The sequence below is a fragment of the Pseudogemmobacter sp. W21_MBD1_M6 genome, from assembly GCF_052119585.1.
GTDB lineage: Bacteria > Pseudomonadota > Alphaproteobacteria > Rhodobacterales > Rhodobacteraceae > JBGQOJ01.
The window spans coordinates 1-57,671 of sequence record NZ_JBGQOJ010000009.1; the positions used below are offsets into that span (position 1 = coordinate 1).

At 59.0% G+C, this 57,671-nt stretch carries 50 protein-coding genes (1 of these 50 running past the window's edge); 26 read left to right on the forward strand and 24 right to left on the reverse strand.

The genetic code is table 11. From position 1 onward, the window contains the following. Both ACEN2R_RS10850 and ACEN2R_RS10855 read right to left on the reverse strand, forming a co-directional pair. Nucleotides 1-301: helix-turn-helix domain-containing protein (locus tag ACEN2R_RS10850; protein ID WP_442042085.1), on the reverse strand; the 301-nt coding region annotated here is incomplete at its 3' end. Nucleotides 302-803: 502 nt separating this feature from the next. Beyond that, nucleotides 804-1,124: an H-NS histone family protein gene (locus tag ACEN2R_RS10855; RefSeq protein WP_442042087.1), complete on the reverse strand. Its 321-nt coding sequence runs from the start codon at nt 1,122-1,124 to the stop codon at nt 804-806. Nucleotides 1,125-1,546: 422 nt separating this feature from the next. Here ACEN2R_RS10855 and ACEN2R_RS10860 point away from each other — a divergent pair, with 422 nt between their 5' ends. Continuing rightward, nucleotides 1,547-1,951 (forward strand): single-stranded DNA-binding protein, encoded by a 405-nt coding sequence (locus ACEN2R_RS10860; protein ID WP_442042089.1) that lies wholly within the window; start codon nt 1,547-1,549, stop codon nt 1,949-1,951. 94 nt (nt 1,952-2,045) lie between these two features. On the opposite strand, the gene ACEN2R_RS10865 is transcribed toward ACEN2R_RS10860, so the two are convergent. Then, nucleotides 2,046-3,776 (reverse strand): PGN_0703 family putative restriction endonuclease, encoded by a 1,731-nt coding sequence (locus ACEN2R_RS10865; protein WP_442042091.1) that lies wholly within the window; start codon nt 3,774-3,776, stop codon nt 2,046-2,048. Nucleotides 3,777-3,962: 186 nt separating this feature from the next. Between ACEN2R_RS10865 and ACEN2R_RS10870 the strand changes: the two genes are divergently transcribed. The 7 genes from ACEN2R_RS10870 (at nt 3,963) to ACEN2R_RS10900 (ending at nt 8,699) form a co-directional block, all read left to right on the forward strand. Then, a complete protein-coding gene (locus ACEN2R_RS10870) occupies nt 3,963-5,162 on the forward strand; it encodes a DUF932 domain-containing protein (protein ID WP_442042093.1) in 1,200 nt (399 codons plus the stop codon). Nucleotides 5,163-5,252: 90 nt separating this feature from the next. After that, nucleotides 5,253-5,753, forward strand: coding sequence for a hypothetical protein (locus ACEN2R_RS10875; protein WP_442042095.1), 501 nt, complete (start codon nt 5,253-5,255; stop codon nt 5,751-5,753). A gap of 96 nt (nt 5,754-5,849) precedes the next feature. Further along, nucleotides 5,850-6,368, forward strand: a complete 519-nt coding sequence (locus ACEN2R_RS10880) for a DNA repair protein RadC (RefSeq protein WP_442042097.1) — start codon at nt 5,850-5,852, stop codon at nt 6,366-6,368. Nucleotides 6,369-6,472: 104 nt separating this feature from the next. Next, complete coding sequence (locus ACEN2R_RS10885; protein ID WP_442042099.1) at nt 6,473-6,964, forward strand: DUF6878 family protein; 492 nt, start codon at nt 6,473-6,475, stop codon at nt 6,962-6,964. An 11-nt stretch (nt 6,965-6,975) separates the two neighbouring features. Next, nucleotides 6,976-7,365, forward strand: a complete 390-nt coding sequence (locus tag ACEN2R_RS10890) for a DUF6915 family protein (RefSeq protein ID WP_442042101.1) — start codon at nt 6,976-6,978, stop codon at nt 7,363-7,365. Between the two features lie 277 nt (nt 7,366-7,642). Next, on the forward strand, nt 7,643-8,062 hold the full coding sequence (locus ACEN2R_RS10895) for a hypothetical protein (protein WP_442042103.1): 420 nt from the start codon (nt 7,643-7,645) through the stop codon (nt 8,060-8,062). After that, on the forward strand, nt 8,055-8,699 hold the full coding sequence (locus ACEN2R_RS10900) for an antitoxin of toxin-antitoxin stability system (RefSeq protein WP_442042105.1): 645 nt from the start codon (nt 8,055-8,057) through the stop codon (nt 8,697-8,699). Before ACEN2R_RS10895 ends, ACEN2R_RS10900 begins: the two co-directional genes overlap by 8 nt. Nucleotides 8,700-8,733: 34 nt before the next feature. On the opposite strand, the gene ACEN2R_RS10905 is transcribed toward ACEN2R_RS10900, so the two are convergent. The 3 genes from ACEN2R_RS10905 to ACEN2R_RS10915 all read right to left on the reverse strand — a co-directional run bounded on the left by ACEN2R_RS10905 (nt 8,734) and on the right by ACEN2R_RS10915 (nt 10,326). Next, the gene (locus ACEN2R_RS10905; RefSeq protein ID WP_442042107.1) at nt 8,734-9,339 is read right to left on the reverse strand and encodes a mobile mystery protein B; all 606 of its coding nucleotides are present in this window, start codon (nt 9,337-9,339) and stop codon (nt 8,734-8,736) included. After that, on the reverse strand, nt 9,336-9,797 hold the full coding sequence (locus ACEN2R_RS10910) for a helix-turn-helix domain-containing protein (RefSeq protein WP_442042109.1): 462 nt from the start codon (nt 9,795-9,797) through the stop codon (nt 9,336-9,338). The genes ACEN2R_RS10905 and ACEN2R_RS10910 overlap by 4 nt, the downstream gene beginning before the upstream one ends. 235 nt (nt 9,798-10,032) lie before the next feature. Then, nucleotides 10,033-10,326, reverse strand: a complete 294-nt coding sequence (locus ACEN2R_RS10915) for a hypothetical protein (protein ID WP_442042111.1) — start codon at nt 10,324-10,326, stop codon at nt 10,033-10,035. Between the two features lie 176 nt (nt 10,327-10,502). Between ACEN2R_RS10915 and ACEN2R_RS10920 the strand changes: the two genes are divergently transcribed. The 12 genes from ACEN2R_RS10920 (at nt 10,503) to ACEN2R_RS10975 (ending at nt 32,004) form a co-directional block, all read left to right on the forward strand. Continuing rightward, complete coding sequence (locus ACEN2R_RS10920) at nt 10,503-14,882, forward strand: strawberry notch-like NTP hydrolase domain-containing protein (RefSeq protein ID WP_442042113.1); 4,380 nt, start codon at nt 10,503-10,505, stop codon at nt 14,880-14,882. 3 nt (nt 14,883-14,885) lie between these two features. Next, nucleotides 14,886-15,917 carry a DUF7146 domain-containing protein gene (locus tag ACEN2R_RS10925; RefSeq protein ID WP_442042115.1) on the forward strand — a complete coding sequence of 344 codons (1,032 nt, stop codon included), beginning with the start codon at nt 14,886-14,888 and terminating at the stop codon, nt 15,915-15,917. Between the two features lie 370 nt (nt 15,918-16,287). Next, nucleotides 16,288-17,220: a DUF2493 domain-containing protein gene (locus tag ACEN2R_RS10930; protein WP_442042116.1), complete on the forward strand. Its 933-nt coding sequence runs from the start codon at nt 16,288-16,290 to the stop codon at nt 17,218-17,220. Between the two features lie 86 nt (nt 17,221-17,306). Next, the gene (locus tag ACEN2R_RS10935; protein WP_090271153.1) at nt 17,307-17,567 is read left to right on the forward strand and encodes a WGR domain-containing protein; all 261 of its coding nucleotides are present in this window, start codon (nt 17,307-17,309) and stop codon (nt 17,565-17,567) included. A 181-nt stretch (nt 17,568-17,748) separates the two neighbouring features. Then, nucleotides 17,749-18,645 carry a WYL domain-containing protein gene (locus ACEN2R_RS10940; RefSeq protein WP_442042118.1) on the forward strand — a complete coding sequence of 299 codons (897 nt, stop codon included), beginning with the start codon at nt 17,749-17,751 and terminating at the stop codon, nt 18,643-18,645. Next, nucleotides 18,642-19,100, forward strand: coding sequence for a BREX-3 system P-loop-containing protein BrxF (gene brxF, locus ACEN2R_RS10945; protein ID WP_442042120.1), 459 nt, complete (start codon nt 18,642-18,644; stop codon nt 19,098-19,100). Before ACEN2R_RS10940 ends, brxF begins: the two co-directional genes overlap by 4 nt. Before the next feature lie 14 nt (nt 19,101-19,114). Further along, a complete protein-coding gene (locus tag ACEN2R_RS10950) occupies nt 19,115-22,837 on the forward strand; it encodes a DUF6079 family protein (protein ID WP_442042122.1) in 3,723 nt (1,240 codons plus the stop codon). A 35-nt stretch (nt 22,838-22,872) separates the two neighbouring features. Then, nucleotides 22,873-25,641 carry a DNA methyltransferase gene (locus ACEN2R_RS10955; RefSeq protein WP_442042124.1) on the forward strand — a complete coding sequence of 923 codons (2,769 nt, stop codon included), beginning with the start codon at nt 22,873-22,875 and terminating at the stop codon, nt 25,639-25,641. Nucleotides 25,642-25,711: 70 nt separating this feature from the next. Beyond that, entirely contained in the window at nt 25,712-26,488 is a 777-nt protein-coding gene (gene sfsA, locus ACEN2R_RS10960; protein WP_442042126.1) for a DNA/RNA nuclease SfsA, read from the forward strand. After that, nucleotides 26,485-29,298 carry a DEAD/DEAH box helicase gene (locus ACEN2R_RS10965; RefSeq protein WP_442042128.1) on the forward strand — a complete coding sequence of 938 codons (2,814 nt, stop codon included), beginning with the start codon at nt 26,485-26,487 and terminating at the stop codon, nt 29,296-29,298. The genes sfsA and ACEN2R_RS10965 overlap by 4 nt, the downstream gene beginning before the upstream one ends. After that, a complete protein-coding gene (gene pglZ, locus ACEN2R_RS10970; protein WP_442042130.1) occupies nt 29,295-31,319 on the forward strand; it encodes a BREX-3 system phosphatase PglZ in 2,025 nt (674 codons plus the stop codon). The genes ACEN2R_RS10965 and pglZ overlap by 4 nt, the downstream gene beginning before the upstream one ends. Further along, nucleotides 31,288-32,004 (forward strand): hypothetical protein, encoded by a 717-nt coding sequence (locus ACEN2R_RS10975; protein ID WP_442042132.1) that lies wholly within the window; start codon nt 31,288-31,290, stop codon nt 32,002-32,004. The genes pglZ and ACEN2R_RS10975 overlap by 32 nt, the downstream gene beginning before the upstream one ends. 38 nt (nt 32,005-32,042) lie before the next feature. Here ACEN2R_RS10975 and ACEN2R_RS10980 read toward each other — a convergent pair whose 3' ends face one another. Continuing rightward, entirely contained in the window at nt 32,043-33,161 is a 1,119-nt protein-coding gene (locus ACEN2R_RS10980; protein ID WP_442042134.1) for a Fic family protein, read from the reverse strand. A gap of 173 nt (nt 33,162-33,334) precedes the next feature. Then, a complete protein-coding gene (locus tag ACEN2R_RS10985; RefSeq protein ID WP_442042136.1) occupies nt 33,335-33,586 on the reverse strand; it encodes a hypothetical protein in 252 nt (83 codons plus the stop codon). A 203-nt stretch (nt 33,587-33,789) separates the two neighbouring features. Here ACEN2R_RS10985 and ACEN2R_RS10990 point away from each other — a divergent pair, with 203 nt between their 5' ends. Both ACEN2R_RS10990 and ACEN2R_RS10995 read left to right on the forward strand, forming a co-directional pair. Continuing rightward, complete coding sequence (locus ACEN2R_RS10990; protein ID WP_442042137.1) at nt 33,790-35,376, forward strand: RcgA family putative transporter; 1,587 nt, start codon at nt 33,790-33,792, stop codon at nt 35,374-35,376. After that, a complete protein-coding gene (locus ACEN2R_RS10995; RefSeq protein ID WP_442042139.1) occupies nt 35,366-36,367 on the forward strand; it encodes an RcgR family putative quorum lactone hydrolase in 1,002 nt (333 codons plus the stop codon). The genes ACEN2R_RS10990 and ACEN2R_RS10995 overlap by 11 nt, the downstream gene beginning before the upstream one ends. Nucleotides 36,368-36,407: 40 nt before the next feature. On the opposite strand, the gene ACEN2R_RS11000 is transcribed toward ACEN2R_RS10995, so the two are convergent. Next, on the reverse strand, nt 36,408-37,109 hold the full coding sequence (locus ACEN2R_RS11000) for a hypothetical protein (protein ID WP_442042141.1): 702 nt from the start codon (nt 37,107-37,109) through the stop codon (nt 36,408-36,410). 10 nt (nt 37,110-37,119) lie between these two features. Next, nucleotides 37,120-37,839, reverse strand: a complete 720-nt coding sequence (locus ACEN2R_RS11005) for a nucleotide-binding protein (protein WP_442042143.1) — start codon at nt 37,837-37,839, stop codon at nt 37,120-37,122. A gap of 505 nt (nt 37,840-38,344) precedes the next feature. On the opposite strand from ACEN2R_RS11005, the gene mobC reads away from it, so the two are divergent. From mobC to ACEN2R_RS11020, 3 genes are read left to right on the forward strand one after another with little or no spacing between them, the layout of a single operon-like run. Continuing rightward, the gene (gene mobC / locus ACEN2R_RS11010; RefSeq protein WP_090271162.1) at nt 38,345-38,932 is read left to right on the forward strand and encodes a plasmid mobilization relaxosome protein MobC; all 588 of its coding nucleotides are present in this window, start codon (nt 38,345-38,347) and stop codon (nt 38,930-38,932) included. Then, nucleotides 38,919-41,276, forward strand: a complete 2,358-nt coding sequence (locus ACEN2R_RS11015) for a relaxase/mobilization nuclease domain-containing protein (RefSeq protein ID WP_442042145.1) — start codon at nt 38,919-38,921, stop codon at nt 41,274-41,276. The genes mobC and ACEN2R_RS11015 overlap by 14 nt, the downstream gene beginning before the upstream one ends. Further along, the gene (locus ACEN2R_RS11020; protein WP_442042147.1) at nt 41,269-43,245 is read left to right on the forward strand and encodes a type IV secretory system conjugative DNA transfer family protein; all 1,977 of its coding nucleotides are present in this window, start codon (nt 41,269-41,271) and stop codon (nt 43,243-43,245) included. Before ACEN2R_RS11015 ends, ACEN2R_RS11020 begins: the two co-directional genes overlap by 8 nt. 202 nt (nt 43,246-43,447) lie before the next feature. On the opposite strand, the gene ACEN2R_RS11025 is transcribed toward ACEN2R_RS11020, so the two are convergent. Genes ACEN2R_RS11025 through ACEN2R_RS11040 form a run of 4 tightly spaced genes read right to left on the reverse strand, consistent with a single transcriptional unit; the run spans nt 43,448 to nt 47,393 of the window. Then, nucleotides 43,448-44,974, reverse strand: coding sequence for an SAVED domain-containing protein (locus ACEN2R_RS11025; RefSeq protein WP_442042149.1), 1,527 nt, complete (start codon nt 44,972-44,974; stop codon nt 43,448-43,450). After that, complete coding sequence (locus ACEN2R_RS11030) at nt 44,971-45,909, reverse strand: AAA family ATPase (RefSeq protein WP_442042151.1); 939 nt, start codon at nt 45,907-45,909, stop codon at nt 44,971-44,973. Before ACEN2R_RS11030 ends, ACEN2R_RS11025 begins: the two co-directional genes overlap by 4 nt. Beyond that, entirely contained in the window at nt 45,906-46,421 is a 516-nt protein-coding gene (locus ACEN2R_RS11035; RefSeq protein ID WP_442042153.1) for an HORMA-1 domain-containing protein, read from the reverse strand. Before ACEN2R_RS11035 ends, ACEN2R_RS11030 begins: the two co-directional genes overlap by 4 nt. Before the next feature lie 6 nt (nt 46,422-46,427). Beyond that, nucleotides 46,428-47,393 (reverse strand): CBASS oligonucleotide cyclase, encoded by a 966-nt coding sequence (locus ACEN2R_RS11040; RefSeq protein WP_442042155.1) that lies wholly within the window; start codon nt 47,391-47,393, stop codon nt 46,428-46,430. A gap of 105 nt (nt 47,394-47,498) precedes the next feature. On the opposite strand from ACEN2R_RS11040, the gene ACEN2R_RS11045 reads away from it, so the two are divergent. After that, a complete protein-coding gene (locus ACEN2R_RS11045; protein WP_442042157.1) occupies nt 47,499-48,377 on the forward strand; it encodes a WYL domain-containing protein in 879 nt (292 codons plus the stop codon). A 197-nt stretch (nt 48,378-48,574) separates the two neighbouring features. Here the strand turns inward: ACEN2R_RS11045 and ACEN2R_RS11050 are convergent, their stop codons facing one another. The 10 genes in view from ACEN2R_RS11050 to ACEN2R_RS11095 are tightly spaced (at most 15 nt apart) and all read right to left on the reverse strand, a layout consistent with a single transcriptional unit that may run on beyond the window. Beyond that, nucleotides 48,575-49,600 (reverse strand): type IV secretion system protein, encoded by a 1,026-nt coding sequence (locus ACEN2R_RS11050; RefSeq protein ID WP_442042159.1) that lies wholly within the window; start codon nt 49,598-49,600, stop codon nt 48,575-48,577. After that, nucleotides 49,600-50,019 carry a hypothetical protein gene (locus tag ACEN2R_RS11055; RefSeq protein ID WP_442042160.1) on the reverse strand — a complete coding sequence of 140 codons (420 nt, stop codon included), beginning with the start codon at nt 50,017-50,019 and terminating at the stop codon, nt 49,600-49,602. The genes ACEN2R_RS11050 and ACEN2R_RS11055 overlap by 1 nt, the downstream gene beginning before the upstream one ends. A 15-nt stretch (nt 50,020-50,034) precedes the next feature. Then, nucleotides 50,035-51,069: an ATPase, T2SS/T4P/T4SS family gene (locus tag ACEN2R_RS11060; protein WP_442042162.1), complete on the reverse strand. Its 1,035-nt coding sequence runs from the start codon at nt 51,067-51,069 to the stop codon at nt 50,035-50,037. A gap of 1 nt (nt 51,070) precedes the next feature. Next, nucleotides 51,071-52,396 (reverse strand): TrbI/VirB10 family protein, encoded by a 1,326-nt coding sequence (locus ACEN2R_RS11065; RefSeq protein ID WP_442042164.1) that lies wholly within the window; start codon nt 52,394-52,396, stop codon nt 51,071-51,073. Next, nucleotides 52,393-53,097: a TrbG/VirB9 family P-type conjugative transfer protein gene (locus ACEN2R_RS11070; protein WP_442042166.1), complete on the reverse strand. Its 705-nt coding sequence runs from the start codon at nt 53,095-53,097 to the stop codon at nt 52,393-52,395. The genes ACEN2R_RS11065 and ACEN2R_RS11070 overlap by 4 nt, the downstream gene beginning before the upstream one ends. Beyond that, nucleotides 53,094-53,741 (reverse strand): type IV secretion system protein, encoded by a 648-nt coding sequence (locus ACEN2R_RS11075; protein WP_296428617.1) that lies wholly within the window; start codon nt 53,739-53,741, stop codon nt 53,094-53,096. The genes ACEN2R_RS11070 and ACEN2R_RS11075 overlap by 4 nt, the downstream gene beginning before the upstream one ends. Nucleotides 53,742-53,755: 14 nt before the next feature. Continuing rightward, entirely contained in the window at nt 53,756-54,553 is a 798-nt protein-coding gene (locus ACEN2R_RS11080) for a type IV secretion system protein (RefSeq protein ID WP_442042168.1), read from the reverse strand. Beyond that, nucleotides 54,550-55,716 (reverse strand): lytic transglycosylase domain-containing protein, encoded by a 1,167-nt coding sequence (locus ACEN2R_RS11085; RefSeq protein WP_442042170.1) that lies wholly within the window; start codon nt 55,714-55,716, stop codon nt 54,550-54,552. The genes ACEN2R_RS11080 and ACEN2R_RS11085 overlap by 4 nt, the downstream gene beginning before the upstream one ends. Nucleotides 55,717-55,720: 4 nt before the next feature. After that, on the reverse strand, nt 55,721-55,936 hold the full coding sequence (locus ACEN2R_RS11090; protein WP_442042172.1) for a hypothetical protein: 216 nt from the start codon (nt 55,934-55,936) through the stop codon (nt 55,721-55,723). Then, nucleotides 55,933-57,671, reverse strand: partial view of a type IV secretion system protein B4 gene (locus ACEN2R_RS11095; RefSeq protein WP_442042174.1) — the 3' portion only. It continues 658 nt past the right edge of the window; only the last 1,739 of its 2,397 coding nucleotides appear in the window; its start codon lies off the right edge, out of view; it ends in the stop codon at nt 55,933-55,935. The genes ACEN2R_RS11090 and ACEN2R_RS11095 overlap by 4 nt, the downstream gene beginning before the upstream one ends.

Sequence of the window (57,671 nt, forward strand, 5' to 3'; positions counted from 1 at the left end):
CGCGCTGCGTCACCGCGTAGCGCAACCCCATCACCTCGAAGGCATTGTACGAGGCAACCGAAACAGAGGCGTAGATGGGCACCCTCCCATCGGGCACATCAACGAAATTCGTGTAGAACGCGACCGGCTCACAGCTCAAGAGCTGTGCGATGATACGGAGATCTCGATCCTTCGGGATGTTCCCGCCGCTCATCCACCGGCTGACCGTCCGCGCATCCTTGCCTGTCGCTTCCTTGATGTCCTTCTGTGTGACACCACGAGCTTTCATCAAAGCTCTCATCTTTTCTCTATCCAACGCCATTTTGATACACCTCCGTAGCTTTCCTCAAGGTGACTGACATTTTTTTATATTGATAGATGTCATATTCCGGCGGGATTGCGGCCATAATTCGAAAAAAAAATTCGAAAGAAGGAGGTTTTACACAGCGCTACGGACAAAAAATGTCAGAACATCGCATCGAGAATGTTTGCGCAGGATACTGATTCGAACATTTGCATCCATCGACGGCCAAGACCGAGCCGCGGGCCGAGCTGATCGACCAGCATTATGCTATCAGGGGGCTGAAGTCTGACGGGCTGGTAGGCAGGTCCGCGAGTTTGGCGGCCCCAAATGACAACTGGAAGAAGGCCGGGATCGCAGAAGTGGGTCATCGCGCCAACGACGGGCAGGTTTGTTCGCATCGACGCCAGCAGCGGCCACGATCATGCTGTGCGATATAACGAACGGCCGCTTCGGAAGCGGCGCTTTGCAGCATCGATGATGATCGAGTGTCCGTTAAGCGCCGATCGCGTCGCCCATTCCTTCAACTTATGGCTAGGTCACTTGCGGTCTTTCCTGCCTCCAAAGCCTCCACGAACCACTGCGGTTTGCGCCCACAACCGGACCAGGTGAGCTTCGGATTCTCAGGGTGCCGGTATTTCGCCGCGGCTGGCGCTCTGGACGATTTCGTCTCGTTGCCGACAAGTTCGGCCAGGGAGTAGCCCAGATCCCGGGCGAGAGCTTCCACCTTGGCGCGGGCTTCCGCCTTTTGTCGATCCTCAAAGGTGGAGATCGCCTTGGCGATGTCCTTCTGCATTTTCTTCAGATCGGGAAGCGACAACGCCTCGAGATCGTAATCAGCCATACTATGCCTCGTGTCCTGAATGTTCCGGTATCGATAGCCCGCCGGGGCATGGGCCCGCAACTCCCGTAGGCAGGGGCATGTGACGAGGGTTGGTTGAACCATAATCTTGGCCGCTAGTGGGGTGCTGGGCTTGGGTTCAGGCAGTCCCGATTGGCAGGATGACAGGGTCTGGCATGGGCTCCCCGCGCTTCTCTGGCTTCTGGTCCATCCCTTCGACTGACAATCCCCTAATCCCGTTCGGCCTCCTGCGCGCAACCCCGCGTCAGTCCGGGCCGAGTTGCCCCTTTGGGGCTGCCCGCGCCACCCCGGTCCTCTGGGGGTTTCCGGCGTCCGTTCCGTCCACCGTGCACGCGTCACCCGACGGGCTTTTCCGGGTCTTGTCGAAGGGACGGTCCCGAAGACAGGAAACACAGGAGCTAATCATGCAAAACATCGTCATCCTCGCCGGCAACATCGGTCAAAAACCCGAAACCCGCACCACCCAGGGCGGTACCAACATCACCAACTTCAGCCTCGCCACCTCGCGCCCCCGCCTCTCGGAAGGTCGCGTCCTGCGCGACGAGAACGGCTACCGGATCATGGACACGGAATGGCACCGCATCACCTGCTTCAACGGTCTCGGCAAGACGGTCGCCGAGCATTGCGAAAAGGGCATGAAGGTCCTCGTCCACGGCCGCATCCACTATACCAAGTGGATCGACAGCATGGGCAACGACCGCTACGGCTGCGAGATCATCGCCGAGAAGGTCGACTTTCTGAGCCGCCCGAAGTCGGCCGAGAACGAAAACCCCGAGCTGGTCGACCGCGACGATGAGATCCCGTTCTGAGGAACGGGGTCTCCCCCTTTGGCTCGGCGGGGCAACCCGCCGGGTTCGCGGCACAGCCACAGGGCAATTCGTAGCCCAGGCAGACATGAATGGGTTACGGACCTAGCCCTATGCCGTGTTTTTCTTTAATCGCCTGCAGTAGCCAGGCGAGCTCCGACGAGCCCACGCATACCCGAACGATCTCCTGCCAAGAAACACGTCGTATCAGGCCTGGAACACGACAGGCTAACGCTGTTTGCCTGAGTTGGGCGTCAGCAGCTCCGTTGATCTTGTAGACAGGGTTTCGGCTATCGTAGACAAAGATCGCATGTCCATTTGATGGGTTCATGCGTCCATCACGGTCAACAACTGAAGCCAGAACGTTTCTGACGATCTGATAAGTTGGCAATAACGGGCATGGGGACAAATCCTGCGCGGCGTCCCAATCAAACAGTTCGGGAATGAATTCCCAATAGGAAATCCCAAGTTCGGATAAGGCGCAGCGCGTTTGTCTCCCTTGCTGGTGTGTGTAAGTTCCGTTGCAGATTGGTATTTTACACTTATCGTATCGTACACGAGAGCAAGTGCCGAACTCTGGCTCGCAAAACTTGCATTCAATGGCGACACGATAGTCGTCAGTCTCTAGGCACACATCCAACTGTGTCGGACGAGGCTCCTTCAATGTGTGAACATCGACTTCCATGGAAAGCGTTGTTCCGGGCATTGTGTTACCAAACGCACGGCGCCCGCATTCCGCCGGAACCTGAGACAGCAACTCTAACCGACCGGCTGCCTTAAAAGCTCCGAAAACACTTTGGGCCAGCGCCTGCGAACTTCGAAATGAGCGAAAATATTTGTGACGATCTGCTTCCGCGATCTGCGCCTCAATCTCTGACGCCATTTTGCTGTCAGGCGGCAACATGAGATTGGCGGATAGTCTTTTAACTGAAACGACCGGTGGTCTTCCCGGCCGATCGCGCCCGTCGAGGTCTTTTTCAGGAAGCTTCTTGGCACAGCTCCACCAAGTCCTTTGGAGCTGCGCTTCGTGTTCCACGGGGGGCTTGTTGCGATCACTAGGCACATTCATTGCGCTCTTGGGTACTGGGTGCTGGTACTCGAGTTTGGGAAACTGGATTAACCTTGGCGCCTTGGTACGCTGACCATAGTCAACCCGCGTGTTGGTCACGGATGCGAAGACGATGTTGATGCCAATAGCCTGTGATATCTCCCCCGTCTTCTCCTCCAATGCCGTTTTGGTTTCTGTGCCGGCGTGGAGCCATCTTGACCACCAGTCCGCTTCGCCGAGAACCATGATATCTGGTCTCTCCAGGACCATCTCGCGGCCATATGTGTCGCGAACCTCTTCGGCTATCCGGTGAAGATTGGCCTCTACGATAGAGGCATATCGCAGTCCCTCGAGCAGGGCCACAGGCGGCGGATCGCTTGCTCCTCCGGAGTGTCCGATCACCTTGAGTTCAACCAGAACTGCACGCCCGTGTTCTGTCAGGCCGAAAATGTCGATCTTGCCGATTTCACGATCCGCGCGTGTGGCTTTCAGCGCGACTTGGTAGTCAAGCAGTTCGAATTTTGTGCCGTCCGGCAGGCACCAGACTTGTTGCGCGTTGACCAATGCTATCGCAAAGTGCTCTTCTCTTCGGTTCGTTTTACCTTCTGTGCTGGGATAGCCAAACCTACCTCCAAGGTACGGCCGGCCATGTGCACGCTTTGGTGCTAGTCTTTTTAGGTCCTGATAGGCTTGGAAATATGTAGCAATGTCAATTTGGGCGATATCTTGGGACAATGAGGATTTGGGCCAACGGCGGGCAAAAAGAATATCAGTATTCATGCGACTTTCCTAAACGGCATAGGGCTATTTGTCAGATACTAAAGGTCATCTCCCGGAAAAGTCTGATTTTTCCCGCATTGCAGCCTGTGCTTCTCAGTCTTTGAGAGCAAGAGCGAGGTTGGTTGCTTTCGCGATGGGTTGAAGGCTGGGAGAGTGGCTCCCGGTGCCTGTCATGGAGGAATGCCGATGGGCGTTGTAGAAGTTTTGGACCCTGTACAGCCAGCACGGACGGGTGGTTACAAGGTTGATGTGAGCCGAGGTGAGCGGAACGGGCGGGTGTCGTCCGAATGGTTCAACCGGCCCGATGACGAGCGGTATCTCTCGCTCGACGATCTCTGGGCCAATGTGAAAGGTCGGTCGGAACGCAGCCGCAGCAGGGTGGTGCAGACGGCGGATATCCGGATCGAGGCCGCGCGCGACAACCCTGAGCGGCTGCACCTGATGCTGCCGAAAGCGGATGAACCTGTCGCGCCTACGCATTGGGCGTTTGGCCAGCTTGCCAGTATCGTTGGCGCGCCGGCCTCCTACCTGCGGCAGTTGCCTGCGCCGTTGGCGGGGATCAACCTGCAATACGGTCTGACCAATCACCGCGCCGAGCAGGTGAAGACCTTCGAGACCGAAGACGGCCGCACCGAACTGCGCGCCGTGACTGGCCCCGACTATGGCCGCATCCACGATTTTGAGTTGGTCGAAGCTGTGCAGCGCATCGCGGGCAATGGCACCGGAGACACGCGCTGGAAGGTGCCGGGCGTGCTCGACTGGTCGACTGGGGTTTATAACCCCGATGTCGAAATCAGCCGCGATACGACCACGCTCTATGCCTCGGACCGGGACGTCTTCCTGTTCCTCGTCGACGATCGCAACCCGATCGAGGCGGGCAAGCTGCCGGATGGCTCGCCCGATCTCTACTTCCGGGGCTTCTATTGCTGGAACTCGGAGGTCGGAGCCAAGACGCTCGGCATGGCGAGCTTCTACCTGCGGGCCGTGTGCCAGAACCGCAACCTTTGGGGTGTCGAGGATTTTCAGGAGATCCGCATCCGCCACTCGAAATACGCCGCGTCTCGCTTTGCCCATGAGGCGGCACCCGCGCTGACGCGCTTTGCCAATTCCTCACCACAGGGCTTCGTGAATGGCATCAAGGCGGCCCGTCAGCAGATCGTGGCAAGCAGTGACGAGGATCGCGCGGATTTTCTGCGCAAGCGGGGCTTCTCGAAAGCGGAGTCCGGCAAGATCATCGAGAAGGTGCTGATGGAAGAGGGCCGCCCGCCCGAGAGCATCTTCGACTTCGTGCAGGGGATCACGCGGCTTGCGCGCGACAAGACCCAGCAGGATGCTCGCCTCGACATGGAAGGGCGCGCCAAGAAGCTGCTCGACCGGGTCGGCTGACACGGTGCCGGAGGCTCTGTTGCCTCCGGCCACTTTATTGCCAAAATGAATTATTACTTGGTTGATGTGGTTCACGTTGGGCGAACATAAATGGCAGAGATAGATTGGTCGGATCGCGCATTTTACGATGATGGCGAATGGGTTACCTGGTCGGAGATCGACGAGCAGCTTCGCTACAAGGAATGGGGCGCAAAGTACCCGAACGCGATCAGGTCCATGATCCCCTATTTTGAGGATCTTATCTCTCTTGCTGAGAGCTATCATCTGGAAACTGGCCTTCACCTTTCTGTCTACGGCGATATCGGTGAACTGTTTGGCGCTATTACATACGGCATCAAGCTGAATAAAACCTATGCCCAAGGAGCTGATGGAAGGCTTGGCAACGACCACGTGGAAGTTAAAACCATTACGCCGTTTAAAACGAAAGACGTGGTCGTGGTCGACACAAATGGAAATTTCAACAAGCTATTGGTCGTGAAGATCAACGAGGACTTTCAGGTGTCGGCCAGAATGATCGACCGAAAGGAGTTGCCAAAACGCGAAGGTCGCTACCTGCGGGTTCGATGGAGCGATTTACCAGCGTCCAAATGACGGATCGTTGTCGCGCCTTCGAGTGAGAGGGCAGCTGTTTGGTCTTTGACGGGTGAAGTGGGGAGAGAGGCTTCCCGCACCGTCGGAGATACCCACATGTTCGATCTTCCTTTCCAGATCCAACCGACAACACACTCTACGGGCTTCGCGACGGCGCTCCCGAACCCGCCTGCCGATCCCTGTTTATTCTTTACGTTGACGACTGCGACGCGAACGCCTGCCGCCATGATGTCTGGACAGGCGCATCCCAAGATTCTGGATCGTTTCAATACGCTGGCCGAAGCCATGCGAGGGGCGATCGACCATGCCGAACAGATCGGCCCTGATGCCGCCCCGCAGCTTCTTGCGATACTTGATCACGACGAACGCCTTGTTCTGGCCGGAGCCGCCAGCGACGGCGCAGTCGCATGGTGCAATCCTGTTGCGAACGCGGTCGAGGCCCGCGCTGTCGTAACCGAAGCCTGCCAGTCCCGCGCACAAGCCGCCCGCGCTGCCGAATGGGATGAACCCGATCTCGCGCAGCGGCTGCGTCGCCGGGCCGATCTTCTGGACGCACGCCTTGTCGATCCGCTGTGGCGCGCGTTTGCCGCCCGGGCGCTGCAGATCGCGGCGTGAGACCCGAGAGACAGAGGAGGGCCGGGGAGGGTTTGAGCCTTCGGGGGTGCAGGAGAGTGCGCCACCTGAGGGGTCTGCCCTGTCCTCACTCAACGGAGATTTCCATGACCCAGACTGAACCCACTCTGACAGCGCCACTGCGGCCTTCCACCGTTGATTTCGGGGCGATCCTCGCCGGGCATGCCGAGCAAGCAGCCCGGATCGAGGCCCTTCGGCCCGGCAACAAGGACCGCCTGTTCGACGGCCTGATGGCAGCCGGTATCACCCATGTCACCGTGAGATTCGATGGTGCCGGTGACAGCGGCCAGATCGAAAGCATCGGTGCCTGGTCCGGCGATAAGGCCGTCGTCTTCCCCGCAACCGAAATCTCCTATGCCGCGATCACCTGGGACGCCCCCGAGGTCGAAATGCGGAGCCTCTCTCTGGAAGATGTCGTCGAGCAGCTGGTCTACGATTTTCTCAGCGACACCCATGATGGGTGGGAAAAAAACGACGGTGCCTATGGCGAATTTTGCTTCGACGCAGGCGCGCGCTGCATCCATCTGGAGTTCAACGAGCGGTTTACCTCGTCCGACCTCTTCACCCACGACTTCTGAGGGGGGCAACGATGGCACATCCTTATCACCACGCCCTGTCTTCGGTGAAGAAGTGGGGCGGCACGGTCGAAGATACCTTGGCCGTGCACGCTTGGTTTGACGCCTCGAAATCGATCACAGCGGATTTCCGGCACCGTGCTTTGCGCCACCATGCCGAGGGCGTCTTCATGGCCGAGACGATCTTCGGGCCTACCATCACCCTGTCTACCGGGCGCGTCATCCCGACCCGGTGGGTTGGCGAACAGCACGTGAAAGAAGACTTGGGCTTTATCCCAAGCTTCGCCGACTGGGTGAAGGCGATCCGGCCCGAGCCGTGGATGGGCCGAGCCGAAAAGATCGTGGCGTTGGTCGATCCGCACATGGCCGCCTATTTGGCTTCGCTCGTGGTCGAGGTATCCTGACATGACCGACCCCGCTTATCAGCGCCTCGGCCTGTCATCGACGGCCTCGCCCTTGGCCGTCGTCCGCGCGGCGGTCCGGGCACTACACCCCGACACGCGTGCGGTCCGCAGTTTTCGGACGGCGCGCAAACGGTTTTACCGGCAGATGCTCTGCCAGCATGCTGCGCGTCAGGCCGCGACTGAACAGCCTTCCGGCTGATCGGCCGGGCTTGCTCCCATTCATCACAATCAGTGTCCGGCCCATTGGCCGGGTCACTCTCATTTTCAGGAGGTTCCTATGGCGGACTACTTCACCCATTTTTCGTGCCTGATCGACGTCGGCACACCCGACAATGCTGCCCGCGCGCTCGCGCTGTTCCAGCAGTGTCGCGACAAAGATCAGGATGCCGACGATCCGCATGTCGCGGGCTTTGATCTCTCCCGTCAGGACGCGCCGGAGGGCAGTGCCCTTTGGATCCACGATGACGACCACGGTGATATTGAGGCTGTCATCCACTTCGTACTGCGCCTTGCCGAAGACCTTGATCTCTCCGGCCTCTGGGGGTTCGAATATGCCAACACCTGCTCGCGTGCACGGCTTGGAGCTTTTGGCGGCGGCGCGCATGTCATCCATCTTGGCAACCGCACCACGATAGGTTGGACCAACACCAACGAATGGCTCGCGGCCGCCTTGAACGGGGAGGACGTCGATGCCTGAAGTGATCTGCACGACGGTCTATCTATTCCCCGAACTGTCAGACGCCGCCAAGGAGGATGCCCGCAGTTGGTATCGCGAACTCGGCCCCCATGACGATTGGTGGGATGCGGTCTACGAGGATTTTGAGCGCATCTGCGAAATCTTGGGCATCCGCCTCAAGACCACCCCCGTCCGTCTGATGGGCGGCGGCACGCGGGCGAGGCCCTGCATCTGGTTTTCAGGGTTCTGGTCACAGGGGGATGGAGCTTGCTTCGAGGGCTACTTCAGCCACGCCAAGGGCGCGGCCGCCCGCATCCGCAATTATGCCCCGCAGGATCCAACGCTGCACGGCATCGCCGACCGCCTGTTGGCCGTGCAGCGGCGGAACTTCTACCAGCTTGTCGCTGAGGCCAGTCACCGCGGCCGCTACTACCACGAATACACGATGTCAGTGGATGTCACACGCGACAGCCCGACCTGGCAGCCGCCAACCGAGGAGGCCGAAGAGATCGTGACCGAGGCACTTCGTGATCTGGCCCGTTGGCTCTACCGCCAGCTTCAGGCCGAGTATGACCACCTCACCTCGGACGAGGTCATCGAGGAGGGGATCATTGTCAACGAATATACCTTCACCAAAGTAGGACGGCGGTTCGGGTGAGCTGCCATGCTGTCTTGCCGGTCGGAGTGGACGGCTACTTTGCGAGTGACCGCACGAGTGCCACCAAGGGCTCGAAGTCGTGCTGATCGGCGGCTCTGAGTGCTGCGATGTAGGTTGACCGGTGCGCACTTTCGGCGTTCAGCGTTCCACCACCAGACCAGTCGAGGAAGATGTCCGGATCGATCTTCGCCAAGTAGGCGTCCGCCATGATCCGCGCCCAACGTCCATTGCCGTTCGCAAAGGGATGGATCCAGACAAGACGGTGATGCAGGCGCGCCGTGGCTTCCAGCGGCTCGAAGCTTTTGTGGTCGCGCCAGTACCGCGCATCATCGAGGCAGGTGCGCAGCTCTGTTGAGATGTGCCAGACCGGTACCCCGATGTTCTTGTCTGTCAGACGGAAAACGCCGGCCCAGTCCCAGACTTCCCCGAACAGGCGTTTGTGGATTTCGCGCACTGTGGCATCTGTCAGGACGTCAAACGATTTTGGGCGTCGGTCGAGCCAGGTAAGGCCTGAGATGATGTTCTCCCCTTCGAGTTCGTTCAGCTCGCCGCGCGTCGCAATGTGCTTGGCCTTGAGGCCAAGCAGTTCGTCGGGCGTCAGGGGGGTGGCGCCGTAAGGTTCGTGAAGCTCGAGCGTCATTGCCAGAAATCCCGTCGACCTTCACGGATGATGTCGGTGGCGAGTTCTTCGATCATCTCGGCTTCGCTGCGCAAACCCTCTGTCTGCTCTTCGAGAGCCATATGCGCCCGCGTGCGCTGGATAATGCGTCGTGCCTTCGCACGGGCTTGGGCCAGAACGATCTCTTCAACGGGGCCTTCTCGCGGGATGATTGCATAGACAAGACGGCCGCCCATGGCTTCAGCGATCTTCTCCAGTTGGTTCACGGAGATGGTTCCGGCCTGTTCGTTCTGGATCGCGGCATAGATGTTGTTTCGTGAAATTCCGAGGCGTTCAGCAAGGGCCGGGGCATTCATCCCGATCGCTTGCTGGAAGGTGGCGATCCAGCCGCCGATCGGCTTTGCAAGTGACTTCGCCAGGCTGGCAGCCTGGTTGATCCTCTCTTGGGCCTGTCTTTGCTTCGCTCGGGTAACCGACATCTGCCAACCTATTATATTGCATTTGCGGTCATGCCGCCATGCCAAAGTATGGCATAAAGTGAATTTATGCAATGCTATAGATTTGCAACTTTATCAATTATGATATGCCACAGCATGGCGGATAGTCCATGCTTGCAATGCTACCGGATTGCAAGCCTGATGATCCATCACGGGCCTCAGCTAGAATCGAAACAACTCAGGTACGCTTCCTGCTTCTTCATCCCTTAGAATACAGTCACTTGTTCCCGTCGATCCACTTTGACATGAGCCCCTTGTCGCGAAAGCACTCATCCGGCACGGCGCGGCGTTTGATCCGGGCGAGGCGCTCGGCAAAGGCGACCTGCTTTGATGTCGGGCGGCTGTCCTGCGTGCCCGGCTTCAGCCTGGCCTGCGCCTCGATCCAGGCGCTGAGGGACCGGCGATCCTGCTGAACATCCCACGGCAATAGGGTCTGATTGCGCAGTGCCAGTGATCGCGCATAGGCGATCTGCTTTGGGGTCGCGGGCAGGGCATAAGTGGTGTTTTCCATCTGGGAATTCCCTTTCTGGCTTGTTTCCAACCATAGAACAGAACAGGAACAAAATCAAGCTGGCTGTCGAGACCAAGGCGTTTGAGAGAAAGAGGAGGGCCGGGGAAGGTTAGGCCTGAGGGTGCCCGAAAGAGGGTGTCCGGGCCTGATCCTGTCCCTCATCCCGGAGTTTCCAAATGACCCATCTCGCCCCCGTTGCGCCTGCGCGCGCGCTTACGCCCGTCGCCTCAATCCCCTCCCCAGATACTGCTGCAGCGATCATCGCCGTTGCTGAAGCGCTGCAACCCGACTTGGCACAGGGATTCCAAATCGACGGGCTGCGCCTGCGCCTTGAGATGGAGCACGCTTTTGGCGGCTCAGATGCGACAGGCGCCTGGGACTGGAAGCTGGCCTATGAGGCTTGCGAGGTGGCGCTGGTCCTCTTCTTGCGGAAATTCGGTCGCGCGCTGTTGGCCCGGGCTGGATCGCCTACAGCCTTGCTGCCGATCCTTGCCAAGGTATCAAACCTGTTGCCAACTCATACCCGGCGGTCGGAAGAGATGGAGCGCTTCCAGCAATTCAGCACCCCGCTGCCCATGGGGTTCGCGGCACTTACGGCCGCGCAGATATCCGCGCGCGATCTGGTCTTGGAGCCTTCAGCCGGGACTGGACTTCTGGCCATCTTGGCCACGATTGCAGGCGGCAGCCTCGCGCTCAACGAACTTGCCGAGGCCCGCGCCGGTCTGCTGCGCCTTCTGTTTCCGGAATCCCCTGTCACCTGCTTTGACGCCGCTCAGATCGACGATTACCTCGACGCGCCCCTCCGCCCGAGTGTGATCCTGATGAATCCGCCGTTTTCCGCTCTGGCCAATGTCGATGGCCGCACGACAACGGCGACGGCCCGGCACATCCGTTCAGCTTTGGCGCGGCTTGCCCCAGGTGGGCGACTCGTGGCCATCACGGGCGCGAATTTCGCGCCCGATGTGCCAGCCTGGGTAGAGACCTTTGCAAGCCTGACCGAGTCCGCGCATCTGGTCTTTACCGGCGCGGTGTCCGGTGCGGCCTTCGCCAAGCACGGCACCAGTTTCGAGACGCGTATTTCAGTGTTCGACAAATGCCGCGGTGGTGAGGCAGGTGGCATCACCGCCGATCTGACGCGTCCTATAGGCCCAGATGTGACCAGCCTGCTCTCGCTGATCACAGCGCATGTCCCACCGCGCCTGACGCTGGAAACGCCAATATTGCGCGCACAAACTCCTCTTACCCCCTTCCCGGGAAATTCTACCCATGCCACGCGAACCGCCAAGGGCAGGTCGCACGCGACGTCCGCAACAGCCACCACCAGCACCGCAACACAGATCGATGCTGAGGATCTTGGCTATAGCCTGTGCGACGCGACCGAAGACGGTGCCAGCGCGCGCCTATCGGATGCCATTTATGAGACCTTCCGCCTGCAGGCGATCGACATTCCCGGGGCTGAACCGCACCCGACCAAGCTCGTCCAGTCGGCAGCAATGGCCTCGGTCGTGCCGCCGAAACCGACATACCTCCCCAAACTGCCCGCCGCAGTCCTGCGTGATGGCCTCCTGTCAGACGCGCAGCTTGAGACGGTAATCTACGCGGGCGAGGCGCATGGCGCGCAGCTCGCAGGCGCGTGGTGCGTGGATGAGACCGGCGATATGATCTCGGCCGCACCTGAGGACGCCACTGATGCCGTCCGCTTCCGTCGTGGCTTCTTCCTTGGCGACGGCACAGGGGCAGGCAAGGGCCGCCAGTCGGCCGGGATCTTGCTCGATAACTGGGCGCAAGGACGGCACAAGGCGCTGTGGATATCCAAAAGCGACAAGTTGCTTGAGGATGCGCAGCGCGACTGGTCCGCGCTTGGGCAGGAGCGCTTGCTGGTGACACCGCTGTCGCGCTTTGCGCAAGGCAAAGATATCCCGCTGACCGAGGGCATTCTCTTCACCACCTATGCGACGCTGCGCTCCGAAGAGCGTGGCGCCAAGAAATCCCGCGTCGACCAGATCGTCGACTGGCTGGGGGCGGATTTCGACGGGGTGATCCTGTTTGACGAAAGCCACGCCATGGCCAATGCCGCTGGCAGCAAAGGCGAGCGCGGCGATGTCACTGCCTCGCAACAGGGCAGGGCGGGTCTGCGTCTGCAGCACAAACTGCCCAATGCCCGCGTGGTCTATGTCTCGGCCACGGGCGCGACCTCAGTCCACAACCTCGCCTATGCGCAGCGCCTCGGGCTTTGGGGCAGAGAAGATTTCCCCTTCGCAACCCGCGCCGAGTTTGTCGAAGCGATCGAAGCCGGTGGCGTGGCGGCCATGGAGGTGCTTGCCCGCGATCTGCGGTCCCTTGGTCTCTACACCGCCCGGTCGCTCTCTTATGACGGTGTGGAATACGAGATGCTGGTTCACGCCCTCAGCTCTGAGCAGCGTGGCATCTACGATGCCTATGCCGGGGCCTTTGCCATCATCCACAACAACCTCGCCGCAGCGATGGAAGCCGCGAACATAACTGGCGAAAACGGCACGTTGAACCGACAGGCCAAGTCGGCTGCGCGCTCGGCGTTTGAATCCGCAAAGCAGCGCTTCTTTGGTCACCTGCTAACCTCCATGAAAACCCCCACCCTCATTGCCGCCATCGAGGCCGATCTCGAGGCGAGACATTCGGCGGTCATCCAGATTGTCTCGACCGGCGAGGCGCTGATGGAACGCCGACTTTCGGAAATCCCGACTGACGAGTGGAACGACATCCGGGTCGACATCACGCCGCGCGAATACGTCCTCGATTACTTGGCCCATTCCTTCCCAGTTCAGCTCTTTGAGCCCTTCACCGACAGCGAAGGCAATCTCTCGTCCCGGCCTGTGGTGCGGGATGGCCAACCGGTGGAATGCCGCGAAGCCGCCGGCAGGCGCGACGCCCTGATCGAAAAGCTGGCATCATTGCCACCCGTGCCGGGGGCGCTTGACCAGATCGTGCAGCGCTTTGGCACCGACCTCGTGGCTGAAGTGACGGGCCGGTCGCGCCGCATCGTGCGCAAGGGCGAAGGGGCAGCGGCACGGCTGGTTGTGGAAAGCCGGGCGGGCTCGGCCAACCTGGCGGAAACCGCCGCCTTCATGGATGACCAGAAGCGCATCCTGATCTTCTCGGACGCGGGCGGAACGGGGCGCAGCTATCACGCCGATCTCGGAGCGAAAAACCAGCGACTGCGCGTCCATTATCTTCTGGAGCCGGGCTGGAAGGCAGACGCCGCCATCCAAGGCCTCGGCCGCACCAACCGGACCAATCAGGCGCAGCCGCCGCTGTTCCGCCCCGTCGCGACCGACGTGAAGGCGGAGAAGCGGTTCCTCTCGACCATCGCGCGTCGCCTCGACACGCTGGGTGCCATCACACGGGGCCAGCGCCAAACCGGCGGGCAGGGGCTGTTCCGGCCCGAGGATAACCTCGAGAGCCCCTTTGCCCGCGACGCGCTGCGCCAGCTTTACCGCCGCATCTATCGCGGCGATGTGGCGGGCTGCTCGCTCGGGGCGTTTGAGGATGCGACGGGCCTCAGTCTGACCGATGACAACGGGCTGAAAGACGACCTGCCCCCAATTACGACGTTCCTCAATCGTCTGCTGGCGCTGACGATCGACATGCAAACCGTGCTGTTTGCGGCCTTCGAAGAGCTTCTCGACCAGCGGATCGAAGGTGCCATTGCCGCGGGGGTCTATGACCTCGGGTTAGAGACACTACGCGCCGAGAGTTTCCGCGTGACGGACGCTCGGGTGATCTACACTCATCCGGGCTCCGGTACCGAGTCCAAGCTTCTCACCATCGCGGAAAAGCGCCGCAACACACCACTGTCGCTGGCCGATGCGCTGGACTGGCTCGACGATCCTAAGGCGCACCTACTGGTCAACAGTCGCTCAGGCCGGGCTGCGGTGCAGGTGCCCGCGACCAGCCTGATGCTGGATGATGGCACCATCGAGCCCCGCCTGCGCCTGATCCGCCCCACCGAGGCGAACACGGTCCCGGCCAGGATCATGGAGGACACACATTGGCTCGAGGCCGACCGCGCGGCATTCAGTGCGGCCTGGTCTGCCGAACTGGTGGAGGTGCCGGAGTTCTCGGAATCCACACTGCATATCGTCGCGGGGCTGCTGCTGCCGATCTGGAAGCAACTGCCGCAGGATGAGACCCGGGTCTATCGGCTTCAGACCGATCACGGGCAGCGTATCATCGGTCGTCGTGTCTCGCCGACTTGGGTCGCGACAACGCTCGCCACTGATGCGCCAAAGCTCACGAGCGCGCAGGTTCATGCCCTCGTTCTCGAGGGCAAGACCGTCGTGCGGCTGGCCGAGGGGATGGAGTTGCACCGGTCCCGCGTCATGGGGGTGAACCGGATCGAACTGTCGGGCTTTACGGAAGCCGCCAAGGACCGGCTCAAGGCCGATGGCTTCTTTTCGGAGATCATCAGCTGGAAGCTGCGCCTGTTCTGCCCAGCAGACTCCAGCGGCATCGCAGTGCTTGATCGTCTGCTTGCACGTTGTTCTGTGACAGGACTACATGCTCGTGGAGGGAACTGATTCATGTATTCTGAGACTGAAGATCTTGTCCGCGATTTGGCAGCAAATGCCGAAAGCGTTTGTCGTGCATACCTTCCCGCCGGGCGGCGGGAAGGGTCCTACTGGATCGTCGGCGATCTGCAGAACAATCCCGGCCGGTCGCTCTTCGTGCGGCTGGCGGGTCCGGCATCCGGGCCGGGCGCAGCCGGCAAGTTCACCGATGGCGCAACCGGCGAGCATGGCGATCTTCTGGACATCATCCGCGAGAGGACAGGGATCTCACGCTTTCCTGATCTTCTGGCCGAGGCCCGCGCGCATCTTGGCCGTCCGCAACCGGTCCTCCCGGATGCGCCAGTGCCGAGAAAAGCCAAGGCCCCCGGTGGCACGCCAGCGGCGGCGGCGCGCCTGTTCGCAGCCTCTATGCCAGTAGCAGGCACGCTTGCCGACACCTACCTCCGCGCCCGGGGCCTCACCCATGGCGGGGTGATGGGCGCCCTGCGCTTCCACCCGAAGTGCTGGCACCGGGATGAGGGTCAGACCAAAAGCATCCCCAGACCGGCGCTGATCGCGGCGGTCACCGATGGGGCAGGGGCCTTGCGGGGCGTGCATCGCACCTGGCTGGCGCCTGACGGACAGGGAAAGGCGCGGGTCGAGACGCAGCGGCGTGCTATGGGTCACCTCCTCGGCAATGCCGTCAGGCTGACCCCGCATGACGACATCCTCGTGGTCGGCGAGGGCATCGAGACCATGCTGTCCCTGTCCGAGGCGGCCCCCGGCCTTCCCGTCTGGGCGGCGCTCTCATCGGGTCATCTCGGAGCCGTTCTGTTGCCGGAGGGGTTGCAGCGCCTCTACATCGCCATCGACCGCGATCCGGCTGGGCAACGCGCGGCAGAGAGGTTGAGCGCCAGAGCCACCAAGGCCGGGGTACCGGTGCGGGTACTGGAACCACTGCTCGGGGATTTCAACGATGATCTCCGGGCGAACGGCAAGGAAGCGCTGCGCCAGCATCTGGTAGGGCAGATCGGGCGCGAGGATCGGCAGCGCCTGTTGGCTTGAGCCACGACGCGCAAGGGGCGGTCCGGGGCTGCGGGGGCAGGGGCCCTGCAGTCCTGTCGCGGGTGTGGATCATCACCTTTGCCTCTTTCTGGGTAAATCTCATCCACCCGACACCCGAGCGGCCTTCAAGAGATGGGCAGGCGGCCGTCAAAGGCGACGCCCCCTCAAGGGCGGCAGGCAAGCTATTTCCGCCGCGGCGGACGAGCCCCCGCTTTGCATCGCGAAACAAATAGCTTGCCTGCCGCCCTCCTCCACATGCGTTCCGGCCCCGAAGAGGGGGTGAAGGGGCGTCGCCAGTGACGGCTATCGCAGCCCATGAAGGCCGCGCGGGATGACGCGCGGACGAGACAGGCCCGGAGGCAAGAAATAAATGACGATCCAAACCCACGACGATGTGTATGAACCTGCCCACACCGCATCCCAGACCGCCCATGCGCTCGATGAGCTTCAGCTGTACGGCTTCCGACCCTTTGATGAGCCCGATCCGCGCCCGATGCCCGACGGGCAGCGCCTTGCCGTCGCTGTCGCCGACATCTTCGATGCCCTCGTTGCGACCCTGGAAGACACCCGCATGGAACCCGACCTTGAAGAAGTGCTCTGGGGCCAGGTCAACCTCTTCCACCGCGCCACAGCCCGTATCGAGCGGTCGCTCGATGAGAACGAGCAGGCGCAGCGCCGCCTCCAACGCGAGCAGGACGGCTCCGAGGTGAAATCCGTCGAGCTCGAACGTCTAACGGCCGAAGGCCTGACCCTGATCGAACGGCGCAATTGCATGGACATGATGCGCGATCACGCCGCCACCGAGTTCGTCCATCACACAGGCTCGGCCTGGCGGCCCCGCACTGGCTCGATGGTGAACCGACAGCACATGACCGCAGCACTGATCGACAGCCGTGACTTCCTGGCCGCCAAGCGCCGCGCGGAAACCGAGGTGATGCTGCCTGCTGGCCCCAAGGTCGCCTTCACCGGCGGGACCGACTTCAACGATCACCGCCTGATTTGGGGTAAGCTCGATCAGGTGCAGACCAAATATCCCGATATGGTGCTTCTGCACGGTGGAAGCCCCAAGGGCGCGGAACTCATCGCGGCCAAATGGGCCGAAGCCCGGGGCGTCACGCAGGTCGCTTTCAAGCCTGACTGGACCAAGCACGCCAAAGCAGCCCCCTTCAAGCGCAACGACGCGATGTTGGATGTGCTGCCAGTGGGTGTCCTCGTCTTCCCGGGCACGGGGATCCAGGAGAACCTCGCCGACAAGGCCAAGAAGCTGGGTATCCCGGTTATGAAGTTCGAGAAGGGGGCGTGAGCTCCCTTTTTACTTCGTCGAACAAGAACATTGTGGAAACGTCAAAGAGCCCTTGATATTGTTATCTGACTAGAGGTGACCACAACATGATGCAGCAAATGGAAGTGTTCCCGACGGCCGTCGATCTCAAGCGGGTCGATCCGTCTCTCAACATGCGGCGCTTCTATCGCATGACGATTCAACCTGACCTGTTTGGAGGCGCGTGCCTTGTCCGCGAATGGGGGCGCATCGGATTTCGAGGGCAGATGTTGATCGAACAGCACCCCGACGAGGGGCATGCAGTGACTGCGCTCTTAAAACTCGCATCGGTGAAGCGTCGGCGAGGATACTTGAATTCCAGACAGTGAGACCTGTTGGGCTTGGCTAATGACACCCCCAACGACGGAACACCATTCCCTGCATGATCGCAGTGTGAGTCAAACTCTTGAAATTCTATTGATAATCACACTCACGCTCCCTAAAGTTGTCACAGGCCCAGTTAATGGGCGCGCATAGTTACAATGCGCATTGCAAGGCTGGGAGTCCAAGGTGGATAGCGACAGGTCAGAACTTCGTTGGGGAGTCGAGCAACGCCTCGAGTTCATAGAGTTCCGCCTGTTCTGGGAGGGGCATGTGAACCGGAGCGATCTGATGGACCAATTCGGTGTCTCTGTGAACCAAGCGTCCACCGACCTTAACCGGTATATCGGCTTTGCTCCTGAAAATATGGTCTATGATAAGAGCGCCCGCACTTACGTGCGCGGTTCGGAGTTCCGACCGCAGTTCCTGGAGCCTGACGCGAGCCGTTATCTCACCCAATTGCGTTCAGTTGCCGACGGTATTCTTGATCGTGAAGATTCTTGGATCGCAGATCTCCCAACATTCGCTTCTGCGCCAACGCCCGTTCGAGGCGTAAATCCGGTGACACTGCGGTCTGTGGTTGGCGCAATTCGTCGGTCTGAGGAGGTAGAGTTGAAGTATCAATCTCTGTCCAGTCCGGAGCCTCGTTGGCGTTGGATTGCGCCGCACGCTATCGCCTTTGATGGGTTTCGTTGGCACTCCAGAGCCTTCTGCCTGACTGACGAATGCTTCAAAGACTTTTTGCTTTCACGTGTTCTTGAAATCCGTGCTGTGCGTGAGAGCCAAGTGACGGCGACCAATGACAAAGACTGGAACGCCGAAGTCACTTTGGAAATTGTGCCGCATCCCGCTCTTTCAGAAACGCAGGCAAAGGTCATCGCCCTTGACTACGGTATGCGTGGCGGCAAAGCGAAGATCAAAGTCCGGCGGGCGCTGCTCTATTACGCGTTGAGACGACTAGGACTTGATACAGACCCGGCAGCGCGTCGCCCGCAAGACCAGCAAATTGTCCTTTTGAACTCATCTGAGTTTGGGGTTCCGATTCCCAGTGCGTCGGGTTCGGCGATCGAGGGGCCCAGTGCATGATTGAGTCACTTGATCGCGTTGTCGAAGACCTTGTCGTCGTAAACAGCAAACTGCTGTTGCTGATCGGCGCGCCAAACTCGGGAAAGAGCGATTTGCTCCAGCAGTTTGCCAAACGCAGGGATCTAAAAATCCTGAACGTTGGCGCTGCTCTAGGGCGCGAATTACTTACAGTTCCAAGTCCGAGGAGACACCTGCAGGCGTCCGATCTGTTGAAGGGACTGGCGGGTGAGTTTACGTCCAACGGTCTCCTGCTGATGGATAACCTTGAGATTTTGTTCGACCAAGGGTTGCGGCTTAATCCGCTCGATTTGCTTAGACGGCACGCGCAGGCGCGACGCGTCATTGCTGCTTGGCCAGGGGCACTAACGGAAAACAGATTGTCCTACGCGACGACAGGACACCCAGAATATCAGGACTATGGCTGTGATGGCTTGGTCCCGTTCAGAGTTAATTGAAAGGAAACCACGAGATGGCAATGCGCTACGGCGATCTCATTCAATTTGAGCCTATTGAGTCAGTTATTCAGCTTCTCGACGCCGATCGTCCTGACGAAGCCAAGAAGTTGGTGTCGACCTATGTCATCTCGGACGACATGGCGGATCGGATCGCCAAACTCATGATCCCCCAGCTTTCGTTCGATGAAGCCGTCGACCACAAAGGCGTCCTAGTGGTTGGTAACTATGGCACCGGTAAGTCGCACTTAATGTCGGTGCTATCTCTCGTCGCCGAAGACGCGTCATATGTGCCGATGATCAACCATCCGCAGGTTGCAGAGGCGGCAAAGGCGATTGCCGGCCGGTTCAAAGTGCACCGGATCGAGATATCGAGCCTGATGTCGTTGCGGGATATCATTACCCAACAGCTTGAGGTCTTCCTCGATAAGCATGGCGTGGATTACACATTTCCCCCGGCTGACAAGGTCGTCAATAACAAGGCTGCCTTCGAGGAAATGATGTCAGCCTTTGCGGAAGTTCATCCTGACCAGGGCGTTCTCTTGGTGGTCGACGAATTTCTCGAGTTCTTGCGCTCGCGCAAGGATCACGAGCTGGTTCTTGACCTTTCATTCCTCAGAGAGATCGGAGAGGTGACCAAACATCTCCGGTTCCGGTTTGTCGCGGGCGTTCAGGAAGCGATTTTTGACAGCAGTCGCTTCCAGCATGTGGCAGACAGCCTACGTCGCGTGAAAGACCGCTTCACGCAGGTTTTGCTGGCTCGACAAGATGTGAGCTTCGTTGTCGCTGAGCGACTTCTGAAGAAGTCTTCTGATCAGCAAGACAAGATCCGTGCCTATCTTGGGCCATTTACAAAATTCTATGGCTCTATGAACGAGCGTATGGACGAATATGTGAGGCTATTCCCAGTCCATCCTGACTACATCGGGACGTTTGAGCGTCTGGTCTTCACCGAAAAGCGCGGCGCCTTGGTCACGCTGCGTGATCAGATCCAAGCCATTCTCGGCGACGAAGTGCCGTTAGACCGCCCAGGGCTCATCGGTTTTGATAAATTTTGGGATACGGTCGCGAAGAATTCTGTCCTTCGCTCTGATCCGAACATCGGGCCGGTGCTCAAAGTATCCGAAGTACTGTCGGAACGTGTGTCCAAAGCCTTTACACGCCCGGCCTATAAGTCCATGGCGCTACGCATTATTGATGGTCTTTCTGTCCATCGACTGACAACGGGTGGCGACATTTATGTCCCAGTTGGCCCTACGGCCGAGGAACTGCGAGACACGTTGTGTCTGTTTCAGCCTGGCATTGAAGATATGGGCGGGGATCCATCTGATGACCTGCTTACGGCGGTCCAAACGACGCTGCGAGAGACTCTGAAGACGGTAAACGGCCAATTCATATCGAAGGCGCCGGACACGGAGCAATACTATCTCGATCTCAAGAAAGACGTTGATTACGACGCCCAAATTGAAAAGCGCGCGGAAGCATTGTCGGAAGATGCTCTCGATCGTGCCTACTATGGGGCCATTCGCCAACTCATGGAGCGGACCGACGATTCCAGCTACGTGACGGGGCACCAGATTTGGCAATACCAGATTGAGTGGCAGGAGCGCCGCGTTGAACGCATCGGCTATCTCTTCTTTGGGGCTCCCAACGATAGGCCGACTGCGCAGCCGGAGCGGGATTTCTATCTATACTTTATTCAGCCGTTCGATCCGCCACGATTTCGTGACGAACAGAAGGCCGACGAGGTGTTTTTCCGCCTGAAAGCACCGGATGAAACGATCAAGCGACTGCTCGGCTTTTACGCTGCGGCGCAGGAGCTTGCGTCAACCGCAAGTGGCGGGGCCAAAGGAGTGTACCTTGACCGCGTTCGCGATACGCTGCGCGAAATGAGCAAATGGCTGCAGGAAAAGCAGCTCGAGGCTTTCGAGGTCACGTTTCAGGGCAAATCCAAAACACTCAGGGACTGGACCAAGGGCATTTCTCTTCGGGACAAAGCTCGCTTGGGGCCTGATGAGCGCATCAACTTCCGCGATGTTGTCAACGTAATCGCGGGGATTGCGCTAAGCAGCCGGTTTTCTGATGTATCGCCGGAGTACCCAACGTTCTCAGCGCTGGTTACCGAATCCAACAGAAAGCAACTGATCGGCAACGCCCTTCGTGCGCTCAGCGGCAGCAACCGTACAAAGGACGCTGTGATCGTTCTCGATGGTCTCGAAATGCTTGACGGGGATCGCATCGACCCGGTCCAATCGCGATATGCACAAGACATTTTGGCCCGCCTAAAGGCCAAGGGGCACGGACAAGTGCTCAATCGCAGCGAGTTGCTGGCTGGTAATGCCGACATCGAATATTTCAGCCCGGACAAGTATCGGCTCGAAACCGATCTCTTGGTCACAGTGCTCGGATCGCTGGTCTATTCGGGCGACATCGTTTTGGCGATTACCGGCGACAAGATCGACTCTGGTAAAATCAGCCTGCTTGCTGACCGCCCACTTGAAGAATTGAAACAGTTCAAACACGTTGAAGCTCCCAAGGAAATCAACGTGGCTGTGCTGCGCTCTTTGTTCGAAATGCTCGAACTCCCGCCGGGGCTTGCACAGCAGGCAACTCAGGGATCGGATGAACCCGTAAAGGCGCTTCAGGAGGAGGTAAACAAGCTCACAAAGCGTGTGCTTGCAGCCTCGACCGATATGGCGAACAGGCTCAGCTTCTGGGGTCAGCCTCTTCTGCGCGACGAGGAAATCCGCGATTGGCGCTCAAAGCTCGATGAACTCAAAGCCTTCTCGGAAAGCCTGTCGCCCTACAACACAGTCGGTAAACTGAAGAACCTGCGCATCGGGTCTGACGATATCGCAGCGCAAAAGAAGAACCTTGAGGTTCTGAGTTCTGTTGAGGGGCTTAATAGCCTGATTGGTGAACTTGGGAATACGGCAAGCTACCTTGGCCAGGCCGAGTTGGTGCTTCCGTCGGACCATGCTTGGGTGAAGCAAGCCCAGGACACCCGCAAGCAGGTTCTCGAGGCCCTATCGACCAGCCAGAATGGATCCGAACACCGGCAGACCCTCAGCAAGCTCAAGAAGGACTACCTGACGGCCTACGTCAGCCTGCACAGCAAGGCACGTCTTGGGGTTTCCGAAGACAAGACCAAGACCGCACTACGCAAGGATTCTCGCCTCGTGGCAATGCGGGCATTGGCGAACATTTCGCTGATGCCGACTAGCCAGCTCACCACGTTCGAAGAGAAGCTCGACAAGCTGAAAAGCTGCGCGTCGCTGGTCGACTCCGAGCTCTCGGCCAGCCCGGTCTGTCCGCACTGCAACTTCCGCCCGGCGAACGAACAGGGCGATATGCTGCCCGCGGCCAATGTTCTCAAACAACTGGACGATGAGCTCGATCAGCTGCTGGACGGCTGGGTGCAAACGCTTCTCGACAACCTCGAGGATCCGATAATCCAGTCGAACTTCGAACTGCTAAAGGAAGGCTCGCGCAAGATTGTCACTGGGTTTGTCGATACCAAGACGCTGTCCGATCCTGTGACGCCTGAGTTCATAAACGCGGTGCAGGAGGCGCTGTCCGGACTCGACAAGGTGGTCGTCTCTGGCGGCGATATCCGTCAGGCCTTGCTACAGGGCGGCTCTCCTGCGACCCCCGAGGATCTGCGCAAGCGGTTCGAGGCTTTCCTGACCGACCGCTGCAAGGGCAAAGACACCACCAAGCTGCGCTTTGTGGTCGAGTAATTTCACCGCCAACCATTTTGAAATGAGACAAACAGATGACTGAGCAAATGAAAATGGATGGCGGCAAGAACGGCGGACCGGTCGAGTGCCTTGGCATGACCTTTCCAAGTGACGACGCGCGACGTGAGCACTTTCAGAAGCTTCTGGCCGAGAAGCTGCAAGACCCTGCGTTTCGGGCTCAGGAAGGCTTCCCGAAGGGAACCGATGACGCGATCCTAGCTATGTCAGATCCGCCCTATTATACAGCATGCCCAAACCCATGGTTGGCGGATTTCGTCTCGCAGTACGGCCGTACGTATGACCCTGCCGAGAAGTATTCACGGGAGCCGATGGCGATTGACGTATCCGTTGGCAAGACTGATGCGCTCTACAAGGCGCATTCTTATCATACCAAAGTGCCTCACCTCGCAATCGTACCATCTATCCTACACTTCACCGATCCGGGCGACATCGTATTAGACGGATTTTCTGGCTCAGGCATGACCGGTGTGGCTGCCCAGTGGTGCGGGACAGCTCCAGCCACCTATCGCCATCAACTCGAACTCGAGTGGAAGAAAGCCGGGCAACCAGCGCCAAAATGGGGGGCGAGACGGATAGTTCTCAATGATCTTTCTCCCGCAGCGACATTTATTGGCGCGAATTACAATATCCCGTTCGACGTGGGAGTCTTCGAGAGGGAAGGTAAAAAGCTTCTTAAGGAAGCGGATAAGCAGATCGGTTGGATGTATCGGACGCTGCACAGTGACGGGAGTACAGAGGCCAAAATTCAGTACACAGTTTGGAGTGACATATTTAGCTGCCATGCTTGCGCAGGCGAGATAATTTTCACTGAAGCTGCGTTAGACGTAGAAACAAAGAAAGTCTCAAAGACCATTACTTGCCCTCATTGTGGTGCAGTAGCAACTAAGGAGCAAATGGATCTTGTTTTCGAAAGCTTTGTTGATCCGGCTACAGATTCCATTTCGCAGCGTCCCAAGCGCGTTCCGTCTCTGATAATCTATAAGATCGGAAAGGAAACCTACGAAAAGAAACCGGACAAAATGGATTTGGATCGGTTATCAAAAATAGCGGATATTCCACTGCCTTTGGAAATGCCGAAGAATTTCCTGCCCGACTGCCAAATGACAAGGGTTGGCCGCATGCGCACGACGCGCACTGAGGCTATCCATCACATGTATTTGCCTCGTGCAGCTCAGGGCATGAGTGAACTCTGGCGGCTCGCGAAAAATCATCCCGATGCAAGAATTCGTTCGTTCCTCATATACATGGTGGAACAAGCAATTTGGGGGATGTCAACTTTGGCGAGGTATACGCCAACACATTTTTCGCAGGTGAACCAGTACCTCAGCGGCGTTTTTTATGTTGCCTCACAGATATCAGAATGCAGTCCTTGGTATATAATGGACGGAAAACTAAAAAGGCTTGTTTCGGCTTTTCAAAAGTATCACCCTAAGAAAGGAGTTGCCGCGATAACAACAGGTTCAGCGACCGCTCTTCCTTTGCCAGAGAATAGTATTGATTACATCTTCACCGACCCGCCTTTTGGCGAGAATATCTACTATGCAGATCTAAACATCCTTGTAGAATCTTGGCATGGAGTCACAACGGACCCAACCCCTGAAGCAATAGTAGATCGGGTGAGGGAGAAAGCGGTAGTAGAATACCAACACCTGATGACGCAGTCATTCCGTGAGTATTTCCGTGTTCTAAAGCCGGGTCGCTGGATGACCGTAGTCTTTTCAAACAGCCGCGCAGCGGTCTGGAATTCAATTCAAGTAAGCCTTCAGCAGGCTGGATTTGTCGTTGCAGAGGTCAATGCGCTCGATAAGAAACAGGGAAGCTTTCAACAGCTGGTTTCACCAAATGCAGTAAAACAGGATTTGGTTATCTCTGCTTACAAACCGAATGGAGGACTCGAGGAGAGATTGGCCGAACGTGGTGCTGCCCCAGAATCCGCATGGGATTTTGTTCAGACCCATTTGCGTCAGCTACCTGTGACCAAGGGAAAGAGCGGTATCCTCGAGATGGTTGTGGAGCGTGATCCCCGCCGCATCTATGACCGGATGATCGCTTGGTTCGTCCGCCACGACTTCCCTGTGCCTCTCTCCACTGAAGAGTTCCTAGACGGCTTGCGTAGCCGCTTCGCTGAGCGGGATGGCATGGTCTTCCTATCTGAACAGGTCGCTGAATATGACCGAAAACGCGCTCAGTCTGCTCAAGCGCCCCAGATGGAGCTGTTCGTCTCCGATGAGCGATCGGCTATCGACTGGCTGACGGATTTTCTGCGTAAGCGTCCGTCAACCTATCAAGAAGTGCATCCAGAATTCACGACTCAAGTAGGGGCTGGCTGGAAGAAGCATGAAGCAAAGCCCGAACTGGCGGATCTGCTCGATGGTAACTTCCTACGCTTCGACGGGAACGGCGACGTGCCGAGCCAGATCCACAGCTACCTGTCGACCAACTTCAAGGATCTCCGTGGTCTGGAGAAGGAAGACCCCCGCCTGAAGGCGAAGGCGAAGGACCGCTGGTTCGTGCCAGACCCGAACAAAGCGAAAGATCTCGAACAAAAGCGCGAGCGCTCGCTGCTGAAGGAGTTCGAGGCTTACAAGACCGCGACCAAGCGCCAGCTGAAGGAGTCGCGCCTCGAGGTGCTGCGCGCAGGTTTCAAGACTGCCTGGGCGTCGAAGGACTACAAGACGATCATCGGCATCGCCGAAAAGCTGCCTGACGAGACGCTGCAAGAGGACGAAAAGCTGCTGCTCTGGTACGATCAGGCGCTTACCCGCATGGAGGCCAATGCTTGACGTATGCAGATAACAGACACGGCATCGGTGAACGGTGCTGGCATGAGCCACATGCTGTGTGGTCTAATGAATGAGTTCCACTCAGGTCTTTATGACATTTCCCCAGCCGCAACATGACGCAACCTTTTTGCGGAGGACGCAGCGATTTCTCGCGTTAATGGAGTTGGCAGATGGCACCCAAGAGCTTGTCTATTGCGCAAACTCTGGCGCAATGGCCAGTGACTTCAGTTGTGGGTCGCGTGCGCTTATCTGGGAGAGTGGCGACTTAAAACGAAAGAGGCGTTTCACTTGGCGGGCAATTGAGACCAATGGGCTTTGGGTTGGAACAGACACTCACCTTTCCAATCGGATTGTGGAAGAAGCTCTAAGGTTGCGGTTGATCCCGCTTTTGGAAGAATATTGCATTGTTTTCCGCGAACATGTCGTCGAGCCAGGTGTTCGGGTGGATTTCATCGTATCAGGCCCAACTGGTGAATGCCTCGTAGAGGTAAAGAGTTCTAATGTTGTGGAGAATGGCGTGGCTCGCTATCCTGACTCCCCAACGCCTAGAGGCCTAAAACAACTTAAATCCCTCACACGCAAGGCTTCTGCTGGGCATCGTGCAGTCCTGCTATTTCTCGTACAGCGCAACGACGCTCGAAGTTTTGAGGTGAGCGCATCGCGTGATCCTGCTTATTATCAAGCTTTCGAGGCTGCAATTGCAGCAGGCGTTGAAGTGATAGTCTTGGGCGTTTCGGTCCACCCTGAGGGCTTTGGAAAGCCAAAATTTCTGCCGTACAATACAAAAGTAGATGACGTCATAGAACCGAACGATAATTCGCTGATCCGCTTGGAGAAAGATACATGAAAGATGGGGACAGCGGAAAAGACATTGGCACATGGTGCTGGCATAAGCGACATGCCGCGCCCTGCCGTGTCGTGGACCAGGAGGAGATATGGGGCGAGACCTCATATCGGGTTTGGCTGCCGGGCAAAGACGCCGTCGTCCGTGCCCGGTCGCGTGATCTAGGACCACTCGATGCTGTTCGGCCGACAGTGGACCAGATTTTGCATACTGCCGCTGCGGCAAAGCTCCTGGATGCGCTTGAGGATAACCTGCTTCTGGCACCAATCCAGTCGAGCGTCGTGCCGCTGCCGCACCAGCTTTACGCACTGAACCGCGCCATGAGCCGGGACCGGATCCGCTATCTGCTGGCGGATGAAGTTGGGCTTGGTAAGACCATCGAGGCCGGTCTGATCCTGCGGGAGCTCAAGCTTCGCGGCATGGCAAAGCGGATTCTTGTCGTGGCACCAAAGGGTTTGGTGCGGCAATGGCAGGCCGAAATGCGCCTTCACTTTGGTGAGAATTTCCAATTCATCGAGCCGTCCGAGTTTTCCGCATATCGGCAGTTTCGCGATGACGAGGAAAATCTTTGGCGGTTGCACGATCAGGCGATTTGTTCGCTGGATTCCGTGAAGCCGCTTGAAGGTCGGCGCGGCTGGAGTGCTGAGCAGCTGAGCACCTATAACCGTGAACGCTTCGAAGACTTGATATCGGCATCTTGGGATCTCGTGATCATAGACGAAGCCCACCGAATGGGCGGGAGCACCGACCAGGTTGCGCGTTACAAACTTGGCGCAGCACTTGCCGAAGCTGCGCCATATCTCTTGCTTCTCTCCGCAACGCCTCACCAGGGAAAAACCGACCAGTTCCACCGCCTTATGCAGCTTCTCGACCGTGACTCCTTTCCGGATGAAAATAGCATCTCCAGTGATCGTGTGCGCCCGTTTGTAGTCCGGACCGAAAAGCGGTTGGCGATCGATGCCGAAGGCAAACCTCTGTTCAAGCCCCGTTTGACACGGACGCAAGCGGTCGCCTGGTTGGACCGCCACAAGGCGCAGCAGGGCTTGTACGAGGCAGTCACTGAATACGTTCGCCACGGCTACAATCAGGCCATGGCATCGAAGCAAAGACACATCGGTTTTCTGATGATCCTGATGCAGCGGTTGGTGACTTCTAGCACTGCGGCCATCCGGGCCACCTTGGAAAGGCGGCTTCTTGCTCTGGATGACGATCACCGTCAATTGCAGCTGTTTTCTGCAGAAGGCGTCGGAGATTGGCATGAGCTGACGGGTGATGATCAGATTGATGTTGCCGTGGCATTTGAAGCTTTGGGCGATGAGCGAAAAGACGTAGAGGCGCTTCTCTTTCTCGCGCGTGAGACCGAGGCACAGGGAACTGATGCCAAAGCCGAAGCGCTCTTGGAGCAGATCTACAAGATTCAGCAGGAAGAGAACGATCCTGAACTGAAGGTCCTGGTCTTCACCGAGTTCGTTCCAACACAGGCTATGCTCGCGGAGTTCCTTGAGAGCAGGGGTTTCTCAGTTACAACGCTCAATGGCAGCATGGATCTGGAAGCGCGCGGCCGGGCTCAGCGGGCATTTTCAGGGGACGTACGTATTCTGGTCTCCACGGACGCTGGCGGCGAGGGTCTCAACCTCCAATTCTGCCACATCATCGTCAATTTTGATATGCCGTGGAATCCCATGCGGGTCGAGCAACGGATCGGCCGTGTGGATCGTATCGGTCAGCCTCATATTGTGCGGGCAATAAATTTCGTGCTCGAAGACACGGTCGAGCATCGCGTTCGGGAAGTCCTCGAAGCCAAACTTGCTGTAATCGCCGAGGAGTTCGGCGTGGATAAAGTTGCTGATGTGATGGATTCGGTCGAGGCGGAGCCTCTCTTTGATGAGCTTTTCGTTCAAGGGCTTCAAGATCCTGCTTCGATCGAAACCGAATGCGATGCAGTCCTGACTCAGCTTCGAACCACGTTGACGGAAAGCCGGAAGAGTAGCGATCTTTTGGCTGACGGGCACGATCTGGATGCGGATGACGCGCGAAAGTGGCGTGACCACCCGGCTCAGTTTTGGCTTGAGCGTGCAATTACCACTGGGCTGCCAGCGCGCGGTGGGGAAGCTACACGAGAAGGCGATACTTGGCGGATACGTTGGGCCGATGGCAGTGAGTCAGCGACGGTTTGCTTCGACGCGCGAACCGCAGCAGACCGACCTGAAATCGAATGGGTGACGCTTGAAGACCCTCGGGCACAAGCCCTGATTGCGGATTTGCCACGATGCATCTCTGGTCAGCCTGTACCTGCCGTGCGCATAGCTGGGCTTCCTGACAGCGTCAAAGGCGTCTGGTCACTTTGGGAAATCAGCCTAGCGGCTGACGACTTCAGCCGTCGCCGCTTCCTATCCGTGTTCGTCAATGACGAGGGTCGTGCCTTCCAGCCCACTGCAAAGCGCATTTGGGATGTCCTTCTCACGGAACAAGTCGAACAGATCGAAGCCCATGCAACACAAGACCCACACGACTGGTATAGGCGGTCGAAATCCGCGGCCATCGCTCAAGGTGAGCGCGTGTTCTCTGATCTTGTGACAGAGCACAAGACACGGATTGGGGAAGAACGCGCGCGCGCGCTTTACGCTTTTGAAGCCCGCCACCAAGCAATTGGAAGGGTTGGGCTTCAGACAGTTCGTGATTATCGCAGGAAACGTCTCCAGAGTGAGCATGAGGTACGAATGGCGCAACTAGAGGCAGCGGCATCCTACTCGCCAGATCTTAATGCACTTCTCGTTTTGCGCGTTGGCGAGTTAGCGCTTGGTGAGAAATGAGTGTTTGGACCGACCGCATCCTGCAGGAGTTTCCTGCCGAACTTTCACGCTTCTGGATCGCTCTGGATCCGGATGGCCTCCTTTTGGATGAACGCATCCTGCACGGCCTTCGTGAACGTGGATTTGAAGTCCTGCCATTCGAAGACGCTGTTTCATTCAGGACCGAGTATGAGGAGCGCTACCGGGCGGCATGGGATACTGGCAGGGAAGGAACTGCAAAGGCGCTGGTCTTGCAACTGCGAGGCACAGACCCCAACTCACTCCCCTGGGACTACATCAGATCAGCCCGCACGCTTAATCTGAGCCTGGCTGATCTTTTCCCCAAGCTAAGCTATGGCGTCGTCCGGCAGATCGACTCCGAACACCACGAGGCCCTGTTCCAAGCTTGCAAAAAGCATGCGGCACAGCCTCTCGGCGAGGGGGCGACCAAAGATTTCGTTCTTACCCACATCTTCAGGCTTAGCCCTTATTTGCTGAACAGGCCGGAGGATTTCTGGCGAGAAGTGCTGCGTCTTCACTATCGTGGAACAGGGCTGCCAGAACTGCTAGCGCAACATGTCGCTGCGGTCTTGAGGGATACGCCCCTCGGGACATTACCGATTGTCGAGCTTCTCTCGTCCAAGACCGATATGGTTCGCGCGGTCCAAGATGCATGGTGCGGTTTTCTAGCACAGCACGGTGTCCGGACTGAGGGTTCTGCTGGAGTGCGGGAGTCGTCCGAGCGGGCCGCAATCACGGTGCCATTCGATCATCCCGATGTGCGGGTCATTATTGATACCATGTTCCTCGAAGGCGTCCTTCAGCCCGTCGAAGTTGATCAGTTGCCTGCCGAGCTGCCTGACTGGATCAAAGTTGGGCTGATTGCCGATCCTCGTGCACTTAGCCATCTCGTATCAGAAGGCGCAAAAAGGATCACTGCGGATTTGCCAACGATTGACGCGTCGCATCGAGATTGGGTGGAAGCGGCACGTCGATTGGCAGAGCTCATCTATCGCTTCAATGAGCTTAAAGCCTCCGATGCCGATAGCCTGCAGGTACAGATACAGACGTTGCAGAATGACGCTGATGCGCGATTGAGGGAGTGGGTATTTCAGCACTTTGCGGATCTGCCATCGCTGCCCGTCGCGAAATCTCCTGTGATGGTACATCATGTCCCGAGGTATCTGGCCATGCGCCGCAGCGCAGGCGAGGACCGAATAGCCCTTCTTGTGTTTGATGGGCTGGCTCTGGATCAGTGGGTCCAAATCCGTGAAGATTTGTCGGCCAGGACACCTGAATTTTCTGTAGATGAGGGCGGGTGTTTTGCGTGGCTACCGACGCTGACGTCGATTTCACGTCAGGCTCTTTTTTCCGGGCTTAAACCCCGAGAGTTCCAGAGTTCGATGGACACAACCTCGCAAGAGCCATCGCTTTGGACAAGGTTCTGGCAAGAGCACGGACTTCGGAAGCCCGAAGTCATTTTTCAAAAAGGGCTCAAGCGCTCTGAACAGCTGGCCGCGCTAGAGGAGAATCTTTCGAAGCCGACAACGAAAGTAGCCGGTATTGTTGTCGATATGATCGATGAAATCGTGCACGGAGCAATGCTCGGAAAGCGCGGGGTCGCCGGGCAAATTCGCGAATGGTGCGATACTGGCTTCATTGAAAAGCTATTTCTTATGCTCACTCAGCACGGGTATCATATCTATCTCACAGCGGACCACGGCAATGTTGATGCCGAAGGTATTGGACGGCTCAGCCAAGGCGTTGTATCGGAATTGAAGGGTGAGCGGGTCAGGGCGTATCGCAGCGAAGACCTAGCGTCATCTGTCCCGCCCGAAATTGACGCGTTTCGGTTTGGAAGTCCCGGGCTGCCTGCTGATTTCTTGCCGCTCTATGCAAATGAACGCGGCGCGTTTGTACCTAAAGGAAACAAGATTGTCGCTCACGGAGGAATGGCGTTAGAGGAACTGATTGTGCCGTTTGTAAAGATAAGAATGAAGAAAGAAGAACATGCGACCGACAGCACCTCAAATAGGATTTGACCGCTTTATTCGCCTTGAGTGGGCGACAAAAGCACTAGAAGTCAGGGCGGGTCTCGCGGAGATCGACGAACTTGAAGCCATCTTGGATCAGGCACATTCAGGACCGGCGGCCAGAAAGAAGACCAGAACGGTGTTGAACCGCCTCTGGTTGGAGCCGCGCAAAGGCCTTGAGCCCTTTGCGCAAAGAGCCGTAGAGCTTTTTCAAGCGGCGCCCAGTACGCCGCCGGCTGCTCTCACATGGGGAATGGCTATCGTAACATACCCATTCTTTGCCAAAGTGGCTGAGATCATCGGTCGACTAACGTCACTTCAGGGTGACTGCACCACAGCTGAGGTGCATCGTAGGATGGCGGAAATCTACGGCGAACGTGAAGGGACACGAAGAATGACCAACATGGTCCTTCAATCCCAGATCGACTGGGCAACGCTCGAACGGAGTGACAACGGAAAGACGCTTACCCGAAAGAAAACCATTGCTCTGGAAGGGCCGGATCTGGTGCGCTGGATGACCAGGGCCGTGCTTGAGTGCGCGGGGCGTCCTGTTGGTCTTGGGACGTTAGATGCGCAGCCAGTGATTTTTCCGTTTGGTCTTGGCGAAAATCTCGGGTTTGTCTTGTCGTCAGCACCTGACTTAGACCTGCGCGCGGACAGTGCTGGAAGTCAGTTCGTTTCGATACAGGACTAGTGGGGTCCGCCGGAGGCAGTTTCGAGCGACGATGGCGATCAGGCACTGGTTGCCTTATTCAGGTCTAGCCAATAGCGCGTGTGCCGCCGCTCACCGGTTCGTTTGAGCGCATCCTTCTCGACGAGGTCCTGCAGGTCCCGCGTCGCGGTCGCGCGCGAGGTGCCGGTGATCTTGAGGTAATTCTCGGCGCTGAGCCCGCCTTTGAACCCGGTAGGACCTTCCCGAAACATCCGCGCGATAGCTTTGTCCTGGCGCTCGTTCAATTGACCGCGGTGGCGGTCGTAAAAGTGCGCCTTGCTGATGAAGAACCCGACACGGTTGAGCGTTACCTGCTGAGCTGTGAGGACGATCTCCGCGAACCAGATGAGCCACTCCGTCACGTCCAGCGTCTTTTGATGGAACTCGAGCTGGTCGTAATAGGCTTTCCGTTCTTTCTCAATCGTAAAGGCGAGCGCTATGAGGCTCGGTTGGCCAATGTTCTGCGCCAGCGACTTTTCAGCGAGGGCGCGGCCCAACCGGCCATTGCCATCCTCGAAAGGATGGATGCTCTCAAAATATAGGTGGCCGAGCCCCGCGCGTGTCAGGGCTGGAAGTGGTGTTGCGCGGCCGGGTCCGGTTTTGTTGAACCAGTCGACGTAGCGCTCCATCTCAGGCGTGACCTGAGCTGAGGAAGGAGCTTCAAAATGGATCGTCGGTCGTTCAAGGCGGCCCGAGACGATTTGCATCGCCTGGGCGTGCCGTCGGTACTCGCCAATGGTCTCCAGCCGACGATCATGGGACAGGAGCATCCGGTGCCAGCGAAACAGCGTCTCGTGGTCGAGCGGATCGGCAAAACCCGAATAGAGGCCCACCATCATTTCAGCCACGCCCTGCTCACGCGGCTTGGTGGGGTAGCTGTCGGGGTCCAGTCCCATATGGCGGCGCAGAGACGACTGAACGCTGAGTCGATCGAGGATTTCGCCCTCAATGGCACTGGTCTGCATCGCTTCTTCGCTTAGAAGTTCGATGCGTAGTTGCTCGCGATCAGGCTGGCTGACATGATGCACGGCACCGACGATCTCGCCGGAGGACAGCAGAAATTTCTGCTCTAACGGCTCCAGAACGGAGGCGTCATACCGGAAATCCGGCCAATCAGGCAGTGTCCAGTTCCAGCGCATGAGTTATAGACATCCTCTCTATAACTCACATATAGATCATTTGTGATGCATAGAAGTCAATGCTATCGCTCAAAGAACCTGCTTGGTGGGATATGCTGACTATGGACAGGCTGAAAAACAGGTTGACCGGATTCGCGCTGAATGACGGTAGCTCAGGCCGCCCATCGGTTTTCTTATGCGACGATCCAGTTTGCCTGCCGTTCAAGGCTCTGTTCAAGTTGCCGCTCTTCAGCCTGCGCCGCTTGTTTCACCTCTGAGATGTCAACTTTGAACCTCTCGATGACCACATCAGTGCGAGGCAGATCAAACCAAGCTTGCTGCAGCTCCCCGTTGTTCCATTCATATAAGTAGCCGACATGTTCGCGGTCGTGGCGGTTAATGATCTTTCCAACTGCTTCTGCATACAGTTTTTTCGTTTGGGTCATTCATGTTCTCCAATGGTGACGAGGCGACATGGAGGACAAGTCCCTATCCGCCGGTGGTATCTCCGCAGCCATCGTTGGCTGCAATCGGTGGATATGAGCGAGCACCCGCCACAGTTGCATCTTTGGCCTTGATGCCCTGTGCCGAGTCGCTAAATCACGGCCCAAGACGAAATTGAACGAAGCAGCTCGAAATGGGTCACTGTATGTCGCTGATAAAGAACGGAAAATTTTTTCAGACTCCACATGGCGGCAGCGAAGATTTCAAGGAACTATTCGCACATGTGGCGGCGGCCGGGGTGGGACGCCCCGTGGACGAAGACGGTTTTCCACAGGGGCCATGGACACCAGAGCTCTTAGCGGATGCGATCTCACAGATCGGCGCAAATCCTGCCGGTATCGAATTGCGAACGGTCCAGCTCTGGTTTGAGAACAACGAAAAGGGCATCAGCGCCAATAACATTCGCTGGCTTGCCCGGATCTTGGGGTGCAATGACCCGAAAGCCGCAAGCGTCTGGCAAGCTGAGTTGAGTGCGGCCCAGTCGCGACTGGTCTCAAAGCGGCGCGCGGCCCGCTGCACCGAGAGCAGTTTGCAAATCGAGCCTGACGATGATCTCCAGTCGCTGCGGACGCCGGACCATGCGGAGGACGAAATACAACGAAGTTGGTTCAGCCTTGCCCGGGTTTCCGAGGCGGCATTCAGCAGCAGATCATGCCTGAATTTGCCCGCATCAGTCTTTGCAGGAGCCGTCGCGCTTCAATTCGTCTCTTATTTTCTCGGCATTCACAGTGTCACCTATGCTGGCGAGGGCGGCGTTGAAAAGCAGGTGGGGTTTCTTTGGGCCCCGAACTGGACCTTTCTCTTCATCGTTTTTATGCCGCTCTATCTGTCCATCGTGGTCGATCAGATTGCCACTTGGAAGGGCATGGGGCGCTCCAGGCTGCTTTCCAACCTGGGCGAAGCAGAGAAGACCGACGATTGGATGCAAAAGGTCGAGGCTTCATCCTACACCTTCGGGGCCGTTTTTCTCATCTGTATCGGATTTGCCGGCGTCTTCCAGTGGGTCTATGTGCGCCTGATCCCAGTTTTGAACGGCAGGGGTAACTATGCAATAGACTGGGGATCACAGGCATTTGTGCGCCCGGATGAAATTGGAATTATTCAGCAAGTGGCATTTACCGGAGCCGCCTATCTTTACATGAGTGTCTGCTTCTACCTGTTCGTCGCAGGCCTGATATTGCTTACGACATTGGTCGACGACTTCGCGCAGCTGGAGGAGAACTTGCATCGTCAGCTCGGTGTAGGCCGATCCCGTCCGGCCGAAGCAATCGGTTCGAGGATCATGCGCGGAATTTTTCGCTGCACGGTCGCCGGGCTTCTCATCGCGATGTGCATGAAGCTGCAAAGCTTGTACGTCGTTGTGTCTGCCCCTAACATTTGGGCTTGGCTGGTTTCTGACATGGGCTCGGTCACCACTCGGCTTGGCCGGCAAGTTGATTGGGGCGAGTACAGTATGCCAACGCACTATACGAGCCTCCTGGTGGCCTTCCTGGTCTGTGTCGTCTTTACCTATGGGGTTACGCGAATAGGTCTGAAAAGTTCTCTCGACATCCCATTGGTAAGAATGACGACCGCGGTCCTCTTTCTGATCCTGGTCTACCTTCTGATCGGTGTGATCACGGGTTTCACCGTTCTCCTTGGAATCGGACTTCTCGTTGCTGTGTATGGCCTGTTCGACCCTGGATTCAGAGCTTCAAACAAGGCGCAGCGGGGCGGCGGCTATGTACTATAGTTGGCTCGATCGATGGGATGAACGTCGGACGAGGCGTCGCGATCACGAAAAGAGGGTGACCGGGTTGGAGCTCGACACTGAGCTCGCATTTCCCTCGGCGAGGAGCTCTGACGGAGATGAAGAATTCTACCGTCTAGCTGAACAAGCGGTCACAGACTCGCCTTCGTTTTTCGGTTTGGATGATGGCCTCCCGCAAACGAGCCGGGAAGATGTATGGCTAAGTTTCCCGTCGAGCGTTGCGACCGAGACCATTGATAACAATACGGTGCGAGCAAAGCTGACGACGGCCAAGGCGTCCAATCATGCACTCGTGGTATTCCACCACTGGAACGCCACGTCGCGCAACTCGCAACTCGCAAAATTCTTTGCTTGGCGCGGCTTCGCAGTTTTTGAGATCGCGATGCCCTATCATCTGGAACGCGAACGCCCCGGTTCCACCCACGCCGATTTTATGCTCAGCCCGAATCTTGGCCGCACGGTTCGGTCGATAAGACAGGCGGTGGTAGACGGACGTCAGCTCATCAGAATCTTGAAACGGGACGGATACGATAAGGTGTCTGTTCTCGGTATCAGCCTGGGCTCTTGGGTAGCCGGCCTGATTGCTGCCCATGAACCTGCGGTGACAAAAGCCACGCTGTTTCTGACGGCTGGAAACCTCGCGGACATGGTGTGGACGGGAAGTGCGACGCGACATATTCGCACCAGCCTGGAAGGCAGCATCGATCTAGCCCGGTTGCGCCGGGCGTGGGCACCTTTGAGCCTTTCGAGTTATCCAGAAAGACTCGCCCGGCCCGGGCTCGAACTACAGATGGTCTTGGCCCGGCGGGACCGGGTCGTATTGCCCGACTTGTCACAGGATCTGATCGCCCGCATCGAGCACGCGGGTGTCAAGCCAATGGTACAGTGGGTGAACTGCGGACATTACTCGCTGTCCCTGCCTCCTTATATACTGAGTGCGGGGATATCTGCGTCAAAATTCTTAAACGCCTAATGTCCCGCGGTCGCAACCGGTGGTCGGCATCCGATCACGATCATGCGTCATTCGGGCGCTTCGACGTTTCCGGGGCATCTTTCTCCCTTTCAACCGCACCGTCTTCCAACCATCTATTTCCGTACCTCGATGGTTCCGCGTTTGGCATGAGCTCGTCCAGTAGAATGTCGATCTCTGCCCAGATGCGCGGCTCGACCTGCCCCCGGATCAAGGCCCATTTGCTCAGGACATCGAGTGGGTCGTGATCGCGCAACAGGACGGCCAGGCTTGTTGTATCAACAGCCAGCGACGTGCGGGCTTGCCATTGCGTGTTGCGGGTGCGCTGTTTGTCGGAAGCTGGCGCGAAGATCGGTGACAAATGCCAGCCCTTGACTGCGCGGCGCAGAGCGGCTCGCACCACATGTGCGGGCTCGACGCCACAGGCCTGCAATGCCGCTTCCTGCCGTTCGAGGGCATTGACCCTGATATCGATCTTTCGGGTCGGGGTCTTGGTTCGGGTTGGCACGGAAGGCTTCGGATCAGCATCTTGGCCAGTGCTCTCCACGTGGACCGTATGCGGTGCCTCTGTCCTTTCAGTCTCGGTCCCTAAGGGATGCATTACAGGATCGGCAACGGACGCGGGTTTCGCAATCACAGGTGCCGGCCCCTTTTCTCTCCTTTCCGGAATATCCCTGTCGGCCTGTAGCAGCGCCGCAGAGTAAGTCGGATCAGGTCTCGTCACTGTCGGGATTTTCTTTCGCAATCGACTGCCCTCACGCCGCCAGAATGTTATTGAGAATGTCGGTTGCCTCCTCGAGGGCCTCGACGACATGACGAACATGCGGGCGCATCAGCGGGTTGGGATCGGACTGCTTTTCCAGCGCCAGAGCATGGAGAAGCCCTTTCTGATCCATCTCTTTGTACGTGTTGCGGCGCATCATCACGGTCTCGATCACTGGAAAACGTGTGAGGGCCTCTGAGATCAGAGCAGCGTCAGCCTTGGTGGTTTTCGGATCGACCATGTTCAGAACGACGTGGTGACGCGGGAGGCTGTTCGGCTCGTCAACCCGGGTTTTCATGATCTGGAACCAATCGACCGTCTGTGCGCCGACGTCAAAATCCGAGGTCGACAGCATGACAGGCGTTACGATGTGGTCGGCGAGTACCGCAATGCCGTCTGACCATTCAGCACCGACCCCCGCCGTGTCGATGAAGATGAAGTCTGCCGTGTCTCCCACATAGGCCTGCTCGATCTTGCCTTCGACATCAGCAACACTTTCGACAGTAGCGCAGTGGAGAAGCGGTGAGCCAAGACCCCCAGCCTCCGCCCGCGCATGCCAAGCTCCGAGTACCCTCGTGCTGTCAGTATCGACCAAAAGCACTCTGCGACCAGCGGCAACGGCTGCGCTGATCAAGGCGCGCGAGAGCGTGGTTTTCCCACTCCCCCCTTTCCGGGCCATCGCTGCGATCACCACGAGATTGTCGTTCGGCATTTTGGCGTCCTTTTGCAAAAATAGTGAAAAGCAACAAAAAGGTTGAAACGTCGCTAATCGTTTGAGGCGGCAGGGTCAAGCAGATGTCGGGATGCGATGTGCACACGGCATGCTGCGGGGGCCGCCCTACGTTCGACGCTGAGCGCCTGACGTGCTGCGACTTTCAATTTCCGAAGGACGGTTGACGGGAGCCGGCATGCGGAACGCATTTGACGCGAGACGTGATCCTGCTGCCGTGCTGCGCTCCACAGCAAGCAGTCGACGCCCAACAAAGGACGTCCTGCGGTACGCCGAAGACGGCGTACGGACGGCGTGAAGCGCGCGGCATTTGCCACATCGCGCGGTGCAATGAGCGCGAAGCGCGACCCATTTGACAAAGGACGGAAAATCGCCCCTGCGTGGCGATTTTCTACATTGAGTACAAGCCCTTACTGCCGACTCCACTTGCGTTGGGAGTCGACGGGCTTGTACGAAGTTGGCAAGAAATAGGAACGTTAACTTCAAAATGTCACGCGGCCGCAGACTGACCGAGACCGAGCGTCTGAGCATCGCCAGAGAGCGATCTCAGGGCGTTCCTGCTGCCGATCTTGCTGTGCGTTATGACGTCAGTCTGAAGTCGATCTACAACGCTGCCAATCACGCCTCGGAGCGGCAGATGGCCAATGCCAGCCGGTCGCGGGTGATTGGCATCCGTGTCTCGGATCGCGATCTTCGAGGCTTTGATGCTGCTCTGGCGCGGCGCGGTATCGCGCATCGCTCAGATGCCATGCGGCGGTTGATGCTCGCAGCCGATGACATTCTACGACCGGACGAGTCGACAGCCGAAGAGCTGCGCAGCATGAGTGCGGCGCTCAACCGGGTGGGCAACAACGTCAACCAGGTGGCACGGAGGTTGAATGAGGCCAAGCTCAGAGGAGAGCCTCTGCCATACACTGCTGCGAGCCATGCGGAGATCCGCGATCTCGCGGGCCTGGTGTTCGACATGGCCGACCAGATCCAGGAGCTGTTTCGGGCAAGACGCCGATCGCTCGATCTATCGGTGACACAGGCCCTCTCCGGTTTGAACGCGGAGGCGGATCATGACGCGGAGTGATCGCGCGCGGGGCGTTGGATCATCTCTCTTTGATCGCGACTGGAGCCGAGTTTCGGGAAGCTGGCAGGGGCTTGCAAAGGGTGCGCAGATGGTGCGGGCCGCGCGCGGATATTCGCCGGCGATCTTCAAGGCCATCTCAAAGGGTGGCTGTCACACCGGCGCGCAGCTTCGGGCGCAACTCACCTATCTCACCACCAAGTCAAGCCACATCCTCGACAGCCGTGGAACCCATGAGGGGATGAAGCAGCTCTCGGAAGCTGAGATCACGCGCGTGGCCCGCAGGTTCGAGAACCAATGGAACGAACGCTACAGCCCAAAACTTGGCCATACCTCACATCTGCTGATGGCGTTTCCCGTTGGAACCAAGGGCGAAGAGGTGCGCGACATTTGCCAAACGGTCTGCGAGCGGCTCTTTCAAGGTGAGGGGTCGCAATTCGATTATATTGCTGCAATACACCAAGATCGCGCACATCCACACGCGCATATCGTTCTCAACCGCCGCAGCAAGGATGGCGAAATGTTCTTCCTCGGGAAAGATCACCACTTCAACTACGACGCCTTTCGGGTGGCGATGGTCGAGGCGGCCCAGGTCCATGGGATCCGGCTCGAGGCAACGCGTCGTCTCGACCGGGGCGTCACGACCTACCGCGCCGAAATCGACGAGATCTACAAAGCGCGTGAAGAGGGCCGGCCGCCGGTTGAACGCCAGCGAACGGGCGCTGATCTGGCGGCAGCTTTGGAGGCGGTCGGGCGCAATGCGCTGGTCTATCGCGGGCTCGCGGCCGAAGCGTCACGATCAAACTTCGAAGACCTGGCCGAAGCCCTTGAACGAGCCAGCACCATCCTTGCCAGTGGCAGTTCAATCCAATCCGATGGAGCCATTTACATGTCCGACGACGAGACGGCGTTTGATACGCTGATTACCGAGTTTTCCCAAAACATCCGCCAGATCGAAGCTGCGATCGACAGGGCACCTGCCACCGAGCGACCGGAGATCGAGCGCAAGCTCACTGACGTGCTGGCCTCGGTCGCGCATCTGAACCCGCTCGGAGATCGTTCGGGCGCCCTGATCGATGCACCGTCCCGGGACGGCATCTATGCGCTGCCCAATGTGAGTGAGGATCATCTCGCGCGCCTCGATGAGGGCGAGGTGAAGGAGAAGCTCGCCGAGGCGCTGCAAGGGACTGGTATCGATGCCGATGCCGTCGCGGCCCGCATGCGCGAGGGGGCCAGCAATGCTGCGCTTGAGCGGCAGTGGCTGGCGCAGGACCTGCGCGCGATCGCAAAGGAGGGGGATCTCGACTTGGAAAAAGCCGAGGACCGCGAGGACGCCCTTGACCGGCTGGAAGCGCTACATGTCCGGTTGGGCGAGGTCCTGACAGGCGCGCAGGTCTTGCGGGACGTAGATGAGGTGGAAGAAGGAGAGGGCGATACCCAACTCAGGCTTGTCGATAGCGCGCAGCTATCAGGCCAGACCACCCAAGTTGACCGCCCGGACGTGTTCGCCGCAACGGAGAGGCAAGATTTCCGGCAGCTGGTGGCGCAGTTCCGCCGTACTGATTTCAACTATCCGTTCTCCGACGATTCGTCGGTGCGAGGGAGGGGTGTGATCGAGGTGGAAGAGGCGCGTGCCGCGTTTGACGCCTATGCACAAAGATCGCCACAACATGCCGAGTTGGCGTCGATGGCCTGGGAGCAGGTGACTGACGGCTTCAAGCCGCCGCAATACGCGGTCGCGGAGCAAGACCGCACACTCCACGCGGGCGACATGGACCTCGCTTTGCGGGATCCATCGGAACATCTCGGTCCGATCACCGAGGAGCTTCGCACGGTCGCTCGCTACCGCACGGAGATGCCGGATGACACCTTCGGTGCGGCGGTCCACGACGAGATCAATCACCTTCGCGCTCTGGGTGCCTCACGCGCCTATATCAGTGAACGCAGCTTCGAGATCGAGGACCGGGCGCGTCAAGACTATGCTGAGCGGCGTTATCTGGAAGAGACCGCCCCTGCGGTCATGGCTTTTGTGCGCAAAGCCGCCTCCGGAGAGCCGGAAACACTCTCTGACATAGAGCAGCAACGCCTTGTTGAGCAGGTGAATGAACGTCTGACGCCCGACGCGATCACCGCGCTGCGGTCCGGCGAGGCCGACGTCTTGGACAAGTTTACCGAGGATCCGCTGCGCCAGCTCGAATTGGCCAGGACCTATCTCCAGAGCAGCGAGGTTACCGCCCATGGCCCGGCCATGGAGCGCGTTCTTGACGCCCTGGCTGAGGAACAGATCGAGGCACAGCGCGCGCGCCATGCCGCGTCGCACGGCGAAAAGGGGATCACCCATGGATAGGGGCAAGATCATCGGAGGCGTCCTGAGCCTCGTGTTGGTAGGCCTTGCCATGGGCTATGTGGTGGCGACCGGGTTTCTCATGTTTCGGTACGGGCTTTCGCCCACGCGTTTCGACGTCACCCTGCTCGCCCGCGAATATCCGGGTTTGTCACAATCTGCGCATAAGGAATTCCTTTGGGTCAACCTCATCGTTGGCGGCTTCGGTCTCGCCGCCCTGATGCTGAGCGTGACGCTGCTAGGGGAGGCGTTGACGCGGTTCGGCACGACCCATTGGCAGACCAAAGGAGAGATGAAGCGCAATGGCTTCTTCGCCAAGCCGGGCGGCGGCTTCCTTCTCGGTAAATTAGGTCCCCCGAAATCGAAGCGGCCATTCCTCGTCTCGAAGACATTCCCGCACGCGCTGATTGTCGCTCCGACCGGGCGCGGCAAGGGCGTGGGGTTCGTGATCCCGAACCTTTTAACCTACAAGGGCTCGGCCGTGGTGCTCGACGTGAAGGGCGAGAACTTCCGCGAGACCTCGCGGTTCCGCGCCAGCATGGGGGACAAGGTTTTCCGCTTTGCGCCGACGGACTGGGATCGCCCGACGCATCGCTACAACCCGCTGGCGCGCATCGCGGCCATGACAAACCCTGACCGGCAGCAGATGGAACTGAAGCTCACCGCCAAGCTCTTCCTGCAAACCGACAACGAAAAGCTGAGCGGGCTCCTAGCTGGCGGGATCGACATCTTCGTGGCGGCGGGTCTTCTGGCCTTCGAGCGCGGGGTGCCGACCATCGGCGAGATCTACCGCATCACTGCGTCTGGGGGCGACAAGCAGAAGGAATATCTGAAGCGATCGCAGGAGGTGAAGAACAAGTCCGCCAAGCTGATCTTCGAGCGCATGGCCTCGACAAACAATGACACCCTGACCTCCTACCTGTCGCTTCTGATGACCTCGGGTCTCGACACTTGGGACAACCGCGCGATCGACGCGGCCACCGCGACCTCGGACTTCTCCTTCCGCGACATCCGGCGGCGGCCGCACGCGATCTATCTCGTGGTCGAGTCCGAGATGATCCGCCCTCTGGCCCCGCTGATCCGGCTGTTCTTCTCGGACCTGATCGCCTCGTTGCAGGCGCAAGAACCGGGGGACGACGAGCCCTGGCCCGTGATGATCATGCTCGACGAATTCGACCGGCTCGGGAAGATGCCGATCGTCGCCGAAAGCATCAAGACCCTACGCTCCTTCGGCGGCAATTTAGCGATCGTCACTCAGACCATCCCCGCGTTGGACGAGATTTATGGAGAGAATACCCGCCGCTCCCTGCAGGGTGGCGCGGGTGTGAAACTATACCTGACCCCTTCTGAGCAGAAGACCATTGAGGAGTTGAGCCAGGCCGTCGGCAAGACCACCAAGCGCGTGGTGACCCGCTCCCGGGCGGTCGGGCGCAACCCGTTCGAAGGGCGCAGCGTCTCGGAAAGGACCGAGGATACGCCGCTCCTGACCGAGGACCAGGCCCGGCGCATGGATCTGGACGAAGTAATCCTCGTGATCGACGCGCAGATGCCGATCCGGGCACGGCGGATCAAGTACTTTGAGGACCCGGGGTTCAAGGTTCTGCATGCAGGTCAGGCGGGCAGCTTCCCGTATCCGGATGAGGACGGACTGCGGCGGGATCGCCAGATGTCCGAGACCCGTGAGACAGTGGAGAAGCTGAAGCAGGAACTGCAGGAGGTGCGGGCCGCGGCAGGGGCCCAGGGGTCTGGAACTGCGTCGACGGCGGCGGAGGAGCCTACCAAAGAGACACAGGTTCCGAAGCCCGGGCTGTCAGGTCGAGCGCGGGGCCGAGCGGCACGAGCTGCAGCGGCTGGTGGTGGGTCAGGTCAGTTGGCACTCGATCTGGCGGGATTGGGGCTCAAAGAGGCAGATAGAACCGAACTGGCGGCGGTTGTTCAGAGGACTAGTGATATTATCGCGGAACATGCGTGATTAGCCCTGATCTGCTACCTAGCTTCTGGATCGACCCCAGCAAAACATTGCCGAAATGGCCCTCCATATTTGCCGATGCGATGCGACGCCGGGAAGGCGACGAACAGCACTACTCCAAGCGTGATTCCCAAGAGATGGATGACACTTACAGCTAGTTTTGTGACACCGTCCATTAGGGTACCACCCCCGGGCGGGATGGTGACTATCGCGCGGATGGCAGCGGCAGGGACAGTGACGGCTCGTAAGACGAGCCATTGGAACCATCATAATCATACTCGTACAAGGTAACGGGGCCGATAGCGACAGCGCGCTGGCCGAGGAAGAAGGAAAATGCCCCGGGGACAGCCATGAAAAGGTGAATTCGTTGCCCAGGCGCTGTATCGCGGAGGGACTTGATCATGGCGGTCAAGGACTCCGCGAGCTGGAAAGCGTGATGGCCGCAGGCAACCGCTCTTGCCCCCGGTCCCGGCGCGATGCGCGCATGGAGCGTTTCGTGAGATGGCGGCAGCGACGCTGCTGCATACCGAGCAACAGCGGCAGCCACATCATGAGTCAGGCTGACGGTGACAATGATTCCAACGCTGTCTGCACTGCTTTCCACCCTGTCGAACGTCCATGTCGGCCAGGCAGGGTCAAGAGGCTGATCGTCAGGGGACCAGACGGCACGGCCCACGGTGCGCTGTTCCAGCTCAACCATGCGCCCAGACTTGATATTAAGGACCGACCCGGCGGCAAAGGACAGCGTGAGGTGCGCATCCAGGATAAGCCTGATCCGCTCGGTCTCCCTTGCGGCCCCAAGAAGGAAGTCTTTGAGCGCCGGGTAAATTGTGCGCTGCCAATCCGCTTCAGGTCTAATCTGCCGGTCAAGAAAGTCTGGAACTAGATTCAACACTTTCGGGCAGCGGTCTTCGAGGCGATCCGTTGGATGCTCGAAGGATTTGACCCCGTAGATGCGGGGACGGCCCTCGCCTGGCTCGCCGATGAGGTTCTCTTTTTCGCAGTGTCCGCGGAAGTTTGCGCGTGTGAATTCGAGGCGGCCCTGGCTTGCCCACTGATAAACGACTTCGTCATAGATAAAGGCACTTTCTCTGGCTGGGCTCCGCCTGAGCCCCACGGCCTTGAAGTGAATGTCAAGAAGGTCACGCAGGCCGTCCAGCGATTCTGACGTTTCAGTGAAAGCCAGTGTACACGTCAGCAGGCGCAACTCGTCTTCGGTGATGCCCAGATGTTCGCGCCACAGCTTTCGGACCTCGCCCATGGCACTGCGGTCGGTCTTCGTTCCAAAGAGCTTATCAACACGCAACGTATGAGAGCGTTCGTTGACCAGGGCACGGAGCGGGTCTTCGCGATCGATGCGCCAGTTGCTGGTGAGTTTGAAACGTGTGCCTCCTCTGGCGGGAACGTGCAGGCGTTGTGCCGCCAGCGCGCGCTGGAGGTAGGACCGGGCGGTCGCATTCAGGAAGTCCGGATTGGCAAGGCTCGCATAGCCATAAGTGTTGGGCGTGACATGCCATTTGCACTGAATGTGTTCGCGGTACAGCGGGTTGCCAAACTGATCACGGCAAGGCGGGTCATACTCGACCCACATGTCATCGAACCCGCTCGGGCCGCTCTCAAAGCCCACTTTTGAAATGGGGCTTTGGGGGTCGAGAAGCAGCGCCGCCTTCTGCCAGAAGAGGCGTGCTTGATAGGCCGCGCCATCGCGTGCGACAACGACGGCCTGCGTCATGATGGTTTGCCTTCGCGAAAGCGCGGCGTGGGTTGCATGGTGCGCAGAATCTCTACCGCGCGCTCGAACCGGACCGGCTTGTCCGGGTAGGCGTCGAGAATGAGTGTTGGCAGCAGACGCTGAGTCAGGTCAGAGAAGGTAAAGCCGACTCCATCCTTGCCGCCCGCCGTCAATCTGACGATCTCATCAATATGGGCGCTGCTGAAACCCAGTTCGGTCAGCGGCTCCTCGATCACTGCACGGCGCTGTTTTTCGCCCGGCCGGCCGAAGTCGAAGATTTCTGCGGCACGGCGCATAACCGCCGGATCGATCGCGGTGATGCGGTTCGTGCAGAGGACCACGGCTACAGGCAGTTGCTTTTCCGCCAGCCGGTCGACACCGCGGATAAAGGCATTCACCCCCGCCCGGTCTTCGTGGTGCATTTGCGCGTTCTCCCGGCTTTGGGTGACCGCATCGGCTTCATCCACAAGAAAGATGATCCCGCCCGAAGCCTTGCCGGAAGAGCGCTTCAGCTTCTCGGCGGCGCTGAGCGTGGCATCGAACGCCGCCGACAAAAGCTTCGTCATTTCGCCGACCCGTCCACTACCTCTTGTCGCCAGCGACAGCGGGTAGAGGGTGACGCCGATCTTTTCCTGCCTTGCGACGGCATCGCCAACGGTTTCTGACAAAGCAGTCTTGCCCGTGCCGACATCGCCCGCCAGGATCACCAGCGGGGGACGCCGCTCCAGATAGTCGAGGGCAGTCGCTGCGCCTTTGTGGTGCTTTCCCGCCCAGTCGCGCGGCCCAGTGGGGTTGACTAGGACGCCGAGAACCTTGGTCAAACGCGTCTTGGCTTCGTCAATGCCGACAAGCCGCGCCAGCCGCCGCGCCGCGCCTATGTCTGGGAAGTCGAGCCGCCTATCGAACAGATCGTCGATTGAAACCGGTTCACTCATGTTTTCCTCACAGTGCTGCGTCCGAGGCCTCGTCCGCCAGCGAAATAGTTGAGATCGTCGGACCAGTATCCCGATTCCAGCGGCGGCTCAGTCCCTGAAGACCGGCGGAAAGGGCAGGCACTTTCTATGGCCTCGCGCTCCGCAGCACTCTTGCTGCTCCAGTTATTGTTGTGGACCAGAAACGACGTGAAGCTGGCACCCGCAATATCGAGGCGCGGCCTGATCTTGCCCGGATCATCGTCGGTGACCAGCGTGCCGCCCGGCAGGGCGCGGTATCGAACCGTGGCCTCGGTCCACTTGCCCTCCCGCTTAAAGCCGTAGATCACCGACGAGACCACGTCGTGGCGGAGAAACTCGACGATTTCTTTCTCGTAATCGTCGATCGTGGCGGTTGATGGAACGCCGTTGTAGAGCGAGTTGAACCGCACGAGGTCGGTCGCCACCTTTGAGCCGATGCGCTTGGCATGGGCGATCGTGAAGGCTTCGGTGTCCGTATACGAAAAGGAGCTCATGATCCCTCACACATGAAAAGTGGGCCCAAAAATCTTCTGCCAGTAGCGCACCGTTTCCCCCTTGGTGACGGCGCGCAGCGCGGAATCGATGGCGTCACCCGCATCCAAAGCGGCGTCGACGATCCGGTCCTTGTTCTGCACCGTGTAAAGGGCGCTGACATTGTTCTTGTTGTTGACCGGGTCCCAGATGCGCACGGGGCCACCTTGGGCAGTGCAGGACTTGGGGTCATAATAGTCGGCGAACGCGATGGCCGTTTCGAAGTCGTCGTTGGCGATGAACGCAAAAATTTTCGCGAGCGCCGACGGGTAGTCGCTGAGAACGAGCCCGCGATCTGCAAGATAGGCGACGATCAACTCGATCATAAAGGACTTGAACCGGAAATTTTCATCCTGCTGCTTAATTAGCTGACTCCAGAACTTCATAAAACGAACAATTTGGGCGTAATGCTTGTCGTTCGCCGCCTTGCGCTTGCGGATGAAGTCGAGGTGCATCGGCACGCTCGTCATCAACCGCTCGCCGGTATCCTGCGAGACAAGATCTCCGCGCCACTGCGGATCACCGGCATATAGTATCGGGACGATGTCGACCTCATTGCCGGTGGTGATGAAGTTGACACTCACCGAGTAAGTCTTGCGACTGATCTGCTCGGGCTTGAAGTTCGGGAAGGCAGTTTCAAGCTTTTTCGCAAGCCAGTCGACCAGGTCCGTCATCTTTTCTGGGGCCGAGTCAGATGAGACGTAGCAGCCGACGTCGATATCGCTGATCGATTTCAGAGCGGTACCTTTGGCGAGGCTGCCCGACAGCAGCATCTTGCGTAGGGCAAAGTCCGGATGATCGGCAAGATAAGTTTCGAGCCGGTCGCGCAACCGGTTGGCCTGCGCGCGCAGGTCGACTGCGTCCTCCCGCTTCAGGTTGACGCGCTCATCCGCGAAGCGGACCAAGTCCGCGTGATTGACATGTTCGCGGCTCATGCTGCGTTCCTCGTGCCCGTTGACGAATCTTTCATTACAGGATAAGAAACTATACGCATCGCGTTTCACTGTCAATATAGTTACTATCCCCATATGTGAGGCTACATGAACTACGAAATCCCCGGCATGAGATGGGGCGTCGAACAGAGGCTTGAGTTCATCGAGTTCCGCCTGCTCTGGGAGGGCGGCATAAATCGCGCGGACATCATGCGAATGTTTGGGGTGTCAGTGCCGCAGGCTTCGAAGGACCTGACGCTCTATCAGGGGCGAGCGCCGGGTAACGTCGAATATGATAAGAGTGCCAAGCGGTACGTCGCCTCAGCACACTTTGTTCCGCGCTTCCTTCAACCGGATCCTGATGTCTATCTGTCCCGCCTTCGGGGACTGGCAGAGGGCTGGACGAAGTCCGGCGAATCTTGGATTGGCCACGAGCCAGACTCGGACGTAGCCTTGACGCCTCATCGGGCCGTCGATGCTGTGGTCCTGCGCTCGATCCTTAATGCTGTGCGTGATGAGCTATCGCTTGAGATTCTATATCAGTCAATGAATCGTCAGCGCCCCGATCCTGTGTGGCGCCGCATTTCGCCGCATGCGTTCGGCTTCGATGGATTCCGCTGGCACGCGAGGGCCTACTGTCACATTGAAAGTAGGTTCAAGGATTTCCTCTTGCCCCGTATCCTAGACGTAAGGTTGCCGGAACAGGCTGGGACGGACCGCCAAAAAGACGTTTTTTGGCACGAGTTTGTCTCTGTTGAGATCATGCCGCACCCCTTGCTCACCGACGGTCAAAAAATGGTGGTGGCGAAGGACTACAGCATGCAAAACGGCAAAGCTGTTATGTCAGTGCGGTCCTGCATGCTGTTCTATGTACTCAAGAGGCTGGGGCTGCTGCGTGATCCTGAGGGAGAAGACCCGCGCACGCAGCACATTATCCTAGCGAACAAGGAGAGCGTTTATAGTGCTCTCAAGAGGACGGGCCCTTAGTGATCTCAACAATCGCACATAGGCGTCTTTGTTGACTGGAGGACTAATTCAGTGTTCATCTAGGGATGACGCCCTTTTTATTGCATTTCGATGTTGCGAAGCGGCAGAAAGGTTTCCGACCTCAACGTCAATTCGGGCGGCACCCGTCTTTAGCTAAACCTGAATAGCATGACCTAAAGGCGGTTTGATGTCCCGTTTTATCGCCCCAACCGCTTTGCCCTTTCTGCTATCCTGACCACCTGTGCACTTGCCGTCGCCGCAGCGCTCCGCACTGCAGCAGGCGTCTGCACTGCCCCGCGCCCGATCGCCTCACCTGTCGTGAGAGCGCCGATCCGAGCCCTGCCCTGAACGCCGGACGTATTGACCAGCCCCCGCAGCAGTCCTGCAGACCCGCTGACGATCGCGGGTGCAGCGGCCACCATCAGGTTCCCGGAGATACCCCGCACGATCAGGGGTGTTGCCGCGACAAAGCCTTTCGCCAGGAACACCATCACAAAGAATGGCACGAGCGAGCCAATGTTGGTCGCGGAATTCGGGTCGCCGATCTGGGCAAGGAGTGAGTTGGCCATGCCGACCACAGTCGAGAACATGGCTGCGATCACGATGGGGTAGAAGGCGTAGCTGATTGTGGTCGAAACCCATCTATGGAAGAAATCCTTGGTCACATCGAAAAGCGACAGCGCGATCATGATCGGTGCGAGGCCAAGCATGAGTGTCAGCATCATCTTGGCGAAGATCAGCACGATGCCTGTCATGAAACCGAGCAGACTAAGCATAACGAGGCCGATCCCACCGAGGATCGCGCCGGTCATCCAATTTAGGTTGCTGCCGATTGCATTCAGGTACTGGCTGAACTTCTCGATCAGGATATCGAATTCGCCAGCGAAGTGTGTGGCTCCAGCCCCTCCCCCTCCAACCGAGGACACCAGCGCGCCAGCCACGTAGTCCAAGCCGCCAATGACGGCATTCGCGACTGCGTTGAAGTTCGTCCAATTGAACGCGAAGAGCCCGATCAAGGTTAACTTGATCAAGTACCAAAAGAAGCTCGCGCCATCCATGCTGCGGAACTGGAAGGCCATGTTGATGCAAACGCCGATCAGTGAGAGCGTGACCATCAGCAGGACGATTGTGCCGGTATTGCTTGCCACAGCCCCGAACTGGGACTCGGCTGCATCGGCAAGGAACCCGTCGGCCGTTCCGACCATCCAGCTGACGACGCCCATTACCAGTTACCTTGGGCTTCGCAGATTTCGCGAACCTGCGGCTCAAGCTGCTTGCGCATTGCGATCCAGTCTCGACGAAGCGCTGAATGCTCAGCCTGGGTATAGCCTGCATATGCTTCATGGTATTCGCCATCGACGCTATCCCAAGCAGGGAACCGGACGTCGCACCCACAGTCTCCGGTTGCCATGATCGCCTCCCATGTCCGGATTTCATATAGCTCCATCAGCGCGGTTGCCTTGTAGGCCTCGCGCGGGTTGATATCGTCCATCCAAGTTGGTCGTGCTGGGCGATCATTGCAAATCCGGTATTGTTGGGGCGTCATGTTGATCGTGAGATCGTTTGTGACCTGCGGGGAGGTCTGGGCAGCAATTGGCCCCGCGAGGGAGGCAAGCGCGAGTACTGCGATGTGCTTTCGCATGAGGGTATTCCTTTTCTATTCGGCGGCGACAGAGGCGTTCTTTTTGCCTCTGCCGTTGATACTGTCGAGGCTGAAATCCTTCGATTGGCCCGGGAGAAAAAACTCGGTGATGCCGCGCGCGCCTTCATGACGTCCTGCCTGGATGATCACGTCGATTGAGCCCTCGATGTAATCGATCATGTCGGCATAGGTCATCGGCACATCAGTTTTCAGGGCGGCGATGGCGAGGCGGCGCACGGCCAGTTGCGGGGTCTCCGCGTGGAGCGTGGTCAGCGATCCGCCATGGCCGGTGTTGATAGCCTCGAGGAAGGTCATGGCTTCGCGCCCGCGGACCTCGCCTAGCACGATCCGGTCGGGCCGCATGCGCAAGGTCGAGGCCAAAAGTACATCGGCACTCCGGGCATCCGCATCACGGTCGGCGATCAACGTCACGGCATTCGGCTGTTCGGGGCGCAACTCGGACGCTTCTTCGATGGTGATGATCCGCTCCTGGGGTGGGATCAGCGAGAGGATCTTACGCGCCGCGACCGTCTTGCCTGTCGAAGTGCCGCCCGAGACGATCATGTTGAGCTTGTTTTCGACGCAAAACCGCAGGGCGGCGTCGATGTCACCCGATGCCACCACATCGCGTAACGCGGCGTTCCTCTCTCGGCGCAGGCCTTCGAGGCTGCGTTCTTTGCCATAGAGAAAGCCGAGCTGAATCGCCTCCAGAGGTAGGGAGGAGAAAAAGCGCAGCGAGATCGAGAACCCGCCCTCAACTGCGGGAGGCTGAATGACTTGCGCCCGGATTGGACGTTCGCGATAGAGAATCGATACCGAGACGATTGGCTTCTTGGTGCTGAGCGTGGTTGAGGCGGCCGAGGCGATCTGGTTGCCAAGGTCCTTGATCTCGGTCTGGGTGAGCGGGGTGCCGAGCCCCTGCATAAAGTGATCACCCTGGAACTCTCCCCAGACCTGCCCGTCCGGATTGATGCAGATCTCGATCGTGTCGTCACGCTGCACGGGCGCGCCAAGCCTGTCGAGCGAGGCTTCGAGATAGCTCGCCGCCATATCAAAAGATCTCCAGGTCGCGGTCAACCATGACCGTGATCCGCGTGCCCTGATCGACATGGATCACGGGGCGGATCGCGAGATAATCCTGCATCACGCTTTGGGTGCTATCGCGCAGGTCCGAGCCGACATCGCTGGCGACATCGGCAGCCGCCTCGTCATGGATCTGGCCCGCTGCGGCAGCTGGCAGGGCACCGATCAACGAGATCAGCGCGGCAGAGCCGAAGCGCTGCGCAAAGCGAGTCTCGACAAAACCGGTGGTGCCTGTGCGGCCAAGCTCGTCTCCGCCGAAGGCGCTGATCTCCACTGTCTGGTTGTCAGGCAGAATGATCCTGTCCCAGGCCACCATAACCCGGGACTGTGCCAGCGCCACATCGGAGCGGTATCGCCCAATCAGGCGCGCACCGCGCGGGATCAGGACGCGCGTTCCGTCAAAGGAATGGACATCTTCGGAGACAATGGCGCGAATTGCACCGGGCAGGGTGCTGTCGAGCGCGGTCTCGGTCACCGCCTGGATCATGGTGCCCTGAATAACCGTGTTCGTTGGGTTCACAATCACCTCAGCGCGCGTGACGGGCGCGGGTCGCGCACCGGCGCGCACGAAGGCTTCATCGGCATTCAAGCGCGCTGCTTCAATCGTACTTTCGCGGTCTGTCCCTGCCCCCATCCCGGAAAACGCGATCATGGGCGACGCAATCCGTTCTGCTCGCGCCTCAGCCTCAGCGGCACGTCGGCGCTCAAGTTCAGCCAGCCGCAGTTCCTCCTCGTTGGGGCCGAGATCCGTCGGCGCGGGCGGGGTCAGGCGCGCGACCTCAAGGTCCATGCGCAGTTGGTCCAGTTCACGGTCGCGTTCGGTCAACTGACGCTCCAGCGTGCGCTGTGCCTCAGCGGAGCCCTCCTGCAGCGCAGCGATCTGAGCCGTGAGGTCTGCGATGGCCTGTTCAGCACCGTTGTCCGATGTCTCAGTCGGGCGTGCCCGCATTTCTTCGAGTTCGGCCCGCAAAGTTGCAAGGCTTTCCATCAGCGCAAGCTCGGATTCGGTCGGACCGGTCTCCACCGGAGGCGTCGGTGCTGGCTGTGCTACAGGTGGGCGTCCCAGGTCCCCGAAGCCGGGCCCAGAGTTCTGGAACTCCTCGGGGGCCGCAGTCACCATTGGAGCATCCGGGGACGGTTGCAGGGCAGCCCAGGCGAGACCACCGAACGCCGCGAGACCGGCAATCCCAAGGATTGCAGCGCTCGATGATGGGCGTTTGCTTGCCCGTGCTTTAGCGGTGGTGCCCTCAAGCGCCGCAAGCCGTGCGGCAAGATCTTCGGTATCCTGGCTCATGATGTGGCCTCGTTCCCAGCGTCCTGAACACAGACGACAGCTCCACCCAAGCGAAGAACCCATTGCCGGTTCACGCCGGAGACGCGGATCACGCCATCACTCAGGGCCTGGCTATTCACCGCCCGCTCCCTGCCATTGGAATACCGGAAGATCGCCGGGACCGGCGCATTCCGCGCGAAGCGGAAATAGGTGAAGGTGCCGTCATCCCAGATGGCTGTTGGCGTGAACTCTTCCCGGGCGCTGACCGCATAGTTCGCGTTGGGAGCCTCAGCTGCGACCGCCCGGGTAGGCTGAACGCGGTTTTCAGGATAGCGGAACTGCACCACATAATGTGGTGTCTCGCGCGCCTCAACGACGTGGAAGTAATAGGAGCGGCGGTTGGTATAGACCGTGATGTTGGTCGCTACGCCCGAGGCCGCGGGCTTGATGGCAAAGGCGCGGCCGCCGGGGACGCCGTCGAACTGGAATCCCACCGTGTCGCCCGCGATGATCGAGCGTATGGTCTCACCTTCGCCGAACTCGACGGTGGTCACTCGGGTCAGGGTGGTGACGATACGGTAAACCTGCCCTTCGGTCCATGTGGCGACCCGAACGCGGTTGTCATGAGAGCCCGGACGCGGTGTGGTCTCGGCAAGAACGGCGGGAGCCGCCAGGGCCAACGCGCCGGCGATGAAAAAGGCATGAACGGGAAAAGGGATCATTCGGAACGGTCCGATCGGATTGCATATTGGGTGACGGTGAAGCCGAAGGGGTTTTGCCAGACATCATCGATTGAGCGGGTCCGTTCGGGCTGAAACGCAAACATCAGCGTCGCTGTAAACGATCCGTCCTGCACACCCTGCGGGCTGGTCAAGCGTTTCCTGAGGCGCACCTGCGCACGGTTTTCGCCGATCAGTGTGATCGAGGCGATTTCGACGGCCATTTCAGCTGATGTGCCGTACCGCGTCGGCGGATAGTTCTCCTGCCCGGACGTCCATATTGCGCGCATGCTCGTTTCGGCGGCACCGGATGACTGTGCCAGAACCCGGCGCACACGCAGATCATTGTCGAGCTGATTGTAGGTCTCGCGCTCATAAATGTAGCGGTAGATTTGCGCCTCGATGACGGCGGGTCGCTCGGCGAGGGACGCAGTCTCGACCCTGGCGTTCGGGAGTGCCATGCCTGTTGCCGGATCATAGGGCACAACGACTGGGGGCGGTGCCTCAACCATCAGCGCGACAGCTGCGGCTGCGAGACAGCCCACCGCGCCAAAACCCGCGCCACCGAGACCGATCATTCTCCACAGTTGTTCACGGCGCAGGGCACCATAAACAAGCTCCTCCTCCACGAGCTCGCGTGTGTTCATCCCCACTCCTCCACTCATGGTCGAAGTTCCGGTAGGGTGAAGTCCATGTACCGGCGCTCTTCGGCAACGGTGGCGGCATCGACCACGCCTGCATTGCCCGCGCCGAGGGTCTGGATCGCTTCCAATTCCCACATGCGTGTCATGGCGATGGCGAGTTCTGCTGTAACGCGGGTATTGTGGTCCATGGAGGCTTTCAGATCCTCCATGTCCGGGATCATCTCGACCAGACGTTCAACCCGCTCGAGGGACTGTTCGGCCTCGGCATGACTGTTATGGGCAGCGGCGGACATGACGGCCCCTGTGGTTGCGCGGGTGGCCACGCCTTCCGCCCCTGGACTGCCGCTGGTGGCAATCTCGCGCAGGGAATCTTCGTCAAAACCGGCACTTGCCAGCGCCGCTTCCATCTGCGTGCGCATCGGGCCTGCATTAGGGCCGATGAGGCTGCTCCAGTCGCCCGCCTGGATGCCCCGGATCAGACCGGGAATATCTTCAAAATTCGCCTCGAGCAGGTTGTCCAGATCCCCGCCCATCGCAAGGCCGAGGATGCTGCGCGGTCCGGTGAGTGAGGCATACATCTCGTTCAGTTGATCGAGTTGGCTTTGCAGCATGTCGAGCTGCTCGAGGGCATTGTCGAGGAGATCGGTTTGGAGCCCGAAGTCCTGTAACATTTGCTGAAGTTGGCGGATTTCCTGGGCGATGTTCTGGGTGTCGACCGTGGGAACGCCCTGTGCGGCGACAGGCCCACTGACAGCGAAAGCAAGTGCTGCGGCCGCCGCACTTGTGAAAACGGAACGGGTAAATTGCGGGATCACTGCAAATTCTCCTGATTGAAGTTCATGTATTGCCGCTCGGCGGCTTGGGCGGCGGCCATGGCGAGTTGTTCCTCGCTGAGCGGCTGGGTGTGGGCGGCCTTGATCCGGGTCCGGATAGCGACCAGCCTGGCCAGCTCTGCCCGGGCATAGGTGTTGAGCGCTATCGCCTCATGCAGGTCATCGGTCTCTCCAATGCGGGTGATGATGTCCTGCACCCGCAAGGCGGCCGCCTGGACCGAGACCAGCGAATAATCCCCATAGACGCCTGCCCCATGGGCCGAGAGGCTGAAGTTCGCGTTCGCCAGAAGGACCGGGTCGATGGTGCCCAGGGCATCGATGCCACCGACGGCAGCGAGATAGCTGTTGTACTGCTGCGGGATCACCACGACGTAATGCTGGGTTTCCGCGAAGGGCGGCACGCCACCGTAATTCTGCACATTGCCCGGGCCCGCGTTATAGGCCGCGAGTGCGTGGATGATGTTGCCATCGAACATGTTCAGCATCTGCGCGAGGTAACGCGCGCCGCCGGTGACCTGCAGGTAGGGGTCATCGTAATAGGCCGGGTAGATCCCGAGATCGCCTGCGGTGCCGGGCATGATCTGTGTGAGACCGAACGCTCCCACGGGTGAGCGCGCCCCGATCTGGAAGCGGCTTTCCTGCCAGATCAGGGCTTGCAGGAGGCAACGCCACTGAACGAGCGAGAGCCCCGTGCGGCTTACGCCCGGCAGGCTATGGGTGTCGCGGGCCGCGCGAATGATCAACTCCTCGATCCCTTCCCGGGCATCGCCAAACATCCGGGCCGCAGCCGGGTTGTTGTCCTCCGGCGCATAGAGACTGGCCGCCGCACTTTCGACATTGCCCACGGCCCCTCGTCCCGCTTCGAGTCCAGCCACGGTGCCCGCGATATCACCAGAGCCGAGGGACATTGCATCCATCAACCCCTCGAGCGAGGCGAGTTGCTGGCGTTCGATCTCGGCCAGCTCTTCCTCGCGGGTCAGCCGGTCTTGCTGAAGCGCCAGATCCCGATCGGTCTGCTCGAGGATTGCTTGCCGCTCGGCAAAGAGCCGGAGGTCGAAGGTGGGCACGCCTTGAGCGACGGCTGGTCCCGCAGTGGGACCTGCCAGCGCAAGGCCGATCAACGAGAGGGGAAGCCAGGTCCGCATGCGCTTAGCCGCCCGCCCCCAGCAGGACGAAGTCGCAAGCCGTGTCGCGGCGCGTCACCTCAGCGCCCATGGTCGAAATCGTGGTCGTGGCGGTCGCCGTCTGCGCGGGCCCGTCGCGGAAGTTGAAACAGTTGGCCTGACGGGGCCCATGTTGCGCACAGGCGGTCAGGGTCAGGCCAAGGCCAAGAAGTGCTGCGCTGCGGGTGATGGTACGGGTCATGTCACTCTCCAGAAATCAGGGCGGTCGCGGTAATCCGGGCCGACGAGGGCCTCGCCCTTCTCCATTCCGCCGAGGATGGTCACGAGGGGGCCAAGGGCGCTCAGATCGGCATCGATGACCACCGCGCCGCGGTCATCGCGCACAAGCGCCAACCGAGAGGCGGAGCCGACACCCAGAAGCACGTCGAGTTCTTTGTCGCTAAGGCCGAGCATTGCGTAGTCGGCGGCCGAGGCGCGGATGTTGGGCAGGAGTACCTGGGTCGGCACGGCCTCCACGATGGTCTTGCCGGTGCGAGTGCGTTCGAGCTGGCTTGCATACTGCGTCATCATCACGACGACTGCGTTCTGCTTGCGGGCCGTCACCAGCCAGTTGCTGAGCCGCTCCGCGAAATACGCGTTGTCGAGCGCCTTCCAGGCCTCGTCGATCACGATGATCGTGGGCTTGCGGTCCTCGATCACCCGCTCGACGCGGCGGAAGAGGTAGGACAGGACCGCCATGCGTTCCCGCTCGCTCTCGGAATCGAGGATGCCGGTCAGGTCGAAGCCCGCGACGTCAGCCTCGGTGCTGCCCCCGATTTGGAACGTGTCGTCTGCGTTCGCCCCGAAGATCCAGCCGTAGCGGCCCTCTGCCGTCCATTCCTGCATCCGCTCGAAGAGGTCGCCCTCGTCATCGGTCGAGACGAGGAGCGAGGCGAAGTCCGACCAGTTCCGCAGGCCCGCGTTCCCGGCGCTGGCGTTCTGGCGCACGACCTCTTGCAGACGATTGGTCTGCACAGGGGTCAGGGGCCGGTCGCGGCGCTCGAGGAGGCTTGCGAGCCAGTCGGCAAGCCAGGCTTGACCGCGGGCATCGATCTCCGTCTGGAGGGGATTGAGCCCCGTGGGCCGTCCGGCCCGCACGGTCGAATAGCTCCCGCCAAGCGCGCGGACGGCCATTTCCATGCCGGCGCGATAGTCGAAGACGAAAAGCCGTGCACCTGCGCGCCGGGCCATGGTCATCAGGAAAGCCGCCAGCACGGATTTGCCCGAGCCGGGGCGGCCGAGGATCAGCGTGTGGCCACCCGTGGGCTCGCGATCCGGTGCGCCTTGTTCATGGAAGTTGAAGCGGAACCCGCTGCGCTCGGGTGTCGGAAAGAGCGTGATGGGCACGCCCCAAGGCACTTGCGCGGCCGTCTTACCGAGCGGGGTACGGTGGAAGGTAGCGAGATCGGCGAAGTTGTGGTTCGTGATCGCGGCCTTGCGGCTCCTTGCACCGGTGTTCCCGGGATGCTGCGCCATGAAATGCGCCCGGGCCCCGAAGGCTTCCGAGATCAGGTTGATCCCGGAGGTGGCAGAGATGTTGCGGATCTCGGCCGCGATATCGTCGAGAGCGGCTTGGGTGCGCGCATAGACCGCCACTGTCATGTGATGCTCGCCAAAGATCAGACGTTTGGATTCCAGATCGTCCTGCGCGAGTTCCAGTTCCTGCGCGAGGCTGACGGCCCCGTCATTGGCGGCCTGCATCAGGCGCAGCTGACGCTTGATCCGGCCTGCCATGATGTTGGCGTTGATCGGCACGAAAGAATGCGTGACCACCATGTCGACGGGCAGGTTCAGCTCGTCGAGCATCAGGCTGTCGGTCTTGGCGGGGTAGTTCTTCACCGCAAAGATCGCGCCCACTTTGTCGCCGACGGCGCCATCTGAAAGCGCGATCGTCGTTCCGCGGAAGGTGACACGAGTATTGGCCACGTCTTCGGCAA

Coding starts and splice junctions, on each gene's coding strand:
- ACEN2R_RS10855 (WP_442042087.1), bottom strand. CDS start 1,124: ATGGCTGATTACGATCTCGAGGCGTTGTCGCTTCCCGATCTGAAGAAA.
- ACEN2R_RS10860 (WP_442042089.1), top strand. CDS start 1,547: ATGCAAAACATCGTCATCCTCGCCGGCAACATCGGTCAAAAACCCGAA.
- ACEN2R_RS10865 (WP_442042091.1), bottom strand. CDS start 3,776: ATGAATACTGATATTCTTTTTGCCCGCCGTTGGCCCAAATCCTCATTG.
- ACEN2R_RS10870 (WP_442042093.1), top strand. CDS start 3,963: ATGGGCGTTGTAGAAGTTTTGGACCCTGTACAGCCAGCACGGACGGGT.
- ACEN2R_RS10875 (WP_442042095.1), top strand. CDS start 5,253: ATGGCAGAGATAGATTGGTCGGATCGCGCATTTTACGATGATGGCGAA.
- ACEN2R_RS10880 (WP_442042097.1), top strand. CDS start 5,850: ATGTTCGATCTTCCTTTCCAGATCCAACCGACAACACACTCTACGGGC.
- ACEN2R_RS10885 (WP_442042099.1), top strand. CDS start 6,473: ATGACCCAGACTGAACCCACTCTGACAGCGCCACTGCGGCCTTCCACC.
- ACEN2R_RS10890 (WP_442042101.1), top strand. CDS start 6,976: ATGGCACATCCTTATCACCACGCCCTGTCTTCGGTGAAGAAGTGGGGC.
- ACEN2R_RS10895 (WP_442042103.1), top strand. CDS start 7,643: ATGGCGGACTACTTCACCCATTTTTCGTGCCTGATCGACGTCGGCACA.
- ACEN2R_RS10900 (WP_442042105.1), top strand. CDS start 8,055: ATGCCTGAAGTGATCTGCACGACGGTCTATCTATTCCCCGAACTGTCA.
- ACEN2R_RS10905 (WP_442042107.1), bottom strand. CDS start 9,339: ATGACGCTCGAGCTTCACGAACCTTACGGCGCCACCCCCCTGACGCCC.
- ACEN2R_RS10910 (WP_442042109.1), bottom strand. CDS start 9,797: ATGTCGGTTACCCGAGCGAAGCAAAGACAGGCCCAAGAGAGGATCAAC.
- ACEN2R_RS10915 (WP_442042111.1), bottom strand. CDS start 10,326: ATGGAAAACACCACTTATGCCCTGCCCGCGACCCCAAAGCAGATCGCC.
- ACEN2R_RS10920 (WP_442042113.1), top strand. CDS start 10,503: ATGACCCATCTCGCCCCCGTTGCGCCTGCGCGCGCGCTTACGCCCGTC.
- ACEN2R_RS10925 (WP_442042115.1), top strand. CDS start 14,886: ATGTATTCTGAGACTGAAGATCTTGTCCGCGATTTGGCAGCAAATGCC.
- ACEN2R_RS10930 (WP_442042116.1), top strand. CDS start 16,288: ATGACGATCCAAACCCACGACGATGTGTATGAACCTGCCCACACCGCA.
- ACEN2R_RS10935 (WP_090271153.1), top strand. CDS start 17,307: ATGATGCAGCAAATGGAAGTGTTCCCGACGGCCGTCGATCTCAAGCGG.
- brxF (WP_442042120.1), top strand. CDS start 18,642: ATGATTGAGTCACTTGATCGCGTTGTCGAAGACCTTGTCGTCGTAAAC.
- ACEN2R_RS10950 (WP_442042122.1), top strand. CDS start 19,115: ATGGCAATGCGCTACGGCGATCTCATTCAATTTGAGCCTATTGAGTCA.
- ACEN2R_RS10955 (WP_442042124.1), top strand. CDS start 22,873: ATGACTGAGCAAATGAAAATGGATGGCGGCAAGAACGGCGGACCGGTC.
- sfsA (WP_442042126.1), top strand. CDS start 25,712: ATGAGTTCCACTCAGGTCTTTATGACATTTCCCCAGCCGCAACATGAC.
- ACEN2R_RS10965 (WP_442042128.1), top strand. CDS start 26,485: ATGAAAGATGGGGACAGCGGAAAAGACATTGGCACATGGTGCTGGCAT.
- pglZ (WP_442042130.1), top strand. CDS start 29,295: ATGAGTGTTTGGACCGACCGCATCCTGCAGGAGTTTCCTGCCGAACTT.
- ACEN2R_RS10975 (WP_442042132.1), top strand. CDS start 31,288: ATGCGACCGACAGCACCTCAAATAGGATTTGACCGCTTTATTCGCCTT.
- ACEN2R_RS10980 (WP_442042134.1), bottom strand. CDS start 33,161: ATGCGCTGGAACTGGACACTGCCTGATTGGCCGGATTTCCGGTATGAC.
- ACEN2R_RS10985 (WP_442042136.1), bottom strand. CDS start 33,586: ATGACCCAAACGAAAAAACTGTATGCAGAAGCAGTTGGAAAGATCATT.
- ACEN2R_RS10990 (WP_442042137.1), top strand. CDS start 33,790: ATGTCGCTGATAAAGAACGGAAAATTTTTTCAGACTCCACATGGCGGC.
- ACEN2R_RS10995 (WP_442042139.1), top strand. CDS start 35,366: ATGTACTATAGTTGGCTCGATCGATGGGATGAACGTCGGACGAGGCGT.
- ACEN2R_RS11005 (WP_442042143.1), bottom strand. CDS start 37,839: ATGCCGAACGACAATCTCGTGGTGATCGCAGCGATGGCCCGGAAAGGG.
- mobC (WP_090271162.1), top strand. CDS start 38,345: ATGTCACGCGGCCGCAGACTGACCGAGACCGAGCGTCTGAGCATCGCC.
- ACEN2R_RS11015 (WP_442042145.1), top strand. CDS start 38,919: ATGACGCGGAGTGATCGCGCGCGGGGCGTTGGATCATCTCTCTTTGAT.
- ACEN2R_RS11020 (WP_442042147.1), top strand. CDS start 41,269: ATGGATAGGGGCAAGATCATCGGAGGCGTCCTGAGCCTCGTGTTGGTA.
- ACEN2R_RS11025 (WP_442042149.1), bottom strand. CDS start 44,974: ATGACGCAGGCCGTCGTTGTCGCACGCGATGGCGCGGCCTATCAAGCA.
- ACEN2R_RS11030 (WP_442042151.1), bottom strand. CDS start 45,909: ATGAGTGAACCGGTTTCAATCGACGATCTGTTCGATAGGCGGCTCGAC.
- ACEN2R_RS11035 (WP_442042153.1), bottom strand. CDS start 46,421: ATGAGCTCCTTTTCGTATACGGACACCGAAGCCTTCACGATCGCCCAT.
- ACEN2R_RS11040 (WP_442042155.1), bottom strand. CDS start 47,393: ATGAGCCGCGAACATGTCAATCACGCGGACTTGGTCCGCTTCGCGGAT.
- ACEN2R_RS11045 (WP_442042157.1), top strand. CDS start 47,499: ATGAACTACGAAATCCCCGGCATGAGATGGGGCGTCGAACAGAGGCTT.
- ACEN2R_RS11050 (WP_442042159.1), bottom strand. CDS start 49,600: ATGGGCGTCGTCAGCTGGATGGTCGGAACGGCCGACGGGTTCCTTGCC.
- ACEN2R_RS11055 (WP_442042160.1), bottom strand. CDS start 50,019: ATGCGAAAGCACATCGCAGTACTCGCGCTTGCCTCCCTCGCGGGGCCA.
- ACEN2R_RS11060 (WP_442042162.1), bottom strand. CDS start 51,069: ATGGCGGCGAGCTATCTCGAAGCCTCGCTCGACAGGCTTGGCGCGCCC.
- ACEN2R_RS11065 (WP_442042164.1), bottom strand. CDS start 52,396: ATGAGCCAGGATACCGAAGATCTTGCCGCACGGCTTGCGGCGCTTGAG.
- ACEN2R_RS11070 (WP_442042166.1), bottom strand. CDS start 53,097: ATGATCCCTTTTCCCGTTCATGCCTTTTTCATCGCCGGCGCGTTGGCC.
- ACEN2R_RS11075 (WP_296428617.1), bottom strand. CDS start 53,741: ATGAACACACGCGAGCTCGTGGAGGAGGAGCTTGTTTATGGTGCCCTG.
- ACEN2R_RS11085 (WP_442042170.1), bottom strand. CDS start 55,716: ATGCGGACCTGGCTTCCCCTCTCGTTGATCGGCCTTGCGCTGGCAGGT.
- ACEN2R_RS11090 (WP_442042172.1), bottom strand. CDS start 55,936: ATGACCCGTACCATCACCCGCAGCGCAGCACTTCTTGGCCTTGGCCTG.